Below are 57671 nucleotides of genomic sequence, written 5' to 3' on the forward strand. Positions count from 1 at the left end.
CAGCATTCGGGCTAGAGCATGCAGGATACGCAGCCTTCAACCTCGGTACCCTCAAGAGCCATCTGACGCAGACGGATGTAGTAGATGGTCTTGATGCCCTTACGCCATGCGTAAATCTGGGCACGGTTGATATCGCGGGTGGTTGCGGTATCGCGGAAGAAGAGGGTCAGCGACAGGCCCTGGTCCACGTGCTGGGTTGCCACAGCGTAGGTGTCGATGATCTTCTCGAAACCAATTTCGTAGGAGTCCTGGTAGTACTCCAGGTTCTCATTGGTCATGTACGGTGCCGGGTAGTAGACGCGGCCGAGCTTGCCTTCCTTGCGGATCTCAATCTTCGAAGCGATCGGGTGAATCGAAGAGGTCGAACCGTTGATGTAGGAGATGGAGCCGGTCGGCGGAACAGCCTGCAGGTTCTGGTTGTACATGCCGTACTGTGCCACGTCAGCAGCCAGCTGAATCCACTCTTCACGGGTGGGGATGTGGTGCTTAGCGAACAGTTCGCGGGTACGCTCAGTCTGCGGTGCCCATTCCTTCTCAATGTACTTTGCGAAGAACTCACCGGATGCGTACTTCGAGTTCTCGAAGCCCTCGAAACGCTCGCCACGTTCCTTAGCAATCTGCATGGAGGCGCGGATTGCGTGGTAGGCGACGGTGTAGAAGTACATGTTGGTGAAGTCCAGTGCTTCTTCGGAACCGTAGTAGACGTGCTCGCGTGCCAGGTAGCCGTGCAGGTTCATCTGGCCCAGACCCACGGCGTGGCTCATGTTGTTGCCGCGCTCGATGGAGGGTACGGATCGGATGTCGGACTGGTCGGAGACGGAGGTCAGCGAACGAATCGCGGTTTCCACGGTCTTGCCGAAGTCGTCGCCGTACATGGTCAGTGCAATGTTCAGCGAACCGAGGTTGCAGGAGATGTCCTTACCGACGGTCTCGTAGCCGAGGTCAGCGTGGTAGGTGGACGGCTCAGAAACCTGCAGAATCTCGGAGCACAGGTTGGACATGATGACCTTACCGGCGATGGGGTTCGCGCGGTTGACGGTGTCTTCGAACATCACGTACGGGTAGCCGGATTCGAACTGGATCTCTGCGATGGTCTGGAAGAACTCACGCGCGTTGATCTTGGTCTTGGTGATGCGTGCATCGTCGACCATTTCGTAGTACTTCTCGGAGACGTTGATGTCGGAGAAGGGCACGCCGTAGATGCGTTCCACATCGTACGGGGAGAAGAGGTACATGTCCTCGTTCTTCTTCGCCAGCTCGAAGGTGATGTCGGGGATGACAACGCCCAGGGAGAGGGTCTTGATGCGGATCTTCTCGTCAGCGTTCTCACGCTTGGTGTCCAGGAAGGCGTAGATGTCGGGGTGGTGTGCGTGCAGGTACACGGCACCGGCACCCTGACGTGCGCCGAGCTGGTTTGCGTAGGAGAAGGCGTCTTCCAGCAGCTTCATGACGGGGATAACGCCCGAGGACTGGTTCTCAATCTTCTTAATGGGCGCACCGGACTCGCGCAGGTTGGTCAGGGCGAATGCCACGCCGCCGCCGCGCTTGGAGAGCTGCAGTGCAGAGTTGATGGAGCGACCGATGGACTCCATGTTGTCTTCCATACGCAGCAGGAAGCAGGAGACGAGCTCGCCGCGCTGCTTCTTACCTGCGTTGAGGAAGGTCGGGGTTGCCGGCTGAAAACGGCCAGAGATGATTTCGTCGACGATGTCTTCGGCGAGCTTCTCGTTGCCTTCTGCCAGCAGCAGTGCGACCATGCAGACGCGGTCTTCAAAACGCTCCAGGTAGCGCTGACCGTCAAAGGTCTTGAGCGCGTAGGAGGTGTAGAACTTGAAGGCACCCAGGAAGGTCGGGAAGCGGAACTTCACGGCGTAGGCGCGCTTGAACAGGTTCTTAATGAACTGGAAGTTGTACTTGTCGAAGAGTTCCGGCTCGTAGTACTGGTTCTCGATCAGGTACTCAATCTTCTCTTCCAGGTCGTGGAAGAAGACGGTGTTGTTGTTGACGTGCTGCAGGAAGTACTGACGTGCAGCCTGACGGTCGGCATCGAACTGAATCTGGCCGTTCTCATCGTAGAGGTTCAGCAGTGCGTTCAGTTCGTGGTAGCTCATACCTTTGAACTTCTCGGGCACGCTCTTGCCGCTGTGGCTCGCACCGAGAGTTTCTAGTGCTGAGGGCAGTTTTGCGTCCAAAATGCTTCCAATCCTTCGTTGACTTTTTCTACATCTGAATCGGTGCCCATGAGCTCAAATTTGAAGAGCACGGGCACATCGCACTTCTTGGCGACAATGTCTGCCGCGATACCGAAGAGCGGACCAAAGTTGGTGTTGCCGGCGCCAATCACACCGAGTATGTGGTTGCGATTCTGCTCCACGTTCAGGAATTTAACCACCTGCGGGGGAACGTTACCGGCGCCTTCAGGCTTGCCGTAGGTGGGGACGATGAGCACAAACGGCTCATCAAGAATGAGGGTGTCTTCGCGGGTGCGCAGCGGCAGGCGGAGGCGGCGGGCACGGATCTTCTCCACGAACTTGTGGGTGTTACCAGAGATGGAGGAGAAGTACACGATGAGTGGCGCTGTGTCGTCCCATTCGACCTCGGTCGCTCGACCCTCGGAGGCGTTGCGTGCGTCCAGAAGAATCTTCCGGATTTCTGCGTGCTCATCGACGGGGTTGGGCGTGAGGGCGGTACTCATCTTATACTCCTTATTCTCGTGTGCCGGTGTGGTTCCGTACCGATTTTCCGTTTGTACGGGTTTCGGCAGGGTTGTTACGCTGCCAGAGCGTTGATCTTGTCGGGCTGGAAGCCGGACCAGTGCTCGTCGCCTGCGATGACGACGGGTGCCTGCATGTAGCCGAGGGACTTGACCATTTCGAGGGCCTGAGCGTCTTCGGTGATATCAACCTTGGTGTAGCTGATACCCTTCGCGTCGAGGGCGCGGTAGGTCATGTTGCACTGGACGCACTGGGGCTTGGTGTACACGGTCACTACCATGGGAGTGCCTCTTACTTTCTCCCGCTCGGGCGGGCTTATCTCGTGAATGAATCTGGCGTGTTTCGTTGGTGGTTCGCCACGTGTTGTTCACGGCGGGCGCTGTGCCGTCTGCTGCCCCTCCTAGTGGGGTGTGGCGGTTTCCTGCGCTGGGGCAGTGCGCCTAAAAGTGCCGTAGTGGTGGAACCGAGTATTAATACTACATGTAGTGTTGAGATTTTTCTTCACCACAAGATGATGTGGTGTGAGGGTCGTGTTTCGTTCGATAAACCCACAGTTGAACCCACTTAAGAGGGGGCGTCTACAGCTTATCCACACCCTGCCGCGGGGCTAGTTCGCCGTATTTTCGCGGGGTGTGCCGGGTTATCCACAGGTGGGGTTTAAGTTGGGGCAGAATTTTAAGGGTTCGTTGGCCCGCTGAGTCGAGGTTCAGTTAGCCTCATGTATGCGTTTGGAGGCATAAAACCCGGCAAATTCGGGCTTGATTTTAAAGAGATCTTAACTCTCACCCATTCTTGCGCGGAACGGCGCGGTTTTAAAGCAGAACGGCCTTTCTTAAAGGCGGGGGTTAACCCCCTTCGAGTGGGTTTAAGCTATGTGATTAAGGCTGTAGAAAAGATTTTTAACTCTTTTTCAGTAGCCGGTGTGTCGTGGGTTTAAGTTGGTTAATACTTCTGGAATGGCAAAACCTACCGCAGATACCGCTATTTAGCAGTATTCACGGTGGGTTTGCTGGGTATCAGCACTGGTTTTAGCAACCCGACGAGACATACCGACAAGACTAGCCGCCTAGAAATCAATCAGGCCCAGATCGCGCAGCTTCTTGCTGAGCGTTACGCCGTCGGTGGCTTCAATCCACAGCGGCGAGCGCATCATCTGTTCGGCGCGGTAGTCGCTCCACACGCGGCCGGAGGCGAGCATGGTCTCCCCCACGGTCAGGTTGCGGATGACGATTGCCGCCACATTGTCCGGGTAACGCACCGCGAAGCCGTTGTAGATGTACGGGTCGCGCTGCCCGTCGTCGCCGACAAGGATCCACTTCATCTGCGGGAATTCCTCGACGAGGCGGCGCAGAGACTCGACCTTGTGGTTGGTGCCGGAGCGGAACCAGCGGTCGGGGGTAGGGCCCCAGTCGGTGAGCAGGAATGTGCCGCGCGGGTAGCCGTTGCGGCTGAGGAAGCGGCGTAGGGTCGGGGTGATGTTCCAGGCGCCGGTGGACAGGTACATGAACGGCGCATTCGGGTGGCTGCGGCGGATACGGTCGGTCATAACCGCCATACCGGGGGTGGGGATGCGTGCATGCTCGTCGAGGATGAAGGAGTTCCAGGCGGCAACGAGGGGGCGCGGCAGCATGGTGACCATGACGGTGTCGTCGACGTCCATGATGACACCGAGCTTCTGGCTTTCGGGAACGATATAGACGCTGGTTGCTACGGCGCGGGAGCCGGGCACGTACATGATGACTTCGTGCATGCCGGGTTCCAGGTCGATACTGAGTTTGACGTCGAGCACGCCGCCGCGGTCGGTGTACGCCTCGTACTTGGTGCCATCGATGACGATGGTGACGGGCGCATCGGACATTGCGGTTGCGGTGAAGGAGCGCCAGCCGCGCATGGGGTTGGCGGTGTCTTGGGTGCCTTCTACGACCTGCAGCAGGCGTTCGAGGTTGACCGTCTTGTAGAGTGCGCGGGCGATGATGCGGACCCAGCCGGGGTTTCCTTCGGAGGCGGCGCGTCCGTAGCCTTCGGTGGGCACGAGGATAGGCTCGCGACCGGCGGCGATGGCGCGCTTTTCGCGCCACCTGTGCAGCCGGTCTGCAACACGGTAGCCGATGTTGACTGCCTCGTCGGCAGCATCGTTCACAAGGTTGCGCAGTTCGTGAGTGCCCAAATTCTCCATCCCACTAGTGTAGCGGAGCGTTACCGGCTTGCGGCTTTAGGATCTTGTGTTCTTATACGTAGTTTTTATACCTATTAATACTGTGGTGCTGAGCGCGCGCTGTGATGTGTACATTATTTAAGGTGTATTCGCTGTTCAGATTCGTTCCTTGCAGGTGGGGGCGTTATCCTGGAGAGTATGACCCACTCACAGCCTAACCGCCGACTTTTTGTGCTCGGCACTGCTATGCTTCCGCTGATTGCTGCCTGCTCGAAGAAGTCGAATGACTACGACGGCACCACCGGTAATTTCACTCCGTATCAGGCTGGCGGCGAGACCTCTGCTGCTACTCGCCCCGCACCCACGAATTCACCGACCGTTGCCGCTGCTGGCAACCCGGTTGATAAGCCGCGCGAATGGCCCGGCATCGGCAACTCCCTCATTGGTGACGGTAAGTATGTTGCGTGGACTGTTGATGACGGCGCAAGCCCGGAGGCGATTCGCGGCTACGCTGAGTTCTCGAAGCGCACGAATACTCGCCTGACCTTCTTCATTAACGCTTCTTACACCGGTTTTAAGGAGCATGTGTCGTTGCTGCGTCCGCTGGTTCAGAGCGGTCAGATTCAGGTTGCGAACCACACCTACAGCCACGCTGATCTGACCACCCTGGATGCTGAGGGTGTGAAGGAAGAGCTGCAGCGTAACGAAGACGAGATTATGAGCATGTTCGGTGTCTCGTCGAAGCCGTACTTCCGCCCGCCCTACGGCCGCTACAACGATGCGGTGCTGAAGGCTGCCGGTGAGATTGGTTTTACCCGCCCGGTCATGTGGAACGGCACTACCGGTGACGAGGCGAAGACGAGCGCCCGCGTGATTTACACGCGCTGCATCCGCTACATGCTACCGCAACAGATCGTGCTGGGTCACCTGAACTACGAGACGATCATCCCGATCCTCGATAAGGTGAAGGGCCTGCTCGATGACCGCGGCCTGACTGCGGTGACGGTTCGTGACTACTACGGTAACGCATCCGAGGAAGAGATTAAGGCTGCAACGCCTGAACCGACTCCTACCCCGGAGGAGAACACCCCCTCCCCCGAGGCGACTACGGAGGCGCCGACCCCTTCCCAGGAGCCGACTACTAAGGCTCCAACTCAGACGCCGACTACCCGCCGTGAGGATAAGGTAGCGGCAAACCAGCAGGCTACCACCGCACCTGCGGCAACGACGGCACCCGCGGCTACTGCCACTACCACACCGACAGCTGCCCGCCGATAAGGCCGCGTATTTCGCGTGTGCTAAGCCCCCTTGACCCGGTTCCTGTACGGATATTCCTGTACATAGATTCTGTACGAACCGGCGCGAGGGGGCTTTGCCGTACCCGGTGGGAATAACACTGGGGAATGCCCGGGAATAGACACGGCAGCCGGGGTGTTAGGTGAGCATACAAGCGGAAGTGTGCCGCATCCGAGTATGAGAGGAATAGATAACATGCGTATTGATATTTGGTCCGATATTGTGTGCCCCTTCTGCTACGTGGGCAAGCGTAACCTGGAGCAGGCGCTCGCCGAGTTTGAGCACCGTGACGAGGTTGAGGTGGTGTGGCATAGTTTTGAGCTGAACCCGTCGGCTACGGAGCATCCTGCCGGTTCATTGCCTGAGCTGATTGCCGGCAAGTATCAGATGTCGTTGGAGCAGGCGATTGCGAGCCAGGAGTCGTTGGCGGAGCGTGCCCGCGAGGTGGGTTTGGATTTCAATTGGCGTCAGGCGCGGTACGGTAACACGTTTGATGCGCACCGCGTGATTCACTATGCGGCGGAGCAGGGTTTGGCGTCGGCGGCGCAGGAGGCGTTTAAGCTGGCGTACTTTACGCAGGGCCGTTCGGTGCAGGATCACGAGTCGATTCTGGATATTGCTTCTGAGATTGGCCTGGATACTGCCGAGGTTGAGGCGGTGTTGAAGAGCGACCGTTACGCGGCGGATGTGCGTGCTGATGAGCAGTTGGCGCGCCAGCTGGGCATTAATGGTGTGCCGTTCTTCTTGATTGAGTCGAAGTGGGCGGTCAGTGGTGCGCAGCCTGCGAAGATGCTGGTGCAGGCGCTGCGTCAGGTGTGGGAGGAGACTCACCGTGTTGAGTTTTTGAACCCGCTGGCGGGCGCGGCTGGTGACGCGGCAGGTAGCAATGCTGCGGAGGCGGGTCCGTCCTGCGATATGAACGGCAACTGCTCCTAGCGACAGTCAGTCCTGGATAGAGCTGCCCCGGCGGGGGGTGCTGCTCCCCTAGCGCCCCGGCTAATGCAGCCTCAGGTATAGCGAAGCCCTCTTGTGCCGGTTCTTGGCTAAACCGGTACGAGGGGGCTTTACTATGCCCGTACGTTGCATCTTCCCTTGTCAGAAATATTTGGGGGCTCAATATTACCTGCGGATGGGACCGTTTTCATTTACACTTGAGTGTGTGTTCTACGGTGAACACCCTTGTCCACTCACTTTATAAGGGAATATTGTGTTGAAAATCCACACCGCGACCGCTGGTGTTCTTGCGGGTGCTCTGCTGCTGACCGGCTGCTCTTCGTCTGTTCGCGCTCCGAAGTCTGTGCCTTCTGCGTCTGCGTCGACGTCTGTTTCTGCTAGCCCTTCGGTTTCAGCTACTCCTAGTTCTTCTCCGACGCCGAGTGCGTCTGTGACTCCTTCGGAGTCTCCTACCCCGACGGTAACCCCGTCTCCGGTTCCGACTACTGAGGCTCCCGTGCAGGCACCGGCTACTGAGGCACCTTCCGCGGAGGCGCCGGCGGCTCCGGTTTCTGCGGATCCCGCGCAACAGGCTGAGCCTGTTCAGCAGGCGCCCGCGCAGGCTCCGGCGGCTGAGGCTCCCGCTCAGCAAGCTCCAGCGCAGCCGGTTCAGCAGGCTCCGGCGCGGTCGAGTGTTTACTACGAAACATGCGCTGATGCTCGTGCGGCTGGTGCGGCGCCCCTGCATCGTGGCGAGCCGGGTTACCGCCCGGGTCTAGATAAAGACGGTGACGGCGTGGCGTGCGAGCCGAAGAAGAAGCACTAAGCTTCTACCCCCAAATATAGCGAAGCCCCCTTGCCCTGGTTCTGTATGAACCGGGGCAAGGGGGCTTCGTCGTATCAGCCTCGTTCTGTCAGCTCAGCTGTGAGGTTAGCGCGGCTGGTAGGCGCGGGCACGCTCAGCACGAGCACGGCGCGCCTCCGCATCCTGCAGGACCGGCACCAGCATACGCACCAGCTGGCCCATACCGCGCAGCACCAAATTCAGCCACAAACCCACAGACCACACCGCCGCCACACGCGGATGCCCCGTGCGCATCCACCGCACACCCAGAAAAGACAGCGAGTAATACAGCAGAAGCAGCAGCGACTCACGGAAGCGGTGCACCTGCCGAAGGAGAGGATTCTGAGGAAGCTTCATCATGCCTCCCAGTATACCCACCGGAACCCCTCGCCGGAGCTCCCCCGCACTACCCGTAATAGTCGCGAATCGTCACCGTCGTCAACCCGCGCTGATCCAACAACGCCCGAATATGGTCCAGCTCAGACACCACACCCCGATAATTCAAATGCCCAATCACAATATGCTGAGCCAAAGCATACTTCTCCGCATAGGCATACACCTCAGCCGAAGAAATATCAGATGAATCCGCCAACGACCCGTACCACAGAACCGGGCGCGTAAAACCACACGACGCCGCAGCCTCCAACACACGCGCATCATAATACCCGTACGGCGGGCGGAAATACGGCTTCGAAGACACCCCAAAAAGCTGCCTAATCTCCTCATCATTACGGGTCAACTCCTGAACAATCTGCTCATCCGTCAGGCTCGTCAACGCCGCATGACTATACGTATGGTTCGCAATCTGCAACTGACCACTCTTCACCAGCGGCAACAACAGGTCACGATGCTGCCTAAACGCCGGGTACTGACCATTGATAAAGAAGGTGAGGCGCGTGCCAGTACGGCGGGAAAACTCCGCGTAGGCTCGTACCACCTCCGGGTCGGCGCCGTCATCGACCGTCCACGCAATATACTTGCCCTCACCGGGCAGGCCCGTCTGCGGGCCAGTCCAGGCACGAGCTTCAGGAACCGGGTTCGACGAGGTCGCAGTCGCAGAAGCGGTCGGGGATGGGGTGTTCAACGGGGTGGCGCTAGCTGCCCCGTCAGCGTCACCCGCCGCAGAAGGGGCGCAACCGGTGAGGCCAAGACCCAGCACGCCGAAGCTCACCGCACCCAGACCAAAGGTACCAACGTGTCGTAAAATTTCCCGTCGTCCCATGGAGGTGCGGGCAGGAGCACCCGCCACCGTCCGGTCAGCGGTGAGGTCAGTAATAGCGGACTGACGAGTAGTGATAGGTGTTTCTGAGTGTGGAGCAGTGTTCATATTACGAGTGTATGATGAGACCACTGTCAGCTATCGAAAAATTCAAAATATTACTTAATAATTAACAAAGGCGCTATTACAGAACCTTTATACACTTTCAGTCCACTCACTCGCCGAAGACCACGCTCAGTACACTAAGCTACCCGCACCCAGATAATCCAGGTCCAGCTCTAGGCAAGCACAGCAAGGCCCCTCCCCCAGAACACGTTCACACCGCGCCCGGAAAAGGGGCCTCAATATATAAGTTCACACAATCGTACAACCAAGTACGCGGAGAGAAACCTACTCGGACTCCGAAGCTTCCGGCTACTCCGCCTTAGCGGAATCCAGCGCATTCAGCGCCTCCAGTGCTGCAGCCTCCGCAGCTTCTTCAGCGTCCGCCTCAGCCACACGCTCAGCATCCGACTCAGCAGAAGTCACCGCCACCGGGTTCGTCAGAACCTTCACACCCATGCTGCGCAGCGCATCCGTATTCGTGATCGTCTCGTCGTTATCAATCAGGTACACCTTGTACCCGTCATTCCGCAGACGACGCATCAGCTCCAGGAGCATGCTCTGAGCGACCTCATCCACCGCGTACACGCGCGTTACGTCCAGGGCGACCTTCGAACCCTCCATAGGGGATTCCACAATCTCACGGATTACGCGCTCCACACCTGCAAAACGGATACGGCCCTGCAACTGAATCAGGCGCATAGACTCATCGCCCGAACCGATCTGGTAGTTCGCACGCAACGCCGAACGAGCCACGGTCGGCACGTTCATCACGTGCATGCCCATGTCATCAGAGAACTGCTCGAACAGCTCCACACCGCGCACACTGTTACCGTGACCGTCAAGGCGCGGCGAGAACGTCGCCACACCCAGCTGACCGGGCACCGCACCAATAATGCCGCCGCCCACGCCGCTCTTCGCTGGCACACCAACCTGGGTCGCCCAGTCACCAGCAGCGTTATACATGCCGCACGTGAACATGACACTCAGCACCTGACGCACCACAGTCTTAGGAACCACCTGCTCACCCGTCACCGGATGCACACCATAGTTTGCCAAAGTCGCCGCCATCAACGCCAAATCCTTAACCGTCACCATCAGCGAGCATTGGCGGGTATAACCCTGCACCGCCACAGTCGGGTCACCGGTCAGGATGCCGTGGCCGCGCAGCATATGCGCAATCGCGTAGTTGCGGTGCGCGTGCTCCAGCTCAGACTCGTACACGCGCTCATTCACCGACAGGCGACGGCCCGCAAACGCAGACAAACCAGAAATGACGCGCTCCATGCGCTCGCCCTGAGTCGCACCGGGAGGACCCACCAGCGAATGGGTGGTAATCGCCCCCGCGTTAATCATCGGGTTCAGCGGCTTACCGGAGCCGTCCTCCAGGGACAGCTCGTTGAACGGCTCACCGGAAGGCTCCACGCCCACCTTCGCAAGCACGTCATCATAGCCGCGGTCAGCAAGCGCCAGTGCGTACACGAACGGCTTAGAAATCGACTGGATCGTGAACTCCACATCGGAATCACCGGCGGCGTACTGCTCACCATCAACCATGACGATAGACGCGGCAAGCTTGTCCGGGTCCACGGCGGCAAGTTCCGGAATGTAGTTTGCCAACTCACCGGAGGTATCAGAAGCGACCGACTCGAGGGTCTCGGTCAGGTAAGTGGCAATAGGTGAATGCATAGTGTTCCGTATCTGCTGCTAATCGTGGTTGTTCTCGTCAAAAATTCCAGGATACGCCCGCCCGCTGTTCCGTTTCAGCTATTCCGTTTCAGCTGGGCTGAGGCGCTCATCGTTACAGGCTACAGCGGCTACCAAACTAAAGAGCCAGCCAGCGGACCTGTCAAAGTGTGTGGGTCAGGAGCACCTTTTGCTCCCTAAAGAGTGTATCTTTTGCGTGTTGAAGCCACCAAATATAACGGTCACTACTCCCCCGCTATCTCTGGTTCTGGTACCTGTTCTGGTTTGCCGTTTCCTGCCGTAATTTACCGCGGCGGGCAGAACCGCCGACGAAGTCCCAGCAAAACCTACGGGCAAAACCTACGGGTGGCGAATCGAAGCCGGCTCACGGCCACCCAACTCGGCAGTCTCCAGCTGGAACGTCGAATGCTCTACCGACACCTCAAAATGGCTCGCCACGCACGAACGGATACGGTCCAAAATCGCCACCGCAGACCCGTCATGGAAGCACGAATCGGCAACCACCACGTGCGCGGTCACCACCGGCAGACCGGTCGCCACCATCGAAGCGTGCACGTCGTGTACCTCCACCACGCCGTCAACGCGCAGCATGTGCTCACGCATCGCGTCCAGGTCCAGGCCGTCCGGGGTGAACTCCATGAGCACCGCAGTCGTCTGCTTCATCAGACGCGCCGCACGCGGCACAATCAGCGCCGCAATCAGCAGACCGGCAAGGGCATCCGCCTGATAGAAGCCAGTCAGCCAAATCACGATAGCCGCCACAATCACACCCAGCGAACCCAGGGCGTCATTGAGCACCTCCAGGAACGCGGCACGCATATTGAAGTTCGCGTTCCTCGCCGTAGCCAGAACCGCAATACCAATAGCGTTCGCCACCAGGCCAACCACACCAAAGATCAACAGCTCGATGCCGGGCACCTCCGGCGGGGCAAACAGGCGATGCACGCCCTCCACCGCCGTGTAGATACCCACCGCCAACAGCAGCACCGACTGCCCGAGGGCGGCAAGCACCTCAATACGGCGAAAACCCCACGTGCGGCGGGACGTTACCGGGCGCGTCATTAGCGAAGCCGCCGTGAGCGCCACCAGCAGGCCGGAGGCATCCGCCAGCGCGTGCGCCGTATCAGTCAGCAGCGCAAGACTTCCCGTGACCAACGAACCGATCGCCTGCGCCAACACAATAACGACCGCCAAGCTGAACGCAATCAGCAGGCGCGGACGCATCGAAGCAGCATCCTCCGGGCTCGGGGCATGCGAATGGTCGTGGTGATGCCCGTGGTGGCCGTGATGCCCGTGGTGGCCGTGATGTGCGTGCGCTCCCATGCGCTTCTCCTCAACTATGAACTGCGTTGTTGACTATCGAGAGTTATCAGTGGATAGCAAAATCGCCCAATTCACAAGAACCGGGCGACAAGCTCCTCAACCGAGGAAAACGTGGAGATAAGGGGACTCGAACCCCTGACCCCCTGCATGCCATGCAGGTGCGCTACCAGCTGCGCCATATCCCCATATTCTGTTAGTGACCTCAACGAGGCAACATGAATATATTACACACACCACGGACAGCGATGCAAACCAGCACCCCCAAAACTCCAAAAAAGTTCCCGTGCGACCGGGCTGGCAGAAGGGGCAACCGGGCAGGCAGAAAAACCTCCGACACGCAGACCAAACACGCAGGTCAAAAACGCTAGCCAAACACGCTAAAAGAGGCGAACCCCGCGGCACCATACAGCGCCAGCAGAGCCCACCCCTCATCAGCTAAAAATCAAGCAGAAGCCTACGCCTCATCCTGAGCGGGAATGATGCGTGCAGCATCTTCCTCAGTCTCACCCTCAATGTCGAAGGGAGCCTCGTTCTCAACGCCCAGCTCAATACGCGGAGCCTCAGCCCACAGACGATCCAGAGCGTAGAACTCGCGGTCCTCCTCATGCTGAACATGCACGACAATATCGCCGAAGTCCAGCAGAATCCAACGACCCGAGGAACGACCCTCACGGCGGACCGGCTTCAAGTCAGCCTGCTCACGCAGAGCGTCCTCAACCTCATCCGCAACAGCGTTCACGAGGCGCTCATTGTGGGCAGAAACCACCAGGAAGCCATCAATCAGACCCATCGCGTCGGATGCATCCACAGCGAACAGGTTCGTTCCCTGCTTCTCCTCCGCAGCGCGGGCGGCAATGCGCAGAGCCTCAATCGAGGACTGTGCAGCAGTCATATTTTCCTTCCTTGCCGGCAGAACACCCGCCGGCAGCACCCGCAACAGGGGCGCATTGTTCACGGCCTACTTAGGGCCAAAAATCATAATCAGACCAACAACGACCAGGGCGAGCAGCAGCACAATCCACAGCCACACCAGGGAGGTCTTCTGCGCAGGCTGCAGAACCTCTTCAGCCTTCTCAACAGCGCTCTCAGAAGCAGACTCTTCCTCAGCTTCCTTCGAAGCCTCAGCGGAAGGCACCGGTGCAGACTTGGACTCAGCCGACTTCGACTCAGCAGACTCGGACTCAGCCGATTTGGACTCGCCCTCTTCTGCGGCTTCCTCAGATTCTTCAGAATCCTCGGTAACCTCTTCAACCAGAGCAACCGACTCTTCGGGATCCTGACGATCCACCATGCGTTGCAGCAGCTCCTCAACCTCATCCGGGCTCAGAGCAACAGTCGGGTCGCCGTCCACCGAATCCACGGTGTCACCAGCGGAGGCGCTATCCAGTACGCTCAGGTCAAGACCCTGCGCGTTCACAGCGCTCACGCGGGTGGGCAGCTCGTCAGCAGACTCTTCAACCTCAGCAACCTCAACGGCCTCTTCCTCAACGGAAGCGATCTCGGTCTGCTCAGCCTCAACGTCAGAGCTGTCCAGCTCCTCAACCTTCGGCTCATCGCGCACCAGGTACTGGTGCAGCTCGGGTTCTGGCTTCTCCTTCTTGACCACGGCAATGACCGGGATCGAAGAAGTCATCGGATTATCCACCGCTGAGGGGCTGGTCGCATCCACACGGTTCTGCCCAATCTCTTCGAGACGCAGGACATGCAGGCTACTGGTCAGAGGAGCAGGCTCGTGCAGCTTCTCCTCATCGTTCGCTTCAGTGTCAATCTTGCCCTGAGCCGCCAGCGCCGCAAAACGATGCTGAACAGCCAGAACCTGCGGGTCAATAGCGTCCGCAAGAACCACGGAGCCCATGTTCGCAACAGGCTTCGCGGGCTCACCGCGACGGTTCGCGCGCAGGTACTCGACAACTTCTTCACGGTAACGGGCAAGACGGCGCGGACCCATCACCTTAGTAGGCGGCGGCACCTCAATGCCGTCCTCGGTCACGTACGTCTCGTAGAGGTACGCTTCGTCCTCGCTATAGGGCTTTGAACCCGTAGCTTCACTCATGTGTTCCCTCATTATTCGTCGATTGGGGTGCCTGCCCAGACTCATCCTTCACGCGGGGCAAGCCGTCACGGTACGCCGTCAAGGCGTCCTTCTTGTACAGGCCGTACTTAGCAATGTACTGCACCACACCATCCGGCACCAGGTACCAGATAGGGGTGTCTTCAGCTGCGCGGCGACGAATATCGGTCGAAGAAATCGCCATCGCAGGAATCTTCAGGGTCGTAATATAACGCCCCTCTGCCAGCGGCGGATCCAGCTCATGATCGGGACGGGTCACGCCCACAAAAGTCGCCAAATCCCACAGCTTATGGGCATTGCGCCAGGTCATAATCTGGCTAATCGCGTCCGCGCCGGTAATGAAGAACAGGTCAGCATCCGGTCGCAGGGCGCGCAGCTCGTTAAGCGTATCAAAGGTGTAGGTGGCGCCGCCACGGTCAATATCAATACGGCTCACCGTAAAACGCGGGTTCGACGCGGTCGCAATCACCGTCATCAGGTAGCGATGCTCAGCGTCACTCACGTGCCGCTCCCCCACCTTCTGCCAGGGCTGACCGGTCGGAACGAACACGACCTCGTCCAGGTCGAACACGGCGGCAACTTCACTAGCTGCCACCAGGTGTCCGTGGTGAATCGGGTCGAAGGTTCCACCCATCACACCCAGACGCACCCGACCGGGAGTGCGCGGGGAAATCGACTCGGTGCTCGGAGCACCAAATTCAAGGTGAACAGGCTGGTCAGTCACAAATGCCGTCCTTGCTGGGGACAGAGACCGCACCACGGCAACTAAAAAGCCACCGCAGGCGCGGATGCGGGCAGGTACAAAGAAGGTACGCAACACCGAAAAAGGTACCCTCGTACATTCCCCTCTATGCTACCTGCTTACGGTCAAAAACACCGAAATGACGGGGGTGAGCTAAGCCGCCAGTGGAATACCCAGCCAGCACGCCCGGCCACAGACTCACCCGCGTGTTCCGACACGCACATCTGGCGCGAGCGGCAACCACAGAACCTACAAGAAAGCGCCGCGCACCGGAGCCAAACCCCGGTACGCGGCACCACTCACTGTCTATGAAACAGCTGTCTAGGCAACAGCTACGCCTCAGCTACTAGTCGTCGACGTTCGGCATGTCGATATTCTCGTCGACCTTGCCTTCCTTCAACTTCTTGCGGTACTCAACCGACTCGGTCCACACGCCTGCAGCGCGCTCGGACTCCAGCTCGGCACGAGCCTCCGCCTTCGCGTCCATACGCTCCTTGTACTCCACACGCTTCTGCGCACGAGTCGGGCGAATAATCTCTTCCAGACGAGCGTCCGTACCACGCGGGGAAGACAGCAGCTCAGCGCCACCGACCATGGTCGGCTCCCAATCGAAGATCACCGAGTTGTCGTTCTCACCAATCACCACGGCGTCACCGGCACGAGCGCCAGCCTTGAACAGCTCATCCTCAACGCCCAGGCGCGCCAGACGGTCCGCCAGGTAGCCGACAGCCTCATCATTATTGAAGTCAGTCTGCTGAATCCAACGCTCAGGCTTCTCACCAATCACACGGAACAGCGGCTCAAGGTTACGCTCCTCGCGGCGAATAGTGAACTCCTGCTTCTTCTTACCGCGGAAGCCCTTCGGGCGAACCACAGGAGTCTCAACAACCACGCGCTCCGCTTCCTTCTCGGCAACGGCACGAGCCACGCGGTCCTCCTCCACGAGCTTTGCCATCGCAAAAATCAGGGACTTCAGACCCTCATGGGAAGCAGTCGAAATCTCGAAGACCTTGAAACCCATCTCCTCAAACTCGGGGCGAACAAACTCAGCCAGCTCACGAGCCTCAGGAACGTCAATCTTATTGAGCACCACAATCTGCGGACGCTCATGCAGCGGCACGGTCACACCCGCAGTCGGGTCAACCTCATAGTTCTGCAGCTCGCCGCGGATCACCTCAAAGTCACTGATCGGGTCGCGACCCGGCTCCAAAGTAGCGCAGTCAATCACATGCACCAGAGCCGAAGAACGCTCCACATGGCGCAGGAAGCGGTGACCCAGACCGCGACCCTCCGAAGCACCCTCAATCAGACCAGGAACATCCGCGACGGTGTAGCGAACATCGCCCGCCTGCACCACACCCAGGTTCGGGATCAAAGTGGTGAACGGGTAGTCAGCAATCTTCGGACGCGCCGCAGAAATCGCAGCAATCAACGAAGACTTACCCGCCGAGGGGTAACCCACCAGAGCCACATCCGCAATGGACTTGAGCTCCAGAACAATATCAGCCTCTTCACCGGGGGTGCCCAGCAGAGCAAAACCGGGAGCCTTACGCTTAGCCGAAGCCAACGCAGCGTTACCCAGACCGCCCATACCGCCACGGGCCGCGACATACTCGTCGCCCACACGCAGCAGGTCAGCCAAAACATTACCCTCGCGGTCCTTCACCACAGTACCCTGCGGCACGGTCAGAATCAGGTCCTCACCGTTGAAGCCGTGGTGCATATCGCCACGACCAATATCGCCATTCGGGGCGTGCTGGTGCGGGCTGTGGTGGTACTCCAGCAGGGTCGTGGTCTGGTTATCCACGCGCAGAATCACCGCGCCACCATTACCACCGTTACCGCCGTTAGGGCCGCCCAGGGGCTTAAACTTTTCACGTCGCACGGAGACGCAGCCGTTACCTCCGCGACCGCCAGATACATGCAAGACCACGCGGTCCACGAATTCTGCCACGGGTTCTCCTTATCTTGGAAAATCTTCACTTCGCCACCGCACGGCACACACCAATCATGCTGCGGATGCGGCGGCAGGCGCGACCGGGTTGGGGTGCGCCTCATCGTGGAGCCCAGCACGGGCGTCCACGGCATTCGAGGTCATAGCGAGAGGGGGTAGACTAACGCCTACCCCCTCTGCCCTAGCGGTGAGTATTACTCAGCTGCTGCCAGGATGTTAACGACCTTGCGGCCCTTGCGGGTACCGAATTCGACGGTGCCTGCTGCCAGAGCGAACAGGGTGTCGTCGCCACCGCGGCCAACGTTCAGGCCGGGGTGGAAGTGGGTGCCGCGCTGGCGAACGAGAATCTCGCCTGCGTTGACGGACTGGCCGCCGTAGCGCTTAACACCGAGGTACTGGGGGTTCGAGTCACGGCCGTTACGGGTGGAGCTTGCGCCCTTCTTGTGTGCCATTCTGTATTCCTACCTTAGGGTTGAATTCCGGTCGTTTCGATTACGCGTTGATAGCGGTAATCTTGACGGTGGTCAGCTCGGCGCGGAAGCCCTGACGCTTCTTGTAACCGGTCTTGTTCTTGTACTTCTGAATAACGATCTTCGGACCGCGCAGGTCCTCAACCTTCTCAGCAACAACCTTGGCGGAAGCCAGGGACTTTGCGTCAGCGGTGACCTTGTCACCGTCGACGAGCAGCAGCACGGGCAGCTCGATGGTGCTGCCGGGCTCGCCTGCAACACGGTCAAGGGTAACGAGGTCGCCTACGGAAACCTTCTCCTGGCGGCCGCCAGCGCGTACAATCGCGTATGCCACTATGGGACTCACTTTTCTCGACAACTTGCTTCTTGAATCTCACACGAATGAGTAGCCTGCGCTTTCATTGCTGTGCGCCCTCCCCCGCCAGTCGAATGACCGCGAACAAGGAGGAACGGCCCGTGTGTTCCGGCGGGATTGCCCGCCGAAGCCAACACGCGAGGCTCACCGGTGGTGTCTCTCTCCCGCACGTTCCAGACTCAGCCGAATACTCGACCGCGCCGAAGACGATGGGGGTGGGAGCGGTGTCTCCCGCTGGCCCTGCGTCGATAGGGCTTCACTGAGATAAACACCAGTCCTTAAGGATACGGCATGATCTACGCACCGCGCAATAGATAATTTTGCGGAACACTCGAAGTCGGCACGTGATACTACTCAACCTGCGCTCAACCTGGGCGCGCACCGCAGATAAACCGCGCATACCCCGGCTACATAAACAACGCTGAGGTAGCCGCAGGTAGGCAGCCGCATAGACATTCGCACATAGACAAGCCCCGGCGAAGTGGATTACTCCACCCCACCGGGGCTCGACATGCACATACCATCGGGATTCCGATGATTGGAAGCTAAAGACTAATCGTCCTTACCTTCACGCTTAATGTCGGCAGCAGCAACGCCAATGCCGAACAAGACAGGAGCCGAAGCGTCATCAGCCACCGGAGCCACATCCGCAACAGAAGCGGAAGCAACCACGGAACCCTCAGCACGCTCGGAAGCGTCCACGGTCACGACCTGAGCACCGGCACCAGCGCTCGACGCCGCACGGCGAGTACGACGCTTACGCGGGGTCGAACCGGGCACCTGAACCGCAGGCTTCTGAGCCTCCTCAATCGGAGCCTCAACCGCTGCGGGAGCTGCGCCCACCACACCGGTCACTGCCGGAGCACCAATCACGCCGGTCACAACCGTGCGAGACTCAGGCTTCTCAGCCTTATCAGTCTTTGCGGGTGCCTGCTCGGATGCCACGCCCTGTTCAGCTGCCTTCTCGGCGCGCTTCTCATCAGCGGCACGACGAGCACGGCGGCGGGAAGCACGCGGAGTCTCACGAACATCCTCAATGCGCAGGTCCTCACGCTCAACACGCTTGGCCCCCTGAGCCTTCTGTACACCCGAGTTTACCTCAGCGGCGGTTGCCTCAGCGTTCTGCTGCTCGCGGTTCGGACGCATCGCTGAACGACGCTCCTCCGAACGATCCTCACGGCCCGAACGGAACGACTCACCCTCAGTGCGGGCAAGACGGCCAGCCTTCTGAGAAGCACGAGCCTTCGCCTCACCGGCGCGAATCGCCTCAAAACGATCCGAGGAGCGGCTAAAGCGCGGGTCGAGCTCCGGGTCAACGTGGTGCTCGTACTCCAGCGCACCCGCGCCGGAATCCTCCACGGCGGCAATATCCGCATCGGTCAGCTCGCGGCGCTGGCGGCTACGAGATGACTTCTTCTCGCCACGCTTGGACAAACGGCGCTTCTCCGAACGCTCCTGATCAGCACGGCCCTCAGCAGAGTCCTTCGAGGAATCCTCAGCGGACTCCTCCTCCACGCGGTCGAACGCGCTCGCCAACTGCTCCAGGGAGAAACCGCCCTGCTCACCAATCCAGTTACCCTCGGTGACCTCAGCGACCTTGTCCTCACGCTGAGCAACCTCGGCGTGAGCCTGCTCGCTGGCAGCCTCGGCAATACCCTGAATCTCCTGCTCAAGCGAAAGCTCAGCGGTCTCCGCGCGGCGCGAACGCTTGCGACGCTTACGCTTCTTGCGGGTCGAAGCGGTCTCCTCCGAAACGTCCTCGCTCTGAGCGGATGCGGCAGCCACCGCAGCCATAGCGTTACGGCGCTCAGCCTTCTTCGACTCCAGAGCATCCTGCTTCTGCTGGTCACGAGAATCCTCGCGGGCAGCGGTACGGCTACGCTTACGGTCATTACGCTCATGGCGGTGGATGTAATCCGACGCGCCACCGCTACGACCGCTCAGCGGCTGATCGTGAACCAGCAGGCCACGACCGGCACACTGCTCACAGAGCTCCGAGAAGACCTCCAGCAGACCGGTACCCAGGCGCTTACGGGTCATCTGAACCAGACCCAACGAAGTCACCTCAGCCACCTGATGCTTGGTACGGTCACGGCCCAGGCACTCAATCAGGCGACGCAGAACCAGGTCACGGTTCGACTCAAGCACCATGTCAATGAAGTCAATGACGATAATGCCGCCGATATCACGCAGACGCAGCTGACGGACAATCTCCTCAGCAGCTTCCAAGTTGTTCTTGGTGACAGTCTCTTCCAGGTTGCCGCCGCTACCGGTGAACTTACCGGTGTTCACGTCCACCACAGTCATGGCTTCGGTACGGTCAATCACCAGCGAACCACCCGAAGGCAGGTACACCTTACGGTCCAGCGCCTTCGCCAGCTGCTCGTTAATGCGGTAGTGGTCAAAAAGGTCATCCGCGGAATCCCACTGTTGCAGGCGGGAAACCAGGTCCGGCGCCACGTACGTCACGTACGCCTCGATGGAATCCCACGCGTTCTCGCCCTGAACGATCATCGCGGTGAAGTCCTCGTTGAAGACGTCACGCACGGTCTTAATCATCAGGTCGGGCTCCTGGTAGAGCATCTCCGGAGCCAGCACCTTGCGGGAGTTAGCCTTCTCCTGAATCTCTTCCCACTGCGCACGCAGACGGTTAATGTCGTGGGTCAGCTCCTCCTCAGAAGCACCCTCCGCCGCGGTACGAACAATTACGCCAGCACCTTCGGGCAGCTTGTCCTTCAGAATCTTCTTCAGGCGAGCACGCTCGGTGTCGGGCAGCTTGCGGGAAATACCGGTCATCGAACCACCCGGTACGTACACCAGGAAGCGACCGGGCAGAGAAACCTGGCTGGTCAGGCGGGCACCCTTGTGACCAATCGGGTCCTTGGTGACCTGCACCAGAACCGAATCGCCGGGCTTCAGGGCGTTCTCAATCTTGCGGGGCGCACCGTCCAGACCGGTGACATCCCAGTTGACCTCGCCCGCATACAGCACAGCGTTGCGGCCGCGTCCAATGTCAACGAACGCAGCTTCCATGGACGGCAGAACGTTCTGAACTTTACCCAGGTACACGTTGCCAATCAGGGAATCCTGCTGGGTCTTGGATACGAAGTGCTCAGCCAGCACGCCGTCCTCAAGCACACCAATCTGGATGCGGCCGTCCTTCTGACGAACCAGCATCTGACGGTCCACGGACTCGCGGCGAGCCAGGAACTCGGCCTCAGTCACGATGTGGCGGCGGCGACCCAGGGAGCGGGACTCGCGGCGGCGCACACGCTTCGCCTCCAGGCGGGTAGAACCACGCACACCGGTCACAGTGTTGGATGCGTGAGAGTCAGACAGGCGCGGCGCACGCACCTTGGTGACGGTCTCAACCTCATCATCAACGCCGCCCTCAATCTCGATATCTTCGGTACCGCGGCGACGGCGACGGCGACGGTGGCTCGTCACCTCAGCCTCAGCGGCAGCCTCCTCGCGGCGGCGCTCCATGCGCTCCTTACGCTTCTGCTCCTCGGCAGCGGCGCGGCGTGCCTCACGCTCCAGCTTGGCGGCAACAGCGAGCTCGCTCAGCTCCTCCGGCTCGGGTGCCATGAACAGCGGCATCGCACCCATGGGGGTACGCGAGCGCAGCTCCTGCAGCTTTTCGCGCTGCAGGTCGCTAATGGTCTTTACCGGCTCGGGAGCTACTTCGGGCTCCTCAGCTGCAAACTCCTCAGCTGCAGACTCTTCTGCGGCGGGTGCTTTGAGTGCAGCTTCTTCCGTTGCGGATTCCTCAGCAACAGCTGCAGCCTCGGTCTTCTCAGTCTTCTCAGCCGGTGCGGGAGTTACAACCTCAACCTTAGCGGTCTCTTTCTTCACCTCAACGGCAGACTCGGCAGCGGCAGGCTCAGCAGACTCAGCGGCGGGGGCAACAACTTCCTCCACCTTCGCAGTGTTCTCAACGGTCTCAACCTTCGCGGTGTTCTCCACAACAGCAGGCTCAGCCGCCTTCTTCTCAACAGCCTCAAACAGGCTATCCAGAGTAGAAGCAACCTCAGTCTCAGACGCAGTGGGAGCGGCAACCTTCGGTGCCGGTGCGTGCTTCGCCTTAGCGTTACGCAGGTTGGTCAGGCCAGCAGCAATAGCCTCATCCAGGGGAACCTCAGGAGCCTTCTCCTTCTTCGGGCGACCCGGACGGCGGCGCTCAGTACCCTGCTGGGCGTCAGAGCTCTCACGAACATTCTTACGCAGAGTTTCACGGGTCTCTGCAGAGGTGTTTTTCTCCTCCGCGAGGGCGTTCAGCGCCTCAAAAACCCCAAGTTCGACGTTCTTCTCGTCAGACATTAATCTTCTTTCGTTACACCCTGCTCCGCACCGCAAGGATTTTAACAGCGCGCATACAGCGCAAAGCCTAGTTGCTGTCACCGCGGCTCAAGCCTCACCCTACGGCGCGCGTTCATCGGCGCTACCGGGCACTATCTCCTTCAGTGCTTCTGCCGTAGGGGGCGAGCGGGCGGAACGCAGAGCGCGCCGCGACGGTCACAGCCACCTCGCTCTCGAGCACGGCACGCTCACACCCTTCCTGGGTGCCCTGCCGGTCTTCGGGTTTCTTCGCCGAGGCGGGCGGCCCGCGCGGTGCGACAGTTATGCTCCGCGGCTTATAGCCGGCGCTCTTCGGGTACTCTCCCTCGATGCGTTGGTGGGGATCTTTATGCGCGTGCGGAGCGCACAAGACACCGTGTTCCATTATACCCGGTAGACGATACCTCTAAGCCACCCCGCCCATCCTATCTGGGCTCCACTTCCCGGCAGGATGCGCGGGCACATTACCGCGGACACCTTGCGGCGGGCGCATGGCGGGTACAGCAAAGCCGGGCGTGCCACTAATTACGCACCACCCGGCTTCAAAAAACTTTCAGAGGAGGAACTAGTCCAGACCTAGCTCCGCATCGTGCGCCTCACGAGCCTGCTGAGCAAGCTTCGGGTCGGTCGGCAGGTACTCCGGACCGGAACCGGTTGCAAACGGAACACCCAGAATGAAAACAAACGGAGAAACAACCAGCAGAATCACCCACAACAGCGAGAAGTGACCGGCAGTCAGCAACAACAGGGCAGTCAGAAAAATAACGGCAGCAGCGCCCATTGCGGCAATTCCGGCAGTCTTCACGGTTCTCCTCGAAGGGGTATCAAGAATCTAGTGTCCAGCAGAACGGCAGACAATCAACGCCGCAGGCAAAACCCGCGGACGGCTCCGGCTAATGCCGCTCAAGAATATACCTGACCATTATACGCACCCGCGCCGCCTCCCCGCTGACCGCCACCGGCAAAGTCACAGGCACCTCCCCCACTACCCGGCGCCCCAGCCCGGCGTATTCTGCCCAGCACAATCAGCCCGGCATATTCCGCGCAGCCTCACCCGCCCGCAGGCGCAACAACGCCCCGGCACCAACAAGTACCGGGGCGTTGCATATTCGGGGCATCGACCCTCAAACCAGCCTCAGCGATGAACGCTTAGTGCATCATATTCACAATGACCTCAAAGAAGCGGATCACAATAATACCGAAAATCAGGACCAGCCACAGGCTAATCGCAAACCAGGACCAGCCGCGAGCGCTCTCACGCATCGACTGCGACGCCGGAATAACACCCGCCGAAATATTGCGGACCGTGGTCTTCACAAAAAGCATGATGGTCATAACCCACCCAATCATGCAGAACAGGCACAGCGCGTTAATCTGGAACGTCGTCTGGTACCATAGCCACATGATGAACGCGGTCGCTGCAGCCAAACCAATGTTCACGCACACCCAGAACCACTTCTTGAAGCGTGCGCCCGCCATGATCACGGCGCCGATAGTCACCACAATCGAGAAGCCCACCAGACCAATGAACGGGTTCGGGAATCCGAAAGCTTCTGCCTGCGGAGTGCGCATCACCGTACCACAGCTGAGCAAGGCGTTGATATCGCAGGCCGTGGAGTGACCAGCATCAATGTAAATCTGCAGGCGCTCATACACCAGAATCGCTGAAGAAATAAGTGCAATCAGGCCGGCACCAACCAGCCAGAATCCGAGCTGTCGGTCTGAGTAGCTGCCCGGGATTCCCGCATGCCCGTGCTGCGCTTCTTTTGCAACGTGGGTAGGCTCGGTAGTACTCGATGCGGCGGTACTCATACGACTCCTTTAGATAGTGTTTTACGGTGCTACTTTCACGGCAGCGCCATCTTAGCTCCGCCAGAAAAATTGGGGTGTTCGAGGGCCTGGCAATCGTCAAGCCGGCAGACACAGGGAGGGTCCGTTAGGTTCCTCGTTAGGTTTCTCCATGAGGTTCTTAAAAGGCTCATTCACCCCGCATGACAGGAGGTACTTACCGGTGCAACGCATTCCTGCACTCCGGAAGCAGTACCCCATTTATCCTAGCCTCTCCTCTTGCTAAATAGCACGTCATTAGCTTCTACATTTCCTATATGACGCCTCAAATCATGCAAATAGACGCATTTTTGTGATGTACCTTAAATAGGGAAAACCCGGAAGGAGCCCGCAATGTGACGGCGGGCAGAACCTTCCGGGGCATGGTGCGCATGTTTTCTATGGCATTCGCCTCATCGACGCGCGGCAACCCTCACGGCAACTACCGTGGAGCGCACAGACGGCACGTTAGAGCAGTGCGTTAGAACAGCGGGTGGGTGTACGACTCGTCAAAGAACAGCTGCTCCAGCTCCACCGCGCGGCTAAAGAACTCGCGGGCACGCTGCGCATCCGACGGGCCCACACGGTCCAGTTCGCGGCGCAGGAAATCAACCAGCTCACGGAACTCCGGGTAGTCGTGCAGGGTAATCCACTCGTGGTGCACAAAAGATTCGGGACGCTTGGCGGGAGCCTTCGACGCCCAATCCAGGTACAGGCCCTCGCAAACCATCAGCACCGACAGGATCGCCGCATAGCTGCCACTTGCCGCCGCGTCGAGGAAGAGACGCTTGAAACCGGTGGTCGCCTCCGTGTCGGGCATGGAGTCACGCTGATGTTCGGTCACGCCCAGAGTCTCAAAACAACGCAGGAAGTAGGTGTTCTCATCCCCCGCGATTTCGCCCGCAAACTCGGAGAGGCGCAGACGACCCGCGAGAGTATCAGCGTTAGCAATCGCGCCACCAATCAGGGCGAGGAAGGTATCGAGGAAGCGGTAGTCCTGCACCAGGTACCCCGCCATAACCTGCGGGGCGATTGAGCCTTCAAAAAGCTCAGCAACAAAGCGGTGATTCGTGGCGGAAAGCCAGGTGTCGAGGTTCTCCTGGCGTAGCGTCTCGGTGAACGAATCGGTGCCGATCAAATCGGTGAAGGGGGCGGGCATGATGGGTGCCTTTCGCTATGTGGCATACCGTCACTGGTATGCGTATGTGTGGGTGTGCTGGTGCGGCCTCGTGCGTTGGGGCCGGCGCCTCAGCTAATATAGCACCGTGACGCCAAGGCGTACCCGATTTTGGGGCCCATTGCCCACAAATTTTCGTTCTTTTCGATTTTTGGGTGGGTGAGGGCTCTTGGGTCTGACTGCGAGCATGTATGCACGCAAAAGCGGGGCACCACTCCCCCAGCCGGTAAAACCAGCCGGAGGGCGGCACCCCGCCTCATGTCGATAGCCTCAACAGGTCGCTTTAGTGATCCGCATCGTCCTCGGAATCATCGTCACCGAAGAAATCATCGGTGTACGAATCGCCCAGCGGCAGACCCAGCGAATCCTCCAGCGAAGAACCCGCCGCAGACTCACCACCCAGCTCAGCCATGATGCCGTCCAGCAGCTCATCCGGCTCAGCAGAGGCAGCCGCAGCCGCCGCGGCAGCCAAAGTCGAAGCCGACGCCGCACCCGCAGAACCCGCATAAGCACCCTCAGCGCCCAGCTCATCCGGCAGCTCCTCAGCCTCAGCGCCGGGAGTCTTAGCCTCCTCATGCGCCGCCAGCAGGGTGCGCGCCTCACCAATGACCGTAATCGAACCGGTAATCAGCACACCCGCCGACTCCTGCTCAAAGAGGGCGTTCTCCATGGCGGTGGCAATCGCCTCGTCCAGGTGCTCAAACACCTCGATTGAGTCTTCGTCCAGGCCCGCATCCAGCGCCAGCTCGTGCAGACGCTCCGGCGCAATCGCACGTGGCGAATCCGACGCCGCCAAGTACAGGCGGAAGGTACCGTCAGAAGCGTCAACGTACTCCTCGCGCATGGTCTCAAACATGCCCAGAGCATCCTTCTCACCCAAAATACCGACCACGGAATGCAGATGCGACAGCTTGAACGCCTCAGTCAGCGCAGCCGCAGACGCACGCACGCCGTGCGGGTTGTGACCCGCATCCAGGATGGTCAGCGGCTCGGTGCGCACAACCTCCAGACGGCCCGGCGAGCGCACCGCCTCAAACGCGGTACGCACCACGTCCTCGGGCAGCTGACGCTGACCGCCGAAGAACGCCTCCACGGCGGCGAGAGCCACCACAGCGTTCTGCGCCTGATGCGCACCGTGCAGGGACAGCGGCACATCCGGGTACTCGCCCGCCAGGCCGCGCAGGGTCAGCAGCTGACCGCCGACCGCAAGCTCACGGGAGACAATGCCGAACTCCACGCCCTCAAAGGCGAAGGGTGCTTCCTTCTCGCGGGCGGAGGCGAGCAGCACGTCCGCCGCTTCCGGGTCCTGTGCCGCAGAAACCAGGAAGCCGCCGGGCTTGATAATGCCGGACTTTTCGGTCGCAATCTCGGCGAGGGTTTCGCCCAGCATGTCGGTGTGGTCCAGACCAATCGGGGTGACCACGGAAACCACACCGTCGGCAACGTTCGTGGAATCCCAGGTGCCGCCGATACCGACTTCAAGCACCACCACGTCCACCGGCTCGTCCGCGAAAATTGCGAAGGCGAGCACGGTAACGGACTCGAAGAAGGTCAGGGCGGGCTCGCCGCGGGAGGTCATCTCCGCGTCCACAATCTGCAGGTAGGGGGCGATTTCCTCCCAAATACGCACGAACGTGGCATCCGGTACGGGTGCGCCGTTAATGCAGATACGCTCGGTGACGCTTTCGAGGTGCGGGCTGGTAAAGCGGCCCACGCGCAGGTCGTGGCCGAGCAGCAGCGTCTCAATCATGCGGGCGGTGCTGGTCTTGCCGTTCGTGCCGGTGATGTGGATGACCGGCGCGGCACGGTGCACGTCGCCAAGGATTTCGACGGCGCGCGCCACAGCGTCCAGGCGCGGCGCCATCTTGTTTTCGGGTGCTCGCGCCAGCAGTTCACCGTAGACCCGCTCCACGCCCTCGGGGTCGGGAATTGCGGGGTAATTCTTCTCGCTCATTGTTCTCCTCACTGGGATAGCCGGTCGGTGCCGGCAGGGGCCCACCGTGCGGCAGGATAACCGTGCGGCGGGATAGACGACGGGCCGCCCCGCCCGTGAAGGGGGGCGGGACGGCCGTACGGTTCAGGCGTTTATGCCTTGGCTACGCTAATGCTCAGCTCGGCTGCTTCGCTCAGCTGCAGGGACACGGCGAGGGTTTCGCCGGTGACCAGTGCTTCGTTGGTGCGCAGAGCTGCCAGAGTTTCCTCCGGTGCCGCGATGCTCAGGTTGATGCGGTCCGCAACGTTCAGGTCGGCGTCCTTACGTGCCTGCTGAATAGCGCGGATGGTGTCGCGGGCGATGCCTTCGGCAACCAGCTCGTCGGTCAGCTCAATGTTGAGGACCAGGAAGCCGCCGGGCAGAACCGCAGCCGCAGTGTGCTCAGCACCCTCAGCGTCAGCGGCAACCACGGTTGCCAGCTCGTATTCGCCTTCTTCCAGAGCCAGGCCGCCGTCCAGAGCTGCCACGCCGACCAGGACGGTGCCGTCCTCGGTCACGGTCCAGTCACCGGACTTGGATGCCTTAATGGCAACCTGCACCTGCTTGCCCAGGCGCGGACCTGCCGCACGTGCGTTGACCTTCAGCTGCTGGGAGATGCCGTAGTCGGCGGGGTCGACGGTGTCGGCGCTGACCAGTTCCACCTGGCGCAGGTTCAGCTCGTCCTCGACGATGTTCGCGAAGTACTCCGCGCCCTTCTCACCGAAAGCGGTACCCAGGGCTGCGAACTGCTCGGGTGCGACTGCCACGGTCATCTTCTGCAGCGGCTGGCGCACGCGGATTTTCTTTTCCTTGCGCAGTGCCGAACCGGCGGAGCAGACCTCACGCACGGTCTGCATGAGAGCCAGCAGGTCAGACTCGTCAGCGAAAGCGGATGCTTCGGGCCAGTCAGCCAGGTGTACGGAGCGTTCACCGGTGAGGCCGCGGTAAATTTCCTCGCTGCTGAGCGGCAGCAGGGACGCGGCAACCTTCGACACGGTCACCAGTGCGGTGTAGAGGGTGTCGAATGCGTCAGGGTCTTCGTTGAAGAAGCGCTCGCGGGAGCGGCGCACGTACCAGTTGGTGAGTGCGTCGGCGTACTGGCGCAGGGATTCGCAGGCGTTCCAGATGTCGTAGGAGTCCATCGCTGCGGTGACCTGCTCGATGAGTTCGCGGGTCTTGCCGAGGATGAAGCGGTCCATCACGTGCTGCGAGTCGTACTTGAGCTTTGCGCTGTAGCCTTCGCCGTTGTTGGCGGCGTTAGCGTACAGGGCGAAGAAGTGGTAGACGTTCCACAGGGGCAGCATGACCTGGCGAACACCCTCGCGGATGCCCTGCTCGGTCACAATCAGGTTGCCGCCGCGCAGGATCGGGGAGGACATCAGGAACCAGCGCATCGCGTCGGAGCCGTCGCGGTCGAGGACCTCGGAGACGTCCGGGTAGTTACGCAGGGACTTGGACATCTTCTGACCGTCCGAGCCGAGCACAATGCCGTGGCTGATGACGTTCTTGAACGCGGGGCGGTCGAAGAGCGCGGTCGCCAGTACGTGCAGCACGTAGAACCAGCCGCGGGTCTGACCGATGTACTCGACGATGAAATCTGCCGGGTAGTGGTTCTCGAACCACTCCTGGTTCTCGAAGGGGTAGTGCACCTGCGCGTAGGGCATGGAGCCGGAGTCGAACCAGACATCGAGCACGTCTTCCACGCGGCGCATGGTGGACTTGCCGGTCGGGTCGTCCGGGTTCGGGCGGGTCAGCTCGTCAATGTACGGGCGGTGCAGGTCGGGTTCGCCGTCCTTATTCAGGGGCAGGCGGCCGAAGTCTGCCTTGAGCTCTTCGAGGGAGCCGTACACGTCCATGCGCGGGTAGTTCGGGTCGTCTGAAACCCACACGGGGATCGGGGAGCCCCAGAAGCGGTTACGGGAGATTGACCAGTCGCGTGCGTTCTCAACCCACTTGCCGAACTGGCCGTACTTCACGTTTTCCGGGATCCAGTTGATTTGCTTGTTCAGCTCGTACATGCGGTCCTTGAAGTCGGTGACCTTCACGTACCAGGAGGTGATTGCACGGTAGATGAGCGGGGTGCGGCAGCGCCAGCAGTGCGGGTAGGAGTGCACGTAGGACTTCTCGCGGATCAGCACATCGTCTGCCTTGAGGGCGTTGATGATGGTGCGGTTCGCGTCGAATGCCTGCACGCCTGCAATCTCAGCCAGGACGGTGGAGCCGGAGGCGGTGGGCTCGGCGAAGAGGTTCAGGAACTTTGCGCCTTCGTCGAGGGAGAGGATTACGGGGATGCCGTAGCCTTCACAGACCTTCTGGTCGTCTTCACCGTAGGCGGGTGCCTGGTGGACGATGCCGGTACCGTCACCGGTGGTGACGTAGTCGGCGACGAGGATCTGCCAGGAGGTTTCAGTGCCCCACTTTTCGGTGTCTGCGAAGTAGTCCCAGAGCGGGGTGTAGCGCACGTGTTCAAGCTGGGAGCCGGTGTAGCGTGCGGTGACGGCTGCGTCTGCGTCCTTTTCGGGCTGGTCGCCTTCGTAGCCGAGGTCCTTGGCGTAGGAGCCGAGCAGCTCGGAGGCGATCAGGAAGGAGCGACCCTCGAACTTACCTGCGCCGGGTACGACGGAGTATTCAATCTCGGGTCCGACTGCGAGCGCCTGGTTGGTGGGCAGGGTCCAGGGGGTGGTGGTCCATGCGAGTGCTTCGACGCCGTCGAGTTCTGCGGCGACCTTCTCATCGGCACCGAGGGCGGTGTCTGCGGTGAGGCGGAACGCGACGGTGACGGTCTGGTCCTGGCGGTCCTTGTATACGTCGTCGTCCATGCGCAGCTCGTGGTTGGAGAGGGGGGTCTCGTCCTTCCAGCAGTAGGGCAGCACGCGGAAGCCCTGGTAGGTCAGGCCCTTATCGTAAAGGCGCTTGAACGCCCAGATGACGGACTCCATGTACTCGACGTTCAGGGTCTTGTAGTCGTTTTCGAAGTCGACCCAGCGCGCCTGGCGGGTGACGTACTTTTCCCACTCGTTGGTGTACTTGAGCACGGACGCGCGGGCAGCGTCGTTGAAGTTATCAATGCCCATTTCGAGGATTTCGCGCTTGTCGGTCATGCCGAGCTGCTTCATTGCCTCGAGTTCTGCGGGCAGGCCGTGGGTGTCCCAGCCGAAGCGTCGTTCTACCTTGTGGCCGCGCTGGGTCTGGTAGCGTGCGACGAGGTCCTTGGCGTAGCCGGTGAGCAGGTGACCGTAGTGGGGCAGGCCGTTAGCGAAGGGAGGGCCGTCGTAGAAGACGAATTCGTTTTCACCGTTTTCGCCTGCGGGGCGGTTCTCGACGGATGCGGAGAAGGTGTTGTCCTTCTTCCAGTAGTCGAGGACTGCCTCTTCGAGTGCGGGGAACTTGGGCGATGCGGTGACGCCGCTTCCTGCGGCTTCGAAGGCGCTCGCCTTGGGGTAAACATGGGACATGTGTTTGTGCGCCCTTATCTGTTGTTCTCAACGCTGAGAGGTTGGGGCGACAGGGTACGTAGCACTCGTCGTCCCACCGTTTCAGCGGGTGAGGATTGACATGACGGGTGCAAGGACGCCTGGGCATCGCTGACCTATCCGGGCTGTGCCGGGGGTTCAGGATGCGGCGCGGTACCACCTTGCTTACTGATTTAACAGCTCAACGCACCGAACCCTCCCGGGGCTACGTGGCGTCGCGTGTCCGCGATACCTAGCCACCGGAAGAGCGGCGCGTTGGGCGGGTATCAGTCGCTTATTACAGCTATATCGGGCTTAACCGTCCGGTTCTACTGGGACTACATCTCTTCCGCTAAGACACCCTCGCCGCAGCGATTGGCGGGTGCCCGCAGGTGCGGTCCGTTCTTCCGAATTGCTCGCCGGTGATGGCCGGGTCGTTGCAAACACTAATAGTTTATGTGGCTTTTGTGTCTGTATGCAACCTCGCGGGGTGTGGGTTTGAACAGTACTTTTCAGATACACCGATGCCGGGGGCGTAAAACAGAATGGTTCTTCGTTCGGCGATATTTAGAGCGAGTAGGGGGTTTAAGCGACCTTGTCTCACCCCGCACTCGGGCGTGTTTAAGGATGTATGTTTTCACATTCCCCCAGTGTTGCTTTAAGTGGGTTTCGATTTTTTCGGAGGAGCCCACGGGACTGCAGTCAGTGCAACCACAAGATATGGGGTGAACACCGATGTAATTCCACTAGATATTCACCCCTGCAAGTTTTCACCCCCTCCACTCCCCGTGTGGGAACCGGTTTTTCTGAATGATTCAGCAATGCATAGCGGGTGAATAGAGTGCATATTTGAGAATTGCCGAGCAGGTTTCCCCTTGTTGAATCGGGTATTTTTTCTGAACTACTGAAGGCCTCCTTGCAATCAGAAGGTTGAGTTACCCCCTCTCTTCTTCCCCATCTTTTGCAAACACTGGGGTGAGACTCTTTCGTTTTTCAGACCATAAATATGATTGAAATCACTTAATTTAACATGCGCACCCCCTCTTACTGAAGCACCCACCTCATCAAATAGCCCCTCATCAACAGAGCCTGATCGCAATACTTTACAGTGAATGGTATCCTGAGTGATCCATAGACTCCCAGATATTACTAAGGTGTATTTTTGTCTATTTTGAGCTCAAAATAGACAAAAATGAATCCAGCAACGCATCAATGATGATCCGATAGTATTACCTACCCTCTCACCGGGGTGTGAACAAGCAGCCTCAAAGATGAGTTCACCGCGTATCCATTCGCTCCACCAGCAGCATGCACGCACCCGAGGTCACTTCCGGATGTGGGTTGAAACCGTGGCATTTGCCCGAGGTTTTACTCCCTTTCACGACCTCACCCAACACGCCATGCAACCACGTGCCCACCGCCGGGTGCCCCGAGCCCGCCTCGGCATAATTCAAGGAGTTCACCGATGCTCTCACCCTCTTCGAGTACCCGTTCCACCGCTTCCCGCCTTATGAGCCGCCGCCCCTGCTGCTCGGTGGCGTGGTTTCCCTCATGGCTGGTTGCGCTTCCGATATTTGCCCGCTGAGCGAAGAAGCAAAAGCTAAGGTAGACTCCCCCGCCCCTTCCGCGAGCGCAACCGCTTCTGCGTCTAGTTCGCCGCCTACTTCACAGTCTGCTTCGGCGACCGCATCAGCAAGCGCTAAGGGAAGCTCGTCCAGCGGTGGCGGATCCGGCAGCTCCGGTGGCTCTAACTCCGGTAGCTCTAGCTCCGGTAGCAGCAGCGATTTCAAGATCTAGGCACTGAGACTCTAAGCTCCAAGATTAGGATTTGAGTGCAGCACCCCTGACGAAAGCGGGGCGGGTATCAACTAATACCCGCCCCGCTTTCGTATGTTCCTGCGCCTTTCATCTGTAGTAGTGATAATTACACTGCGACCAATTACGCCGAGCAAACGGACGCAAGGGTCCGCTAGAGCTTCCAGCCCGCCGCATTCACGCGCGCCTGCCAGAAGGTGCGGTACACGCCCGGCACCGCCACAAGCTCCTCGTGGGTACCAATCTGCGCCAGGGCGCCATGCTCATCAAGCACCACAATCTGATCGGCGTCACGTACCGTGTCCAGCTTGTGCGCAATAACCAACACGGTCGAACGCTGCCGCAGACGGCGAATGGACTGCTGCACCGAGGCCTCGTTCTCGGGATCCAGGGCGCTCGTCGCCTCATCAAAGAGCAGGATAGGTGCATCCTTGAGCAGGGCACGAGCAATGGAAACACGCTGGCGTTCACCGCCGGAAAGACGGCCTCCACCCTCACCCACACGGGTCTGCCACCCCTCCGGCAGGCGCGCCGCAATCTCATCGGCACCCGCCAGGGACGCGGCCCGAAGCACCTGCTCGTCGGTGGCGTCCTCACGGCCCACACGAATGTTCTCCATGAGGGTTCCGTCGAAAAGATACACGTCCTGGAAAACCATCGAAAGCTGAGCCATGAGCTGCTCGGTGCGTTGCTTGCGCACATCCACACCACCCACGCGCACCGTGCCGGAATCAACATCCCAGAAGCGGGCCAACAGCTTGAACACTGTGGTCTTACCGCTACCGGAGGGGCCCACGATAGCTGTGAGCGACCCTGGTTCGGCTGTGAAGCTCAGCGAACGCAACACCGGAACGCCCGGCGTGTACGAGAAGCTCACATTCTCAACGCTCACACTGCCAGGATCGCTCAGATGCGCTGGCTCCTCGGGTACGGGGAGCGGCTCGGACGAGAGGATCTCGTTTACGTCCGCAAGCGGGATACGCGAGTTCTCCACGCCAACCAGGAAGCTGACCGCATCCTGAATCGCGCGAGTGAAGCGCAACATCACGCCGATGAACACCACGGTCGAGACGGAGTCAAGCGATCCGGTCAGCGCCATCTGCACCGACACGTAGATGAGCGAAACCACCACAATCTGGGTGCTCATTCCGCCCAGCACGAGGGCAAGGGTCGAAATCCACAGGGCACGCACACGACGGCCGTGACTGCGCTCAATAGCGGAGTAGAGCGGCTCATAGTTGCCGCTCCTGCCCGCGGAGCGCAGGGCACCCTGGCACGAAGCGTACTCCACGATGCGCGAGGAGAGCTCACGCTCAAGTGGGTCGGTCAGCGAATGCGAGTAGTGCTCCAGACGGTTTGAAAACACTGTCAGCGCCGCAATGACCAGCAGCGAGGCGGCAAGGGTTATCCCCAGCATGGGCTGCCAAATAAGCACACCCACCATGAGTACGAGGGCCGCAATTGTGTTACGCAGAACCGGCACCGCCACGTGAGCGATACCCGTACCGATGGACATAAGACCCTCAGTGACCAGACGCGACATACGCCCGTTCAGACCCGCATCGAACCAGCCCAGCGGCAGGCTCGCCAAGCGATCACCCACCTTCACCAGCATGACGCGCAGACCCTCCAAGGCGGCGCGGTAGGCACCCAGGTTCATGGCGTAGGTGCACGCCGCGCCAACGACGGCGCATACGCCCAACACTGTGAGCCAGCCTCCCAATCCAAGACCCCACGCAGGTGCCGACGAGGCGAGCGCCACCACGGTGGGAATAATAGCAAGGTATACGAGGCCCTCCACGATACCGCCGGCAGTCACCCAGGCGAGCGCGCGGCTCAGCTGGGCGTTACCCCGGTCGTTGAGGAGCCCCCGGTACTGGCGCAGAAGGAGTGGGTCACGCATATACCCGACCGCACTGTGCGACTCCTCCCGGCGTGCGGCGCGGTACGCGGCGGTGCTTACCGTGTTGCTCATAGTGTCATCAGCTTTAGTGACTGTCTTAGCCGCAGTTTTAGTCACGGTTCTATCCTTCCTTGGATTCGTCATCGTTCAAACCCTCAGCGACGAATCGGGAAGCTTCTCCCCCGCTTAGCGAACGCCAATAGGGGTGCTCTGCCAACTCTTCGGCGGTTCCGCGGGCGGTGATGCGGCCACCCTCCATGATGCAGATCTGGTCGGCTCCGGCAACCACCTGAGCAGTGTGCCCGATAACCAGCACCGTGCGGTCGCGGGTCAGCTCGGTGAGGGCCCGCTGAATCTGCGCGGCGCAGTCCGGGTCGGTGTTGGCGGTAGCCTCGTCCAGAATCAGGATGGGCGCGTTGGTGAGCAGTGCCCGGGCGATAACGATGCGCTGCTTCTGTCCGCCCGAGAGGTTCGTGTCCTCGCCGATGACCGAGTCTAGACCGTTCGGTAGTTCACGGATGTCCTCCCAAATCTGGGCGCGGCGCGCAGCCTCAATGACCCGTTCGTCGTCCGCATCGGGTACAGCCAGGCGAATGTTATCGCGGATGCTAGCGCGCAGAATCTGTGCCCGCTGTAGCACAAAGGCAACCGAGCGGTACAGTTGCTCCTCACTCATAGCGCGCACGTCCGTGCCATCGATGAGCACGCACCCTTTATCGGGGTCTTGGAACCGTGCCAGCATGGTGGCGAGGGTACTCTTGCCGCTACCGGAGGGGCCCACAAGCGCGGTGACGGTGCCCGGTGCGAGGCTCAGGGTTACCCCATTCAGCGCATTCACCACAGAGGAGGTTGCCGCGGAGCCATCATCACCGGACGACGAGGGAGCCGCTGAAAGCACCGGAACCTCAGTGCGATAGGAGTAGCTGATCCTCTCAAAATGCACACCGGTGCGTTCCTCGGAGGTACCGGGGGCACTCGCATCAGCGCTATCGGCGCTCTCAGGCGGGGCCTGCAGCTCACGCACGCGGGTCAGGTCCACCAAGCGTAGGGCAGCATTACCCGCCATCTGGTACGACCAAGCTGTGTTCGTGATGACGTCCAGGCTCAGGGGAATAACCAGCGCGATGAGAGCACACACCATAACCTGCGATGTCGAAGCGTAGTTGCACTGCACCATGAGCGCACCACCGCCCAGGCTCACGAGCATCACAACCGGCGCCGAAATAACCGCCGTGGAGATCGAAGAACCCTTCAGCAGCGGCCCGCACCAATCCCAGTAGAAGTCGGCAAAGCGGCGGGCAGCCTGCGCGAACGCGGCGTGCGCGGCACCGGTTTTACCGAAGGATTTGACGACCTCAATGCCGTCCACGAACTCGACGGCCCGGGCGCTGGTTTCAGCCAGGTGGTCGTCCATGTGGGCGGTCTTCTCACCCATGCCGCGAGTCATCCACACCTGCCCAAGCAGGTACAGCGGCAAGGTCGCAATGGTGAGCAAACCCAGCCACGGGTTGAGCGTGAAGCTATACACGAGCAAAGCAAGCGGGGTGACAACCGCAGCGGTAACTTCAACCGGCTTATGCGCGATGAGAGTGTGGATGGTAGTCGTATCGCCCTGCAATGCCTTGCGCACTCGCCCCGAGGAAGTCGATGAGAACCAGCTGAGCGGCGCACGTCCCAGGTGGATGAGGATGCGCTGCTGTAGGTGGGTTTTGAGGTGAACATCAGCCAAATGTGTGATCATGAGAGCCACGAAGTACAGGCCAATCTGCAGGCCGAAGGCGGCAAAGAGTTCCTGAACCTGCACCCACACGCGGTCGGCGGGGATGCTCGCTCCCCCGGCTGCGGGTAGCAATAGATCACCGAGGCGTGTGAGCACGATGTACGGCCAGATAGCTGCGATGCCGGAGAGCGCCGCGATTGTCTGACCGGCATAGATACGCTTCTGCACGGGTGCAAGTAGCTCGTTGAGGGCTTCGCGTGAGACCCGCGCCTTCTGCGCGTAGTTTTGGGAGCCGGAAGGTTGCTTTGGGGGCTTCTCCCCACCCTCCCTAGTACCCTGCGTTTCTCTCGGTGAAGATTCAGCTGAGGTTGAGGAGATGCCCACTACTGCACCCCCAGCTGGCTTACGCCTGCACGCTCAAAGTGACGGCGTAGCGCACGCTGACCAACATAGCCGCCCAGTAGGGCAAGGAGGAAGGTAACGACCATCCACACCGAAATCACACCGGGACTAAACATCACCTTCAGACCCTCCGCGTAGTCTGCACCCCAGCCCTGGGCCACCAAGCCGAAGTAGGACTCTGGGTTCAGTAGCGCAGGAAGGTACATACCAAAGCTCCATAGCGAGAACACGGCATAGGCGACCAGACCGCGGCGCGGCTCCAGGCTCGTGGCCTTACCCAATCTTGACTGAATGGCGTCTGCAATCAGACCGGTCAGCACCGAAGTAACCACAACGTGCGGGGTGCCGTGGGTAATACCCATAAGCAACGCAATCAGCAGGCTCGTAATGGTCAGCGCACCGAACTTGGGTACACGCGAGAGGTAGAGCATCACAACGATACCGTTAATCAGGATGGACAGCGCGCCACCGACAAAAATGAAGGCCGGTCCGGCCATACCAATCATGCCGCTGGCATACATGATGATGAAGTAAATGATGGAGAATACGCCGCAGTTGATGAGGTCGCGGGCGGTTAGCTTATTCATATCTCCTCCTTGAGATACATGGAGATTTACGGGTTGGTAGGTTCGTGCACCGAACGAGAGGGACGTGTGAGTATCGAGCACACAAGCATCTGGTGAACAGGCTTCTGCATCGTCCCTCCTACGCAGGGTCTTTCGGTGCGCAGAACGAAGCCCGGTCTAGGTCTAGGTCGTGCTTCTAGGCTGTAACTTCTAGGTCGTACTTCTACGTCATGGGTAATATCACTCCTTGTCAAAAGCTTCTGAATACTAGGCTTTAGCTCGGATCTCAGGGGGTATTAGGGGTGTGTCAGGGAACCTAGACGTTCCTTCCCGGTACCCTGCATCTGGGATCTTCTGCTGCTCTTGCCACCGAGGGGTCCTCCCCGAGGAACACCACGCGGTCGGCGCATGCCTCGACCAGCTCCGCGTCGTGGGTTATACAGATAACCGTCATGCCTCGCTCAGCCAGCAAACGCATCTGCTCTGCAATCGAGTGCAGGTGCGCCGCGTCCACACCGGAGGTCGGCTCGTCAAAAATCATGACGGAGCGTCGAGCCACCACGCTAGAGGCAATCATGAGCCTTTGCTGCTGGCCACCCGATAGAGCCGCCGGGTGCCTGGACGCCAGGTGCAGCAGCCCCATGGAGTCCAGGGCCTGCCGCGCGCGCTTTCGATCGTCCTCGGTGACCGCGCCGGTGGGGAGTGCCTCAGCGGCGACTGTGGCGGCGAAAAGCTGCTGCCGCGGGTCCTGCATGACCAGCCCGCAGGTGCGGGTGCGCTCAGCAGCGCTATGCGGCTTGCCGTTGACGCTGATGCGGGCCCCGGGCACATCGTGCAATCCGCAGATGATGCGTGCTAGGGTACTTTTTCCCACGCCATTGGGGCCACAGACGGCGGTAACTCTGCCCGCAGGAAAGTCCAGAGAGGCGATGTTGAGTAGCTCTGCCCCCGCATTGTCGGTTGTTCTCTCGGAGGGTCTCCCTCGACGAGCGTGTAGCCGCTTTGCGAACGAGCGTGCGAGTGCCCGGAGGCGATACGTGCCATCCCGTCCACCGTAGCTGAACCGCAGGTTTTCGATGAGCAGCCCGGGCCGTGCTTCGGCATTCCCCTCTCCAGTTCCCAGGTTCTCTGAGACGGGGTTTTCGTTCGAAGAGTTCCCGACATTGGAAGAGGATTCAACCCGATCCACCGGTTCTGAGGCAACAGGCTCGGGAACAACCCGTGGAACGTCGGGTAGAACCGGCTCCATCAGGGAGCGAATCCCCAGCTCGTGACGCGTCCGCTCGGGTAGGGCGAAGAACTCCTCGCCGCTGTATTCGGCAACGACCCTGCCATCCTCGAGTCGCACCACGCGGTCGGCGATGTTGCGCATCAGGTGCACCCGGTGCTCGGCCACGACCATGGTGATGCCCCGACTTTTAAGCATGCGTAGCAGGTCGGCAAGCTCCCTCACCGCCTGGGGCGAGAGGTTCGAGGTTGGCTCATCCAGAAGCAGGATGGGTGCATGAGCCGCCAGGGCGCAGGCGCAGGCTACCCGTTGCAACTGCCCTCCTGAAAGTGCTTCAAGGGGACGGTCCAACAGGTGCTCAATCCCAGCCTCCCGCGCGGCGTTCTCAACGCTCCGGCGAATCGACTCGGGAGATTCGCCAAGCATTTCCCCCACGAGCGCCATTTCTGCGCGCGCGGTCGAGGTGAAGAATTGGGTGCGAGGGTTCTGGAAAACCATGGCGGAGATACCCGCCTGGTCGGCGAGGGTCATGCTCTGCCCCTCGCGGCTGAGGATTCGGATACTACCGCTCAGCTTGCCTCCGTAGAAGCGCGGGACGAGGGTGTTCATGGTGCGCAGGCAGGTAGATTTTCCGCTTCCGGAGGCGCCCACGAGTAGCACGCATTCCCCTTCGGCAACGCTCAGGTTCACATTGCTGAGGGCGCGGGCTCTCTCCGCGGGTTTGGGAGGGACTCCGGGCTCGGTGGGGGTAACGGCTTCAGTTGTAGTATGCCCCTCAGATTTCATGGTGGGCTTTGCCGAGGGACTCCTGTCTTCCCCGTATTCCCCACTTCCGGGGCGGTTATCGCTACGGTTTCCTTCATCCTGGCCGAAGTAGTCGTAGTCCACACCCTCCAGCTCAATGAGGCACTCGACAGCCCTCTCGCGCCTTGTCGTTACTGTTGTCGTTACGCTCACGCCAGACCCACCTCCATTCCGGTCCTTAGCGCGTACGCCCACAGGCCGGCGCACAGCACCAGGGCCAGTACATCGTAGCGGGTGAATCGAGGAGAAAGCGTGCAGGTGCGGCGGTGCTCGCGGGACCCCACGCCCTTGATAAGTGCCGCGGCAGAGAGCTCATCCACGCAACGGGTCATCGAAAGCAGGAAAGGGATCACCAGCATCTCCGCTGAACGCAGGGGGTGCAGCGATGCTGACCACGGAGTCGGGGCCAGGCCGCGCAACACCATGGCGCTACGAATATCGCGCAGCTCCCTGTGTGCCACCGGGAAGAAACGCACCATCACCATGATTGGCACGTACAGTACCGTGGGCATGCGCATACGGATGAGGACCATCGACACCTCATGCGGGGTGACCGCTCTAAAGAACGAGAGAATTAAAAAGAGCGCGGCGGTGTACTTCGCGAACCAGTACCCCACAAACGACAGAATGACGATGACCGGGTGAGGGTAGATATGCGGGAACACGCAGGCCAGCATCAGGCAACCCACGGTGAAGAGCGCCCAGCGCACAAAGGTATCGCGCGGCAGGGATAGGAGGATAAATATCCCCGCGCTGGCGATTGCCGCAAGCACCACTTCCAGGCGCACCGCCATGACCGCCACGGTGCTGATGCTAACCGTCAGGAGCACCATGGAGCGGGGATCGAGGAGACCTCGCCGCTCCGGTGACACCTGATTCGGCACCCGGTGCATGCCGGATGCATTGGCAACACCGAGGGCATCGGAAACATTGGATACGTCGACCCGCTCGGTACGCGCCGATGCGTCTAGCGGTCTCGTGTCCGATAGTCTGCGGTGAACTGTCGATTCTGCCATAGAATACGCTCCCTCCATTGGGTTGTTCTTAGTTTCAGCTTAACCACAATTTAGGGTGTACTTATAGGAGATTCGCAGATGTTTCTTAATATTACTTTGAACATCTTTCAAGCCCGAAGTGTCAACAAAAGCCGGCACTGTCAACGTTGCCAACACCGTCAACACTGTCAACCGCTTCACCATATCTCCGGGCACAGCAACAGCCCCGCTCCCTGGCAACTAGGAAAACCAAGGATGCGGGGCTGCGCAATACTATCTGGCGCACCGCCTTCTAGGAGGTGGAACGCTCACGCAGACGCTCGTGAACCTCGCTCACAAAGCGGTTCTGATCATCGCGAGCATAATGCACAACCTCACCAATAACGGTAATAGCCGGCGCCCTAACCGATGCGCAATCTACCTGAGCGTTCTCAAGGGTCGTGACAGTCACACGCTCCTTCTCAGAGAAACCGTTCTCAATGGTTGCCAGCGGCGTGTCAGCCTCAATCCCACGAGAGAGCAGAGACGCCACCGTATCGGGCAGGGTACGAACGCCCATCAGCAGCACCACGGTGCCCTGGGCACGCAGGGTCGCCTCAAGCGCCGACACTTCGGACTCCGACAGGCCGGAGTGACCAGAAATAACGGTGAAAATCGAGGACACCCTACGCAGAGTCACCGGAATCGCCGCACGCGCAGGAACAGCAATGGCGCTGGTAATGCCGGGGATAACCTCAGCCTCCAGGCCTGCGGCGATGCACGCATCCAGCTCTTCAGCACCGCGACCGTACACGTACGGGTCGCCGCCCTTCAAACGCACCACGGTCTTACCCGAAAGCGCGTAATCAATCATGAGCTGCTGAATGCGGGACTGCGGAACAGCGTGCTTACCGGGAACCTTGCCCACATCAATGATGAGAGCGTTCGGCGCGTACTCGCCGTACTCCTGCGGGGCGAGGTGATCCAGAAGGACCACGTCCGCCTCACTCAGGGCACGTGCCGCACGCAGGGTCAGCAGGTCAGCGGCACCGGGGCCGCCACCCACAATGTAGACCTTGCCGGGGTTCTCGGCGCGCTCGCCGGGCAGGGCAATGCCGCGTTCCGTCACACTATCGTCCAGGGTGTGCCCGGGCGCCCCGCCCGCGAGAATTTCGTCAATAGTGGCGAACTCGCGGGGCGGGAACGGAGGAATCTTCGGGCACATACTACGCTACCGGGACCGGGTTGAGGTCACTGGGCTTACCCACGGGAATCTTGGCACCGGTCACCAGAACGGTGTTGGACTCACCAGCTTCTGCCGCAGCAATTTCCTCGGGGGTTGCGGGGCGAATCTGCTCACGCTCCAGCACGTACAGGTGCGAACCCTCGTCGCTGCCGTTGGGCTCGTTGATGAAGGCACGGAAGCGGCGCAGGCGGCGCTCGTCGCGCAGGGTTGCTGCCCACTCGTCCTCGTAGGAGTCAACGTGACGCTGCATGTCGCGCTCCAGGTCCTCGCACACGCCCAGGGAGTCCTCAATGAGGACGGACTGCAGGTGTGCCAGACCGTCACCGTGCTCCTCATCCAGATCCTCGAGCCAGCGAGCGGTACGCTGCAGCTTGTCTGCGGTACGGATGTAGTACATCAGGTAGCGGTCAATGTAGCGGACGATGTCCTCACTGGAGGCGTCCTTGACGAAGAGGCGACCGTGAGCGGGGTTTGCACCACCGTTACCACCCAGGTACAGGTTCCAGCCGTTGGTGGTTGCAATCAGACCAACGTCCTTGCCCTGTGCCTCGGCACATTCACGGTTACAGCCGGAAACGCCGAACTTGAACTTGTGCGGGGAGCGCAGACCACGGTAACGGTTCTCCAGCTGGATTGCCATGCCGGTAGAGTCCTGAACACCGAAGCGGCACCAGGTCGAACCCATGCAGGACTTGACGTTACGCAGGGACTTACCGTATGCCTGACCGGATTCGAAGCCGGCATCCACCAGGCGCTCCCAAATGTAGGGCAGCTGCTCCAGGCGAGCGCCGAACATACCGATACGCTGAGCACCGGTGATCTTCACGTACAGACCGAACTCTTCAGCGACCTCTGCGATGACGCCCAGCTTCTTAGCGGGAATCTCACCTGCGGGAATACGCGGAACGACGGAGTAGGTACCGTTCTTCTGCATGTTTGCCAGCGCACGGTCGTTGGTCTCCTGAATACCACCGCGGCCTGCGTCCAGGACGTAGGAGTTGCGGAAGGAGGAGAGAATCGACGCAACGGTCGGCTTACAGATAGCACAGCCATCGCCACCGCGGCCGAAGCGTGCCAGCACAGTGTCGAAGTCGTCCAAGTTGGTCAGGCGCACAGCCTCAGCCAGCTCTGCACGTGAGAAGTCGAAGTGCTCACACAGTGCCTTGGAGACGGTCAGACCCATCTTCTTCATCTGCTGTTCCAGAGTCTTCTGCAGCATCGGAACACAGGAACCACACTGGGTGCCTGCGGTGGTGCAGGACTTCAGGGATGCAACATCGTGGTTGCCGGCAACGATAGCCTCGCGGACAGCACCGAAGCTGATGTTGTTGCAGGAACACAGGATTGCGTCGTCGGGCAGTTCGGTGTCGGGGATGCCGTCGCCGCCGCCAGCTGCGGTCAGGTAAACGTTCGGCTCAGCGGGCAGTTCGCGGCCAAGCAGGGGCTTGAGGGAGTCGAAGGGAGCGGTGTCACCGACGAACACGCCACCGAGCAGGGTCTTTGCATCGCCGCTGGTCACAATCTTCTGGTACATACCGCGTGCGGGGTCTGCGAACAGAACCTCGAGGCAACCTTCGGTGGTGCCGCGGCGGTCACCGAAGCCAGCCACCTGAACGCCGGAGAACTTCAGTTTGGTTGCGATGTCGAACTCTTCAACCTGAGCTTCTTCGTTGTCGTTGAGCAGGTTAGCTGCCACAGCGTCAGCCATAGCGTTAGCCGGCGCGACCAGACCCCAGGTGCGGCCCAGTACGCAGGCGACCTCACCGATAGCCCAAATGTGCTCGTCGGAGGTGTGGCATGCGTCGTTGACGAGAATACCTCCGCGCTCGCCCAGTGCCAGGTCAGCGTCGCGTGCCAGCTCGTCGTTAGCGCGAATACCGGCGCCAAAGACCACCATGTCGGCGGGCAGGGTGCGGATCTCAGCGTCCTCAGAGGGAGAATCTGCGATGGAGACGGAGATGACGTTGCCGTCAGCGTCCTTGTTGATACCGGAGATGTACACGCCGGTCTCAATCTCAATGCCGGTTGCCTTAATCTGGGCGTTCACGGCGTAACCGCCGCCCTGGTCAACCTCAACGGAAAGCAACCAGGGAGCTACGTCCAGGATGGTGGGCTCTGCACCCAGGTCTTTCAGACCCTCAGCTGCTTCGAGGCCGAGCAGACCGCCACCGACGACGATACTGCGGGGCGCGCGACCGAGGGTGGACTGCAGGCGCTTGACCTCGGAGACCATGTTCTTCACGTCATCGATGGTGCGGAAGACGTGTGCGGCGTCCGAGTTAAGAATGGGGATGCGAACCGCGCGGGAACCGGTTGCGAAGACCAGCACGTCGTAGGGGTACTCGTTGCCCTCGGTGTCGATGACGACGCGGCGGGTGCGGTCAACCTTCTCTGCGTGGCAGTTGTTGACCAGGTTGATGTTCTCTGCATTCCACAGTTCGGGGTCACCGAGGGTCAGGTCTTTCTCGGTGTCCTTGAAAATCTGCTCGATAGCAACGCGGTCGTAGGGGATGTAGGGCTCATCGTTGAGGACGGTGACGGTGTCCGTCGCGCGACCTGCAGCTTCAGCGCCTTCGTGGTATGCGCGTACGAATCGCCACGCTGCGGGGCCTGCGCCGACAACGAGAATGTTGCGGGGAGTGTGCGACATGGATTTTCCTTCCTAGTTGTAATGCAGGTAGTTCATGGCACGTTCCTACTCTCGATGCGCGGTGGTGGCGTGCCTTCGGTGGGAACTCCTAGTTTCCCGGTTTTGGGCTCGTACCGGTGCGTACCGGATAGTTGAGGCGCCCGCTTCTTTAGAATGCATATGAGAATTATGAAACACTTTTATGTGGGATTGTGTTGTTTTCTCCAGGCAGTCAAAAGGCGTTTTTAACTACGACTTTTATCGTACACGTTCTCAGGTACCTCAGGCGTCGAAAATTGGTATTTTTTGGGAAAAATTTTCTAAAAAATCCGCGGAATACCGGGCTAGAATAGGGCACTCTTACCTTAACGGCGCTTAATTTAGGTAAGGCTAATCTACAAAAATCGGGCTTAAGTTTTAGGGTGAAAATAACCTTTAGAGCCGTCCGCGCGCCCCATTTCCAAATGTGGGTTTCATAAGGTAAACTCCAAACAAAGAACACACGAACCGCTATTGTATCCTGCACCCCGCGCGGCGCAGACCACCACTTCGAAAGGAAACCCCCATGGCTGAAAACTGGGTACGCATCTGCGCCGAATCTGACCTCGAAGAAAACTGGGGTGAAGTCGCCCTGATCGACGGCTACCAGTACGCCATCTACAAGACCAAGCACGGCATCTTCGCCGGCGACCACCTCGACCCGCACAGCCAGGCACTGGTCCTCGCACGCGGCATCATCGGCGAGAAGAACGGCAACCCCACCATCACCTCCCCCCTCTACAAGGAGGTCTACGACCTGACCACCGGCGAGTGCCTCTCCGACCCCTCCTACTCCATCAAGGTCTACCCCGTAGAGGTCCGCGACGGCGACGTCTACCTCAAGACCGCCTAAGCACTCAGCCGCCTACGGCTCTCAAAAACAGCAACACAAAAAACCTCGGGAACATAACGTCCCGAGGTTTTTGTACAGATTTTTAGAAGCCGCCTCATCAGGTGAGTGAACAGCGAGCGCACTAGCCTGATTTTAAGTCATCTAGGCAGCGTCCAGCTGCGCAATAGCCGCATCCATGCGGTCAATAAAGCACTCCGCCACCACGGCAGCAGAAGCACCACCCTGCGCGTTCACCAGCGGCGCGGCAACCTTCACCGGCACACCGGTCGACTCAGCATCACGGCGCATCTTACCGGAGAAGAACCCCTCCGCCAGCAGGTAGGTTGCAGCAAACTTAGGCTGATGCTCAGCAACGACCTCGTGAAACTTCGGATCAATCGCGGCAACGAAGCCGTGATGCACCGGGGTGTTCAGTTCCTCAGCCAGTAGCTCAGCGGCACGGCTCATGTCCGCACGACCATCAGCACGAGAAGAGCCCGCGGCTCCCTGCACAACAGGGCCGTCGCCGGGAGTCCAACCAGCCTCTTCCAGGCGGGCGCGGGTCAGTGCGGCAAGGCGCGCATCCGGGCCCAGAGACTCGCCAATACTAATACGCTCAATACCGCTATTGCGTGCGGCACGACGCAAATCCACCTGAGTGTGAAAACCGGTCGACAGCAGAATCGGCACGATCACGCAGGGCTCATCATTGGGCAGAGAGGCTGCGGCATCATCAACGCTGGGAGATTCCACATCCACATATGCGGCGTGGACACGGTACTCTACACCGTCGTTACGCTGGGCAAGCAGGAACTTGATCTGCTCACGAATCAGCGTAATAGCCTCGCGACCGGCGACCGAGTCGGTGCCGTGCGAGGTCGCGATCACATTCAGAATAGTCATATTTCCATTGTATGAAAGGAACACCCCGCTTCCACACTCATGAACACGAGTGACGAAGCGGGGTGTTGCACAAAGGCTAAATCTTAGCTCTTGCGACGGCGTGCCACAACCAGTGCGGTGCCTGCAACCAGGGTGATAGTACCAGCCGCTACGGCGAAGATAGCGCCAGATGCGCCGGTCTGCGCCAGTTTCGAGGAGGAGCTACCGGAGGTCGAGGAACCACCATTGGAGGAACCGCCGTTGGAGCCGCTCCCACCCAAGTTGTCGGAGGCGCCGGAACCAGCATCAGAATCACCGTTGGAGCCGCCCTTGTGACCGGCTGCGTTCTGGTCAGCGGTGCTGCTCTCAGAAGCGGAAGCGCTTGCGGATGCAGACTCGCTCGCGGACGCGGATGCGCTCGCGGATGCAGACTCGCTAGCCGATGCGGTCGCCGATGCGCTGCTGGAGCTGCTTGCGGAGCTCGATGCGCTCACAGAAGCACTCGAAGAAGCAGACGCGCTAGCGGATGCGGACTTGCTCACCGAGGGGGTCACTGCGGGAACGCTCGGAACTGCAGTCGGGGATACGCTCACCGATGCGCTCGGGGTTGCAGAAGCACTCGGGGCTACAGAAGGAGCCACGGATGCGGTCGGCAGAGACGGCGAGGTGGGTTCTGCAGTCTTGGTGGGCTCAGCGCTCGGCTCAGCAGACTTAGTGGGCTCAGCGGTGGGAGCAACAGTCGGCTCAGCGGTCGGCTCAGCGGTCGGCTCAGCGGTCGGAGCAACAGTCGGCTCTGCAGTCACGGTAGGCTCAGCAGAAGGCGCGACAGTCGGCTCAGCGGTGGGAGCAACAGTCGGCTCAGCAGACTTGGTGGGCTCGGGTGCCGGGGTCGGTGCCGAGTTCGCTGCCAGGCGGTTCAGCCACAGCTGATCGTCGTAGGTGGTCGGGTTCTCGAAGCTGGTCGGGTAGATAATATCGCCGTTGGGCAGTTCGAGAGCGTTGTAGCCGCCGCTCTTGTCGGTCTTGCGCATCGAGGAGAGCACCACCTCGTTCACCTTGTTCAGGGTGTCATCCATGAACACCAGGCGGGAGCCGGAGGCGTCCACCACAACCACGTTACCCGCGCGGGTCAGGAACATGGTGGCAACCTCGGTCTTCTCGAAGCCCTCAAGAGTTGCGGACTCGCGGACCACGCTGAAAGTGCCGTTCTCGTACTTGAGGATCTGCACCTTACCGCCGTACCAGTTGTTCCAACGGTAAATGTAGCCCTTGGGGCTGACCAGGGTCGAGGGCAGGGCGGTGTCGTAGCCTGCGGGCGAGGAGTTCGGCACCAGGGACACGCCGTTGCTGCTCATGTGCAGCAGGTGGCCCTTCTGAACAACCTTTTCGCCGGATGCATCGTAGATGGAAGTCGACGGTGCGTAAACGAAGCTGCCGTCGGGCAGCGGTGCGAGGGTCACGGTGTTATTGGAGAACGAGTCGCCGTAGTACTCGTCGAGCGAGTATGCGTTCACAACCTGCGGGTCGATAGAGTCGGGCTTCGGCAGAGCCTGCGAGGTTGCCTTGCCGGATGCGTCGATGATGGTCAGCTTGCCGCCACCATGGCCGTCAATGCTGACGATGCCCCAGGTGTTGTTGGCGGGGTTGTAGCCGATTGCCTTGACGGTGTTGGCACCGAGATCAACGTCGGAGTAGACGCCGGAGGAGACGAGCTTACCCTCAGCGGTCACGGTGTACAGCTCAGGCTTGTTGCTTTCACTGCCGATGACGAGCATGCGGTTGCCGTCAGCGTCCACAGCGAAAACGCCCTTATTTGCCTTCAGGACGCCGGTGTCGGTCATCTTCAGGTTGGAGCTGTTCAGCACGGTGTAGGTGGTGTCGCCGCTGAAGCTCGGGGGTGCCACGTGCACGATGTGGTTCTGACCCAGACGTGCGGTGTTCTGGGGCTGGTTCACGCCCGCGCCGATGTTGTAGGACTCAGCGACGCTGTAGGCGCTCTTGGGGGTGTTAGCTGCGCTACCGTTGTAGGAGATGCTCAGCGGGTCGAGGCTGGCGCCTTCGTTGTAGAAGTCGGAGAAGGCGTGGTTACCGTCGGCGGTTAGGTTCGCGGAGATGCCGCTGATGCTGACCACGCCGCCCTTCTCGCTCTGCTTGGCGGTGCCGGTGCTCAGGGTCGCCATCTTGACTTCCGCGGGGCCCTCGAACTTGCCGGAGGCGTAGTTCTTGGTGCGCACGGTCATGTAGAGGGAGCCGGTGCCGTCAGCGAGGTTCAGTTCCACACGGGGGTTGGAGAAGGTGAGGTTCAGGGCACAGCCGGTTTCGGGGTCCTGACCTTCAGCGCAGTGGCCGGTGAACCAGAGGCGGCCGGCAGCCTGCAGAGTGACCTGCTTGCCGTCTTCAGAGATGGTGGTGGAGGTCGGGGTGAAGGTGAACTGCTTTGCGGTTGCGTCCCAGGCTGCGCCGTCGGTCATTTCGCGGGGCATACCGTTGTAGGACAGGAAGGAGGCGCGCACGCCCCATCCGAAGGATGCGCCGGCAGTTGCCTGGTCGCCTGCTGCGACGTTCTGTGCGGCAACGTTCTGGGCAGCGATATTAATGTTCTCGGCGAGAACGGGTGCCAGGGGCAGAGTGACGGCGCCAGCGACGGCGAGGGCGCAGGCTCCCTTGGAGAAGCGGGTGCCAGATGTGAAAATCTTCATTGGTGTGTATCCATACTATCGACATTGTTAGGACAGGCTTACTATATCGACAGTGTGTACATTTCTCAACATCAGAGTCCAAGAAACCATTTTGTTACAGCGCAAAATATCCCGCACCGCCTGCATAAATACCCTCGCGTGCCAACAGTTGCGCTCCGCCAAGGCAGAGAGCTGAGACGGCGCCTACTCCCCTAGTGTACTGTCAGTCAGAACGATGACGTACACAACTTCTTTTTCCTTGACGAGGCTCATCAGGAGGCTATACTCGCCCCGTTCTCCTCCTCGGATACCTGCGGGTTCTCAACAATAGAACCGCCATATTCGCCAGTAGCGGCGTAGAAGTCGATGTCTACCAGAATATCTGTTGCCATCAACTCTTCAGGGAGTCCGTTCCACCGCAGCATCGTTACCGCCCCTTAAGTTGAGGCTTAATGCGGACCAGTCCGGGAATTTTACGCCCATCTACTAACATGCGAGGGCATACAACCCTATCTTTTGATTATGTTTGAAGAAAATATAGGGTGTTCTATAGGTGATTTCGACTCACCATTTTCACCCCAATAAACCTTAAAATCTCACGTACAACTTTATATTTCCCTCAAGCTCCCCTTTATACTCTTCCCCCGTCTCTCAACACCCCACGGGCACCTTGATGCATGCCTTCTATACACGCCGAGAACACAGAGAAACACCCCACCCGCATCCAGATAGGGAGCATCCAGATAGGGATGCGAGCGAGGCTACCAAAGTCAATGCCTCACTGAGGTTCAATCATCACGGAACCCTGCGAGCTTAGCTCTCCTTACGAATCACCTTGAACTGGCTCGGCTGCGCCACCGGGCGAATCGTAATGCGGTCAAGGTTCACGTGATGCGGAACGTTCAGAGCAAAGGTCACGGTCTGCGCCACGTCCTCTGCGGTCAGCGGCTTCTCAACACCCGCATAGACGCGCTCGGCGGCTTCCTTGGAACCTAGACGGTTCAGGGAGAACTCCTCGGTATGCACCATGCCCGGGCAGATCTCAATCACGCGCACATTATGTTCCGTTTCTTCCAAGCGGAGCGCCTCCGTCAGGCCGCGAGCGCCGAACTTCGCGGCGTTGTATCCGGCACCGCCCTCGTAGCCGTGTTCCGCGGCGGTGGAGGTCAGGTTCAGGATTGTGCCGTGACCGTTCAGTCGCAGCGCCTCCGCGAAGACACGCACCATGTGCAGAATACCGAGCACATTCATCTGGTACATCTTCAGATAATCGGCAGGCTTGCCGTCGGCAACCTTATCCACACCAATAGCACCACCGGCAATATTGACCAGGGCGTCAATAGTGCCCTGCTCCTCCAGGATCTGCTCGGCAACAAAGCGGACGGAATGCTCATCGGTCACGTCGCAGGTCACCGGGTGAGCGCCGGTTTCCGCGTAGAGAGTGTAGAGGCGGTCGGTGCGGCGAGCCAGAGCATAGACGGTCCAGCCGCTTGCTACCAGCTGCTGTACGGTGGCTCGGCCAATACCGCTGGATGCGCCGGTCACCACGGCAACTTTGCCGTTGCCGGTATGGGGCAGGAAAGGAGATGCAGGAATATGGGTGTTCTCAGTCATACTTTAATCCTAGTAGAGTGATGCCCGCGGGTGCTCTGTTCGAGCAGACTCGCGGGCATATATTTTGAAATTTTCGATAGTGAAATAGATGGCGGTACCACAACTGAGCGGCGCTCCGTCAGACTACTACTTGCGGCGACGAGGCAGACCCCAACGGCTCCTACCACCGTCACGGAATCCGAGGCGGTGCTCAAAATACACGAACGAGCTACTACCAGTCTTCGTCGTGTCCGGAGGGACCGTACCCTCACGCGCCGACAACAGGTAAAGAACCGCGGCGCCGGGCATGAACACAAGCAGGGGCAACACGAACCGCATGCGCGCCTCGCCGTAGCCGCTACGCACCGTCAAATGCCAGAGGCACAACGCCATCAGCGTCAGGTGCAGTATCAGCAGAACGGTTTCAGGCGTACCCAAACCAAAAATACTCAGAGAACTCATTGGCAGCTCCTCAAAGGTCGTATATCTTCAGTCTACGCCGCACCCGCTTTGCTGAGAAGGGTTCACGGGCTGTTGATACTGCAGATTTTCGCGCCTACACTGCAGGTAATCGGGGGGGCAGCATATTAGGGGTTCTCTCCCCCATTACCGTTTCCACCGAGTTTGTCGCTAAATCGCCAATTACTCCTCATATAGGGAGCCTCCACATGACAGCAACACCGCACCAGCACATCACCGACCTTAAAGAGCGGCGCCAAGCGCTCCAACAGAGGGCGCGCACTATCCGTGCCGCCACCGGAACCCCCTACAGCTCTGAGGTTCACCTGCTACTCGGGCAGAGCTACCTCGACCCCGCCAGCTGGCAGGAACTCACCGCCTCCAGCGGGGTGCGCGCCACAGTACGCAGGGCACAATTTGTACGCCGGTACCGGCACCTCCTGGCACGTCTAGAAGCCGCCATCGAGCGGTACGAACAGCACGGCGCGGCGCAGAATTCCCCTGGAGCTGAGAGAATGCCGTGAATATGAGAAAATAGCCGTTATGGCTGAAAACATTTTGGGCTCAGACTCGCCCGTACAGATTAACGTTCCCGACCGCCCCGCCCTCGAAGGCCTCGAAGAGAAGCTCTCGCAGCGCTGGGCCGATGAGAAGACCTACGCATTCGACGAGAACACCACTCGCGAGCAGGTCTACTCCATTGACACCCCGCCGCCGACTGCATCCGGCTCCCTGCACGTGGGGCACATGTTCTCCTACACCCAGACCGACGTCATTGCACGCTACCAGCGTATGACCGGCAAGAACGTGTTCTACCCCCTCGGCTGGGATGACAACGGCCTGCCCACCGAACGCCGCGTTCAGAACTACTACGGCGTTCTCTGCGACCCCTCCGTGGCAGACAACGACTCCTTCCGCGACCTGATCACCTGGAAGGCAGACGGCACCCCCAAGCCCGACCGCAGCCAGGCAAAGTGGCCGCGCATCTCCCGCAACAACTTCATTGAACTCTGTGAAGAGCTCGCGGTTGAAGACGAGAAGGTCTTCGAAAACCTCTTCACCACCCTGGGCCTGTCCGTTGACTGGTCGCGCACCTACCGCACCATCGACGCGCACTCCCGTAAGGTCTCCCAGCTCGCCTTCCTGAAGGACCTGGAAGCAGGCAACGCCTACATGGCTGAAGCACCGACCATGTGGGACGTTACCTTCCGCACCGCAGTGGCACAGGCTGAGCTGGAAGACAAGGAACGCCCCGGCGCATACCACCGCATCAGCTTCCACCGCCCCAACGGCGAGAAGGTCTGGATTGAGACCACCCGCCCCGAGCTACTGCCCTCCTGCGTGGCTCTCGTGGCGCACCCGGACGACGAGCGTTACAAGCCGCTGTTCGGCACCACCGTCACCTCCCCGCTGTTCGGCGTTGAGGTCGAAATCAAGGCGCACCCGCTGGCACAGCCCGACAAGGGCGCCGGTATCGCCATGATTTGTACCTTCGGTGACACCACCGACGTCACCTGGTGGCGTGAACTGCAGCTGGACACCCGCGCCCTCATCGGTCGCGACGGCCGCTTCTCCCGCGAAACCCCCGAGTGGATTACCTCCGCTGAGGGTCGCGAGCGCTACGAGCGTATGGCAGGCGCCACCGTCTTCACCGCACAGAAGACCGTCGTGGAGATGCTGGTTGAGGCTGGCGAAATGGACGGCGACCCCAAACCGATTACCCACCCCGTGAAGTTCTACGAGAAGGGCGACAAGCCCCTCGAAATCGTTGCTTCCCGACAGTGGTACATCCGCAACGGTGGCCGTGACGCTGCACGCCGCGAGAAGCTCATCGAGCGCGGCCGTGAAATGAACTGGTACCCCTCCTTCATGCGTAGCCGCTACGAGAACTGGGTTGAGGGTCTGAACGGCGACTGGCTGATTTCTCGCCAGCGTTTCTTCGGTGTTCCCTTCCCCGTCTGGTACCCGCTGGACGCTGAGGGCGAGCCGGACTACGAGAACCCGATTCTGCCGGCCGAAGAGATGCTGCCGGTTGACCCCGCATCTCAGGCTGCTCCCGGTTACACCGAGGATCAGCGCGGCGTAGCGGGCGGCTTCATCGCTGACCCGGACGTTCTGGACACCTGGGCTACGTCCTCCCTGACCCCGCAGATTGCGACCGGTTGGGGCGTGAACCCGGACCTGCACGCGAAGACCTTCCCCATGGATCTGCGCCCGCAGGGTCACGACATTATCCGCACCTGGCTGTTCTCCACCGCTGTTCGCGCGGAGACCCTGGCTTCCTCCGTGCCGTGGTACAACACTGCGCTCTCCGGCTGGATTCTTGACCCGGACCGCAAGAAGATGTCCAAGTCTAAGGGCAACGTTGTGGTCCCCAACGAGGTGCTGGAGAAGTACGGTTCGGACGCTGTGCGCTACTGGGCTGCTTCGGCTCGCCTGGGTGCTGACACCGCCTACGACGAAGGCCAGATGAAGATTGGCCGTCGCCTTGCCATCAAGCTGCTGAACGCATCCAAGTTCGTGCTGAACCTGGGCGCTACCGAGAAGTCCGTGATCACTTCTCAGGCTCAGGGTCGCGTACTGATCAACGCTCTGGACCGTTCTCTGTTGGCTCGCCTGGCGTACCTGATTGAGGAAGCAACCGCCGCATTCGAGAAGTACGAGTACGCTCGTGCCCTGCAGATTTGCGAGAGCTTCTTCTGGTCCTTCACCGACGACTTCGTTGAGCTGGTCAAGGACCGTGCGTACGGTGCTCGCGGTGAGCAGGAGCAGGCTTCTGTTCTGGCTGCCCTGGCAACCACCCTGGATGCTCTGCTGCGCCTGTTCGCGCCCTTCCTGCCGTTCGTGACCGAAGAGATTTGGTCCTGGTGGCGTGCAGGTAGCGTACACCGCGCCGAGTGGCCGCAGGCACTGCCCATCCTGGAGGGTACTCTGCTGGCTGAGTACTCTGCCCAGAACCCGACTGCTGGCATTTCTGCTCAGTGGGTGCTGGCGGACGCTGACCCGGCTCAGATTGAGTCGCTGAAGCAGATCCTGCCGGATGTTGCTGAGGCTCTGGGCGGCCTGCGTAAGGCTAAGAGCGACGCGAAGGTTAAGCAGCGCACCGAGGTTGAGTCTGCAACCATTGCGGCTCCCCAGGCTCAGCTGGATCGCATTGCCGCTGGTATGTCTGATCTGAAGGCTGCCGGTAACGCTCGTGAGCTGTCCCTGGTGGCGGCTGAGGGCGAGCTGGAGGTTCGCGATGTTGTGCTCGTTGTGGAAGAAGCAGCTGAGTAATTTCGCCTCATTTTGAGCGTTGTTCGCTTAAATTTATGACGCTACTTGAGCGTTGAGGACGGGGCGGTACCGATTGACGGTACCGTCCCGTTTTCTGTGTCTGCTGTTCGTTGTAGCTCGCCGGGTGTGAGGCCCCGGTAGCTGACCTCTACGGCTTTGGCTATAGGCTTTGTCCAAGCTGCGCCCGTGGATGCCTGCTCCAGCCCTCTGAGAATCTTCACTAGCGCCGCCGCCGATGAGGCAAGCATCGCCTTCGGTTCTTTGGACGCTCAGCAGCTCGAGGACCTGACCCGCAAGTGGGTGCGCTTCATGCGTGAAAGCCGCGATATGCTACACCACGAAAGCTCCATTGCCGCCGCACGTGCTGAGGTTGAGGCTAAGCCCCTCCCCGAGTAGGGTCACCCTTTATTTCTATTTCTTTCGCGCGGCAAAGCCAGCACTTTCGCGTTGGTACCGTATTTTTCTGCAGCGGGACTATCGAGCCAAGCGATTAAGCTCTGCCCGGAATGCGTACTTCACACAGCCTGTCCCCTTGCTATAGTTATGGATACTCAAAGACCCTAACTATGTTGCAGAAAGGGCGGGAATGTCCCACCAAAAACGCGTCCTGCGGCCTATCCGTAGCGATGTTGCTCCCCCAGTTACCTCGCCACCGGTCTACCGTGGCGATATTGATGCGCGCGGCACGGCGCAAGACCTCGTCCCGCGCAGCTTGTGGGTCGATTTCTGGGACACTCTCTTCTTCATCTTCGCCGGCATCGCGGCCCTCGTGCTGACCTTCATGATTCTGGCGAATACGGTCGGCCATTCTTTCTGGGGTTTCCCCATCGCCTTCATTTTCTGGGCGGTCACCGCGTACCTGACGCTACCGCGTTTTCACGCGATCATGACCCGCATCTACGTGCCCGACTACTTTATTGGGCGCACCCGCACCCCGGACGGTCTGCTCGGCGACCCGGTCAATATCGGTCTGATTGGTACCGAGGAGCAGATTCACCAGGTCATGCAGGACGCCGGCTGGACCCGCGCCGACAACGTCACCCTCGTCTCCTCCTGGAAGATTATTCTTTCCACCATCACCCGCCGCTCCTACGCGGAGGCGCCGGTCTCCCCGCTGAAAATTTTTGGTAAGACGCAGGCTTTCGCCTACCAGAAGGAAGTGGACGGCAACCCCGAGAAGCGCCACCACGTGCGCTTCTGGAAAACCCCGGACGGCTGGCTTCTGCCTGGCGGTCACCAGGTGGATTGGTTGGCGGCGGGCACGTACGACTCCGGTGTGGGTTTCAGCTTCTTCACCCTGCAGGTCACGCACCGCATTGACGCTGACACTGACTTCGAGCGCGACTACATTGTGGAGTCCATCCAGTACGCTCACCCGGAAACCCGCGTTGAGATTCTGCACGATTTTTCCTCCGGCTACCACGCCCGCAACGGTGGCGGCGACACGATTCGTACCGACGGTGCGCTGCCGGTGGTCATTCTCAACAATGAGGGCCTGGAACCGCAGGAGCAGGAAGAAATTCACCTCTCCAGCGCTCACGACCTGGCGTACCGCATGCCGCTGAGCCTGCTGGTCGGTTCGGGTATGCTCATCGCCGTGACCCTCGCCGATATTGTCAACAGCGTCATTTTGGCGCTCAGCCGCCCGGCACTTCGCGCCAAGCTGCTGGAGGAAGGCTCCGGTAACGATCTTGAGTTGCTGAACCTCTTCGACCAGGTGGATAGCTCCGTGTTACTGACCATTACCGGCACGGTGCTAGTTGGTTTTGTGGCAATTTATTCGGCGGTGCACCTGTTCCTGCTGTGGAGCACGCTGCGCGGCTCTTCGAAGGCTCGCCGACTGGCTCTGCTGTTGACGGCGCTGAACTTCGCGGCGATTACCGGCGGCGTGCTGTGGGGTCACCAGTCCCTGCCGCTGTCCACGATTTTCTTCCAGCTGGGCGTTGCCGTGTTCGCGATGCTGGCGTTCACCTCGGACGCGGCGGTTCAGTACACGGGGACCCGCACCTTCCATATGCGCGATACGAAGATTGTGCAGCGGGCAACGCACCCGAAGGTTCTGGAGCACAGGGCACAGCGCAAAGCGAAGAAAGCACAGCAGACGCAGCAGGCACGCAAGGCGGCTACCGCGAGCCACCGCCGATAGCCAATAGCTCTGCATAGTTTGGGAAATAAAGTACCGCCCGGTCAGTACATGACCGGGCGGTACTTTTTTGCTCTGCAGCCGCAGACTCTACCGAGCCTGCGCGCATTGCAGGACTCTCAGCGCATTGCAGGATTCTTAGGCTTCACCCTTTTCACCGTGGAAAATCGGGCCCACGTTACGGGGGCGCTTGAGCTCAAAGAAGCCGGGGTAGGAAGCCAGCGCCAGGGCTCCGTCGAAGAGCTTACCAGCCTCTTCACCGGCGGGGCTCGGGGAGATGACCGGACCGAAGAAAGCGGTGCCGTTAATGGAAATCAGCGGAACACCCACATCGGTGCCACCCACGGTCTCCAGTGCCAGGTCCAGGGAGGCGCGCATCTGCTCATCGTACTGATCGGTGAAGGCGACATCCACCAGCTCTGCGGGCAGGTTGATCTCTTCCAGCGCCTTGACGATTGCGTCGCGGTAGGAATCAGCCTTGTTGTCGTTGTGGTGAATCTGCTCGCCCAAAGCGTCGTAGAGGGGTTTGATGACCTCGTTGCCGTGCAGCTCACGCACAGCGGTAATAAGGCGCGTCGGCGCCCAGGACTGGTCCATCATTGCCTGGTAGTCGGCGGGCAGGTCGCGGCCCTGGTTGTGCATGGACAGGGAGAAGGGACGCCAGGTCACCTCAACGTTGCGGACCTTCTGTACCTCGCCAATCCAGCGGGAGGTAATCCAGCACCAGGGGCAGATCGGGTCGAACCAGAAATCAATCTGTGCGGGTGCGTTCTCGGTCATGAGTGTTCCTCTCTCCTACGGTTACGCCAGCCGCTTCTATAAGCCGGCACTTATTCTTCGGTATACGCTCTTCAAGACATGTAAGCGAGGGCGGTACCTGCTAGTGAGCCGTCACCCCGTACAACCGGGGCGACGGCTTCTTTATTCCCTAGCCTGTTCGGCTGGCAGTATGCGGTTATGCCGCCTGACGGTCCGCTTCCTTCAGGGAGGCGGCCTTCGCCTCCCCCTTCACGGTGCGGGTAGTCTCGGCTTCGGGGTCGGGAGCCTGCAGCACGTAGCGGGGTTCCATACCGTTGAGCACGGTGTCCTCACTGATGACGATGGACACCACATCGGTGCGGTCCGGGATGTCGAACATAATCGGCTGCAGAATCTGCTCCATCATGGAGCGCAGGCCGCGGGCGCCGGTGCCGCGTTCGGCGGCGAAGCGGGCAATAGCCGCAATCGCTGCGTCGTCGAGAACCAGGTCCACGCCGTCCAGGGCAAAAAGGTGACGGTACTGCTTGAGCAGCGCATTCTTCGGTTCGGTCAGCACTCGAGCCAGCTCTTCTTCGTTGAGCTCACTCAGGGTCGAGATGACCGGCAAACGGCCAATCAGCTCGGGGATAATGCCGTAGTGCGCCAGGTCCTCGGGCATGATTTGGTCCAGCGGGTTCTTCACGGAGCCGCCCAGTTCAGCGCCGAAACCGATGCCGCCGGCACCCACGCGGGCTGCGATGCGGTCGTCAATATTGTCGAAGGCGCCAGCCACAATGAAGAGAATGTTCGAGGTATCAATCTCAATATTCGCATGTGCCGGGTGCTTGCGTCCGCCCTCCGGCGGTACGGTCGCCACGGTGCCCTCAATAATCTTCAGCAACGCCTGCTGCACGCCTTCACCGGACACGTCACGGGTGATGGAGAGGTTCTCGCCGCCCTTGCGGGCAATCTTGTCGATCTCGTCAATGTAGATGATGCCGCGCTGAGCCTTAGCAATATCACCGTCAGCGGCATTGATGAGGCGCAGCAGAATGTTCTCCACGTCATCACCCACGTAGCCCGCCTCGGTGAG

Annotated in this window: 41 protein-coding genes and 1 tRNA gene (1 of these 42 only partly in view); 8 read left to right on the forward strand and 34 right to left on the reverse strand. The window is 60.0% G+C overall.

Annotation, left to right across the window (positions count from 1 at the left end; all coding sequences use genetic code 11):
- Window positions 1–11 precede the first annotated feature (11 nt).
- The 4 genes from nrdE to NML54_RS02010 all read right to left on the reverse strand — a co-directional run bounded on the left by nrdE (window position 12) and on the right by NML54_RS02010 (window position 4890).
- Window positions 12–2192, reverse strand: a complete 2181-nt coding sequence (gene nrdE / locus NML54_RS01995; RefSeq protein ID WP_254755679.1) for a class 1b ribonucleoside-diphosphate reductase subunit alpha — start codon at window positions 2190–2192, stop codon at window positions 12–14.
- On the reverse strand, window positions 2165–2695 hold the full coding sequence (nrdI, locus tag NML54_RS02000) for a class Ib ribonucleoside-diphosphate reductase assembly flavoprotein NrdI (RefSeq protein WP_254755680.1): 531 nt from the start codon (window positions 2693–2695) through the stop codon (window positions 2165–2167). The genes nrdE and nrdI overlap by 28 nt, the downstream gene beginning before the upstream one ends.
- 74 nt (window positions 2696–2769) lie before the next feature.
- Window positions 2770–2994, reverse strand: coding sequence for a glutaredoxin-like protein NrdH (gene nrdH / locus NML54_RS02005; RefSeq protein ID WP_005505794.1), 225 nt, complete (start codon window positions 2992–2994; stop codon window positions 2770–2772).
- A gap of 786 nt (window positions 2995–3780) precedes the next feature.
- The gene (locus NML54_RS02010; protein WP_254755681.1) at window positions 3781–4890 is read right to left on the reverse strand and encodes an App1 family protein phosphatidate phosphatase; all 1110 of its coding nucleotides are present in this window, start codon (window positions 4888–4890) and stop codon (window positions 3781–3783) included.
- 177 nt (window positions 4891–5067) lie between these two features.
- Between NML54_RS02010 and NML54_RS08885 the strand changes: the two genes are divergently transcribed.
- From NML54_RS08885 to NML54_RS02025, 3 genes are all read left to right on the forward strand, one after another.
- Window positions 5068–6147 (forward strand): polysaccharide deacetylase family protein, encoded by a 1080-nt coding sequence (locus tag NML54_RS08885; protein WP_305882350.1) that lies wholly within the window; start codon window positions 5068–5070, stop codon window positions 6145–6147.
- 213 nt (window positions 6148–6360) lie between these two features.
- The gene (locus tag NML54_RS02020) at window positions 6361–7101 is read left to right on the forward strand and encodes a DsbA family oxidoreductase (RefSeq protein ID WP_254755682.1); all 741 of its coding nucleotides are present in this window, start codon (window positions 6361–6363) and stop codon (window positions 7099–7101) included.
- A gap of 271 nt (window positions 7102–7372) precedes the next feature.
- A complete protein-coding gene (locus tag NML54_RS02025; RefSeq protein WP_254755683.1) occupies window positions 7373–7924 on the forward strand; it encodes an excalibur calcium-binding domain-containing protein in 552 nt (183 codons plus the stop codon).
- 105 nt (window positions 7925–8029) lie between these two features.
- Here the strand turns inward: NML54_RS02025 and NML54_RS02030 are convergent, their stop codons facing one another.
- The 17 genes from NML54_RS02030 to ileS all read right to left on the reverse strand — a co-directional run bounded on the left by NML54_RS02030 (window position 8030) and on the right by ileS (window position 30654).
- On the reverse strand, window positions 8030–8302 hold the full coding sequence (locus NML54_RS02030) for a hypothetical protein (protein WP_230457242.1): 273 nt from the start codon (window positions 8300–8302) through the stop codon (window positions 8030–8032).
- A gap of 46 nt (window positions 8303–8348) precedes the next feature.
- Window positions 8349–9269, reverse strand: coding sequence for a polysaccharide deacetylase family protein (locus tag NML54_RS02035; RefSeq protein WP_254755684.1), 921 nt, complete (start codon window positions 9267–9269; stop codon window positions 8349–8351).
- Window positions 9270–9575: 306 nt separating this feature from the next.
- Complete coding sequence (locus NML54_RS02040; protein WP_254755685.1) at window positions 9576–10952, reverse strand: glutaminase; 1377 nt, start codon at window positions 10950–10952, stop codon at window positions 9576–9578.
- A gap of 357 nt (window positions 10953–11309) precedes the next feature.
- Window positions 11310–12293: a cation diffusion facilitator family transporter gene (locus NML54_RS02045; protein WP_254755686.1), complete on the reverse strand. Its 984-nt coding sequence runs from the start codon at window positions 12291–12293 to the stop codon at window positions 11310–11312.
- Between the two features lie 112 nt (window positions 12294–12405).
- Window positions 12406–12478: transfer RNA gene (locus NML54_RS02050), tRNA-Ala, on the reverse strand.
- Between the two features lie 269 nt (window positions 12479–12747).
- Window positions 12748–13185, reverse strand: coding sequence for a ribosome silencing factor (gene rsfS / locus NML54_RS02055; RefSeq protein WP_005505774.1), 438 nt, complete (start codon window positions 13183–13185; stop codon window positions 12748–12750).
- 66 nt (window positions 13186–13251) lie between these two features.
- Window positions 13252–14346 (reverse strand): sulfite reductase subunit alpha, encoded by a 1095-nt coding sequence (locus NML54_RS02060; RefSeq protein WP_254755687.1) that lies wholly within the window; start codon window positions 14344–14346, stop codon window positions 13252–13254.
- On the reverse strand, window positions 14339–15088 hold the full coding sequence (gene nadD / locus NML54_RS02065) for a nicotinate-nucleotide adenylyltransferase (RefSeq protein WP_254755688.1): 750 nt from the start codon (window positions 15086–15088) through the stop codon (window positions 14339–14341). Before nadD ends, NML54_RS02060 begins: the two co-directional genes overlap by 8 nt.
- Before the next feature lie 364 nt (window positions 15089–15452).
- Complete coding sequence (gene obgE, locus NML54_RS02070; protein ID WP_254755689.1) at window positions 15453–17060, reverse strand: GTPase ObgE; 1608 nt, start codon at window positions 17058–17060, stop codon at window positions 15453–15455.
- Between the two features lie 194 nt (window positions 17061–17254).
- Complete coding sequence (gene rpmA, locus NML54_RS02075) at window positions 17255–17512, reverse strand: 50S ribosomal protein L27 (RefSeq protein WP_005505766.1); 258 nt, start codon at window positions 17510–17512, stop codon at window positions 17255–17257.
- Between the two features lie 40 nt (window positions 17513–17552).
- Window positions 17553–17864, reverse strand: coding sequence for a 50S ribosomal protein L21 (gene rplU, locus NML54_RS02080; RefSeq protein ID WP_005505764.1), 312 nt, complete (start codon window positions 17862–17864; stop codon window positions 17553–17555).
- 573 nt (window positions 17865–18437) lie between these two features.
- Window positions 18438–22205, reverse strand: a complete 3768-nt coding sequence (locus NML54_RS02085) for an Rne/Rng family ribonuclease (protein ID WP_254755690.1) — start codon at window positions 22203–22205, stop codon at window positions 18438–18440.
- A gap of 583 nt (window positions 22206–22788) precedes the next feature.
- A complete protein-coding gene (locus tag NML54_RS02090; protein ID WP_254755691.1) occupies window positions 22789–23028 on the reverse strand; it encodes a nucleoside-diphosphate sugar epimerase in 240 nt (79 codons plus the stop codon).
- Between the two features lie 344 nt (window positions 23029–23372).
- Window positions 23373–24035 carry a vitamin K epoxide reductase family protein gene (locus tag NML54_RS02095; protein ID WP_254755692.1) on the reverse strand — a complete coding sequence of 221 codons (663 nt, stop codon included), beginning with the start codon at window positions 24033–24035 and terminating at the stop codon, window positions 23373–23375.
- A 496-nt stretch (window positions 24036–24531) separates the two neighbouring features.
- A complete protein-coding gene (locus NML54_RS02100; RefSeq protein ID WP_254755693.1) occupies window positions 24532–25209 on the reverse strand; it encodes a TenA family protein in 678 nt (225 codons plus the stop codon).
- Window positions 25210–25510: 301 nt separating this feature from the next.
- Window positions 25511–27181: a bifunctional folylpolyglutamate synthase/dihydrofolate synthase gene (locus tag NML54_RS02105; RefSeq protein WP_254755694.1), complete on the reverse strand. Its 1671-nt coding sequence runs from the start codon at window positions 27179–27181 to the stop codon at window positions 25511–25513.
- A 131-nt stretch (window positions 27182–27312) separates the two neighbouring features.
- Window positions 27313–30654, reverse strand: coding sequence for an isoleucine--tRNA ligase (gene ileS, locus NML54_RS02110; protein ID WP_254755695.1), 3342 nt, complete (start codon window positions 30652–30654; stop codon window positions 27313–27315).
- 1548 nt (window positions 30655–32202) lie between these two features.
- Between ileS and NML54_RS02115 the strand changes: the two genes are divergently transcribed.
- On the forward strand, window positions 32203–32448 hold the full coding sequence (locus tag NML54_RS02115) for a hypothetical protein (RefSeq protein WP_254755696.1): 246 nt from the start codon (window positions 32203–32205) through the stop codon (window positions 32446–32448).
- 172 nt (window positions 32449–32620) lie between these two features.
- Here NML54_RS02115 and NML54_RS02120 read toward each other — a convergent pair whose 3' ends face one another.
- From NML54_RS02120 to nirB, 7 genes are all read right to left on the reverse strand, one after another.
- The gene (locus NML54_RS02120) at window positions 32621–34486 is read right to left on the reverse strand and encodes an ABC transporter ATP-binding protein (protein ID WP_254755697.1); all 1866 of its coding nucleotides are present in this window, start codon (window positions 34484–34486) and stop codon (window positions 32621–32623) included.
- A gap of 4 nt (window positions 34487–34490) precedes the next feature.
- Window positions 34491–36317: an ABC transporter ATP-binding protein gene (locus NML54_RS02125; protein ID WP_254755698.1), complete on the reverse strand. Its 1827-nt coding sequence runs from the start codon at window positions 36315–36317 to the stop codon at window positions 34491–34493.
- A 155-nt stretch (window positions 36318–36472) separates the two neighbouring features.
- Window positions 36473–37078 carry an MptD family putative ECF transporter S component gene (locus tag NML54_RS02130; RefSeq protein ID WP_254755699.1) on the reverse strand — a complete coding sequence of 202 codons (606 nt, stop codon included), beginning with the start codon at window positions 37076–37078 and terminating at the stop codon, window positions 36473–36475.
- Window positions 37079–37373: 295 nt separating this feature from the next.
- Window positions 37374–39242, reverse strand: coding sequence for an ABC transporter ATP-binding protein (locus NML54_RS02135; RefSeq protein ID WP_254755700.1), 1869 nt, complete (start codon window positions 39240–39242; stop codon window positions 37374–37376).
- Complete coding sequence (locus NML54_RS02140; protein ID WP_254755701.1) at window positions 39239–39922, reverse strand: energy-coupling factor transporter transmembrane component T family protein; 684 nt, start codon at window positions 39920–39922, stop codon at window positions 39239–39241. Before NML54_RS02140 ends, NML54_RS02135 begins: the two co-directional genes overlap by 4 nt.
- Window positions 39923–40376: 454 nt before the next feature.
- Window positions 40377–41288, reverse strand: a complete 912-nt coding sequence (cobA, locus tag NML54_RS02145) for a uroporphyrinogen-III C-methyltransferase (RefSeq protein ID WP_254755702.1) — start codon at window positions 41286–41288, stop codon at window positions 40377–40379.
- A 1-nt stretch (window position 41289) separates the two neighbouring features.
- Window positions 41290–43959, reverse strand: a complete 2670-nt coding sequence (gene nirB / locus NML54_RS02150) for a nitrite reductase large subunit NirB (RefSeq protein ID WP_254755703.1) — start codon at window positions 43957–43959, stop codon at window positions 41290–41292.
- Between the two features lie 544 nt (window positions 43960–44503).
- Between nirB and nirD the strand changes: the two genes are divergently transcribed.
- Window positions 44504–44830 carry a nitrite reductase small subunit NirD gene (gene nirD / locus NML54_RS02155; protein ID WP_254755704.1) on the forward strand — a complete coding sequence of 109 codons (327 nt, stop codon included), beginning with the start codon at window positions 44504–44506 and terminating at the stop codon, window positions 44828–44830.
- A gap of 141 nt (window positions 44831–44971) precedes the next feature.
- Here nirD and NML54_RS02160 read toward each other — a convergent pair whose 3' ends face one another.
- The 4 genes from NML54_RS02160 to NML54_RS02175 all read right to left on the reverse strand — a co-directional run bounded on the left by NML54_RS02160 (window position 44972) and on the right by NML54_RS02175 (window position 50424).
- Entirely contained in the window at window positions 44972–45712 is a 741-nt protein-coding gene (locus tag NML54_RS02160) for a sirohydrochlorin chelatase (RefSeq protein WP_253746076.1), read from the reverse strand.
- Window positions 45713–45795: 83 nt separating this feature from the next.
- Window positions 45796–48390: an HtaA domain-containing protein gene (locus NML54_RS09005; protein ID WP_254755705.1), complete on the reverse strand. Its 2595-nt coding sequence runs from the start codon at window positions 48388–48390 to the stop codon at window positions 45796–45798.
- 792 nt (window positions 48391–49182) lie between these two features.
- Complete coding sequence (locus tag NML54_RS02170) at window positions 49183–49983, reverse strand: SDR family oxidoreductase (RefSeq protein ID WP_254755706.1); 801 nt, start codon at window positions 49981–49983, stop codon at window positions 49183–49185.
- Between the two features lie 126 nt (window positions 49984–50109).
- Window positions 50110–50424, reverse strand: coding sequence for a penicillin-binding protein (locus NML54_RS02175; protein ID WP_254755707.1), 315 nt, complete (start codon window positions 50422–50424; stop codon window positions 50110–50112).
- Between the two features lie 540 nt (window positions 50425–50964).
- On the opposite strand from NML54_RS02175, the gene valS reads away from it, so the two are divergent.
- The 3 genes from valS to NML54_RS02190 all read left to right on the forward strand — a co-directional run bounded on the left by valS (window position 50965) and on the right by NML54_RS02190 (window position 55843).
- Window positions 50965–53697: a valine--tRNA ligase gene (gene valS / locus NML54_RS02180; protein ID WP_254755708.1), complete on the forward strand. Its 2733-nt coding sequence runs from the start codon at window positions 50965–50967 to the stop codon at window positions 53695–53697.
- Window positions 53698–53853: 156 nt separating this feature from the next.
- A complete protein-coding gene (locus NML54_RS02185; RefSeq protein WP_254755709.1) occupies window positions 53854–54093 on the forward strand; it encodes a hypothetical protein in 240 nt (79 codons plus the stop codon).
- 190 nt (window positions 54094–54283) lie between these two features.
- Window positions 54284–55843, forward strand: coding sequence for an LssY C-terminal domain-containing protein (locus tag NML54_RS02190; RefSeq protein WP_254755710.1), 1560 nt, complete (start codon window positions 54284–54286; stop codon window positions 55841–55843).
- Between the two features lie 135 nt (window positions 55844–55978).
- Here NML54_RS02190 and NML54_RS02195 read toward each other — a convergent pair whose 3' ends face one another.
- Together NML54_RS02195 and clpX are read right to left on the reverse strand one after the other, a co-directional pair.
- Complete coding sequence (locus NML54_RS02195) at window positions 55979–56620, reverse strand: DsbA family oxidoreductase (RefSeq protein ID WP_254755711.1); 642 nt, start codon at window positions 56618–56620, stop codon at window positions 55979–55981.
- Window positions 56621–56795: 175 nt separating this feature from the next.
- Window positions 56796–57671: the 3' portion of an ATP-dependent Clp protease ATP-binding subunit ClpX gene (gene clpX / locus NML54_RS02200; protein ID WP_371925778.1), read on the reverse strand. Its footprint extends 492 nt past the window's final position; 876 of the gene's 1368 nt are visible here — the last part of the coding sequence; its start codon lies beyond the right edge, outside the window; it ends in the stop codon at window positions 56796–56798.

Origin of the sequence: Rothia gullae (assembly GCF_024294905.1) — a bacterium.
Lineage (GTDB): Bacteria > Actinomycetota > Actinomycetes > Actinomycetales > Micrococcaceae > Rothia.

Coding starts and splice junctions, on each gene's coding strand:
- nrdI (WP_254755680.1), bottom strand. CDS start 2,695: ATGAGTACCGCCCTCACGCCCAACCCCGTCGATGAGCACGCAGAAATC.
- nrdH (WP_005505794.1), bottom strand. CDS start 2,994: ATGGTAGTGACCGTGTACACCAAGCCCCAGTGCGTCCAGTGCAACATG.
- NML54_RS02010 (WP_254755681.1), bottom strand. CDS start 4,890: ATGGAGAATTTGGGCACTCACGAACTGCGCAACCTTGTGAACGATGCT.
- NML54_RS08885 (WP_305882350.1), top strand. CDS start 5,068: ATGACCCACTCACAGCCTAACCGCCGACTTTTTGTGCTCGGCACTGCT.
- NML54_RS02020 (WP_254755682.1), top strand. CDS start 6,361: ATGCGTATTGATATTTGGTCCGATATTGTGTGCCCCTTCTGCTACGTG.
- NML54_RS02030 (WP_230457242.1), bottom strand. CDS start 8,302: ATGATGAAGCTTCCTCAGAATCCTCTCCTTCGGCAGGTGCACCGCTTC.
- NML54_RS02035 (WP_254755684.1), bottom strand. CDS start 9,269: ATGAACACTGCTCCACACTCAGAAACACCTATCACTACTCGTCAGTCC.
- NML54_RS02040 (WP_254755685.1), bottom strand. CDS start 10,952: ATGCATTCACCTATTGCCACTTACCTGACCGAGACCCTCGAGTCGGTC.
- NML54_RS02045 (WP_254755686.1), bottom strand. CDS start 12,293: ATGGGAGCGCACGCACATCACGGCCACCACGGGCATCACGGCCACCAC.
- rsfS (WP_005505774.1), bottom strand. CDS start 13,185: ATGACTGCTGCACAGTCCTCGATTGAGGCTCTGCGCATTGCCGCCCGC.
- NML54_RS02060 (WP_254755687.1), bottom strand. CDS start 14,346: ATGAGTGAAGCTACGGGTTCAAAGCCCTATAGCGAGGACGAAGCGTAC.
- rpmA (WP_005505766.1), bottom strand. CDS start 17,512: ATGGCACACAAGAAGGGCGCAAGCTCCACCCGTAACGGCCGTGACTCG.
- NML54_RS02085 (WP_254755690.1), bottom strand. CDS start 22,205: ATGTCTGACGAGAAGAACGTCGAACTTGGGGTTTTTGAGGCGCTGAAC.
- NML54_RS02095 (WP_254755692.1), bottom strand. CDS start 24,035: ATGAGTACCGCCGCATCGAGTACTACCGAGCCTACCCACGTTGCAAAA.
- NML54_RS02100 (WP_254755693.1), bottom strand. CDS start 25,209: ATGCCCGCCCCCTTCACCGATTTGATCGGCACCGATTCGTTCACCGAG.
- NML54_RS02105 (WP_254755694.1), bottom strand. CDS start 27,181: ATGAGCGAGAAGAATTACCCCGCAATTCCCGACCCCGAGGGCGTGGAG.
- ileS (WP_254755695.1), bottom strand. CDS start 30,654: ATGTCCCATGTTTACCCCAAGGCGAGCGCCTTCGAAGCCGCAGGAAGC.
- NML54_RS02115 (WP_254755696.1), top strand. CDS start 32,203: ATGGCTGGTTGCGCTTCCGATATTTGCCCGCTGAGCGAAGAAGCAAAA.
- NML54_RS02130 (WP_254755699.1), bottom strand. CDS start 37,078: ATGAATAAGCTAACCGCCCGCGACCTCATCAACTGCGGCGTATTCTCC.
- NML54_RS02140 (WP_254755701.1), bottom strand. CDS start 39,922: ATGGTGCTCCTGACGGTTAGCATCAGCACCGTGGCGGTCATGGCGGTG.
- cobA (WP_254755702.1), bottom strand. CDS start 41,288: ATGTGCCCGAAGATTCCTCCGTTCCCGCCCCGCGAGTTCGCCACTATT.
- nirB (WP_254755703.1), bottom strand. CDS start 43,959: ATGTCGCACACTCCCCGCAACATTCTCGTTGTCGGCGCAGGCCCCGCA.
- nirD (WP_254755704.1), top strand. CDS start 44,504: ATGGCTGAAAACTGGGTACGCATCTGCGCCGAATCTGACCTCGAAGAA.
- NML54_RS02160 (WP_253746076.1), bottom strand. CDS start 45,712: ATGACTATTCTGAATGTGATCGCGACCTCGCACGGCACCGACTCGGTC.
- NML54_RS09005 (WP_254755705.1), bottom strand. CDS start 48,390: ATGAAGATTTTCACATCTGGCACCCGCTTCTCCAAGGGAGCCTGCGCC.
- NML54_RS02170 (WP_254755706.1), bottom strand. CDS start 49,983: ATGACTGAGAACACCCATATTCCTGCATCTCCTTTCCTGCCCCATACC.
- NML54_RS02175 (WP_254755707.1), bottom strand. CDS start 50,424: ATGAGTTCTCTGAGTATTTTTGGTTTGGGTACGCCTGAAACCGTTCTG.
- valS (WP_254755708.1), top strand. CDS start 50,965: ATGGCTGAAAACATTTTGGGCTCAGACTCGCCCGTACAGATTAACGTT.
- NML54_RS02190 (WP_254755710.1), top strand. CDS start 54,284: ATGTCCCACCAAAAACGCGTCCTGCGGCCTATCCGTAGCGATGTTGCT.
- NML54_RS02195 (WP_254755711.1), bottom strand. CDS start 56,620: ATGACCGAGAACGCACCCGCACAGATTGATTTCTGGTTCGACCCGATC.